This is a genomic window from Nocardia sp. CY41, assembly GCF_009829325.1.
GTDB lineage: Bacteria > Actinomycetota > Actinomycetes > Mycobacteriales > Mycobacteriaceae > Nocardia.
This window is the reverse complement of sequence record NZ_VUOS01000029.1, coordinates 57,672-106,456: the sequence shown is the minus strand read 5'-3', so window position 1 is coordinate 106,456 and position 48,785 is coordinate 57,672. Positions and strand designations below refer to the sequence as shown.

Here is a 48,785-nt window from a genome sequence, read left to right as displayed (position 1 = left end):
TCCAGATACAGCCGGACCGCTCGTGCCTTCAGCTCGTCCGGGTATTTCTTCGGTGCTGCCACGCGGGGCTCCTTCCCGGTCCTATCGGACCATGCTCAAAGCCCTCCAAGGAAGCGGGGGAACCTCAGCACACACAGGCCCCCATGTACTCGCTACGCCAGTCCTGCAAGCCGGAGGTCCCGAAGAACTCGTCAGCCTCGATCCGATCGTCTGTCATATGCGAAATTTACCGGCACCCATGCGATTTCGTATGAAGCCCAGATCCGGAGCAGTTCGAGACTGCCAGGAGATCGGTTCGTTCTTTCCCGGATGGTCGGTCGAGCGCCGCCGAGCAGGTACCAGCGAGTTCGGGCACGTGCCTGTACATCGTGGTCCGCGAGACCCAGCAGCCGAGGGACCGAGGACCCAGACACACCGGACCGGTTCGGCAGGCGGAAATCAGGTGAGCGCGACAGCGCACCCTCTACTGTCACTTCGTGCAGATACACAGCGAGGAACAGCCGAATCCTTTCGCAGACAACATGTCCGGAGGAGCGAAGCTGGCGGGCTTACTCGTTCCGCTGGTCTTGCTGGCGGCTGTGCTGGTGGCGCCGTTCCAGACGCCACGGGCGCATGCCGACGACGGTATGACCGGCATTCTCGATCACAAGTACGGTCTGTTCGTCCACTACGTGCCCCGCCTCACCACCGACCCGGCCGGTGTGGCCATCGAGGATCCCAACGCTCTGGCCAACAGCTTCGACGCCAACGGGTTCGCCGAGGATCTGGTCACCGCGAAGGTGCAGTACGTCATCTTCAGTGCCTGGCACTCCAAAATGGTGACCCTGTATCCGAGCCAGAAGATGGCGGACTGGGGCATGCCCCACCGCCGCACCGACCGCGACCTCATCGCGGAGATGATCGGCGCGGTCAAGGCCAAGGGCATCAACGTCTACCTCTACACCCACCCCCGCGACGGTATGGAGTTCACCGACGAGGACAAGCTGAAGACCGGCTGGGGCACAGTCGCTCCGCCGGCAGATCAGAAGTGGAACCCCGGACCCGACTTCGACCGCCCCAAATGGAACGCGTTCATCAACGACATCTACCAGGAGATGATGCAACGCTACGGGGCCCGCATCGACGGCCTGTTCATGGACGAGGGAAGCCCCCAGGCCGACAGCCACAACGTCGTCGACTACCCGCGACTGCGCGACACGATCAAAGCGGTCAACCCGCGCGTGGTCCTCATCCAGAACAACTACGGCAACCTCTACGGCCTCGACATCGGCATGAAGGAGTACTTCGGCCAGCAGGAGTTCGCCCAAACCGACGGAAGCCTGTGGCCCGGCTACACCCAGCCCGTCGCGGCGACCATGGGCGGAACCGGAGAATCCTGGTGGGCGAAAGAGACCAGCCACGCGGTGAAGTACACGCCACGGGCCATGTTCCGCTACACCGTTCTGCAGGCGGCCACCAACACCGACGGCGGCGGCATGGCCTGGGCGGCCGGCCCCTACGCCGGCGGCGGCTGGGAACCCGGCGTCCTGCCCGCACTGCAGCAGATCGGTGGCTGGATCGACCAGATCCGGGAATCGGTCCTCGGCACCCGGCCCAGCACCTCCTACCCCACCAAGGCCGGAACCCGCATCACCGACCTGACCTGGGGCGTGGCGACCAAATCACCTGATGACCGCACCGAGTACCTCCACGTGCTCAAACCGCCTGCCGGGCAAACCCTCACTCTTCCGCTGCCTCAGGACGGCAAGGTCTTCTCCGCGGCCTCTCTGGTCAACGACGGCACACCGGTAACACTCGACAAGGACCTCAACCAGATCAGGCTCACCATCCCCGGTACCTGGGACGCAGGCGACACCGCGATCAAACTGACCGTCTCCGACCGATCCGGACCCGTCGCCCTCTTCCGCTGCTTCAGCCCCAGCACCAACCAACACCTGACGACCACCGAATCCGGTTGCGAGGACCCGAGCCGCTACTCCCTGGAGGGTCCCCTCGGCCACGTCTACCGCGATCAGGTCGCGGGCACTGTCCCGCTGTTCCGCTGCTTCAGCCCCAGCACCAACGACCACCTCGTGACCACCGAACCAAGTTGCGAGGACCCGAGCCGCTACTCCCTGGAGGGTCCCCTCGGCCACGTCTACCGCGATCAGGTCGCAGGCACTGTCCCGCTGTTCCGCTGCTTCAGCCCCAGCACCAACGACCACCTCGTGACCACCGAACCGGGCTGCGAGGACCCCACCCGCTACACCCTCGAAGGCCCCCTCGGCCACATCATCAAATAAACCCGGCGAGCAGGCCCGGACGGAACATCGAGTAAGTCCGTGACATAACCGGCTGGCCGAGGCCCACCCCGGGCGTCGGCCAGCCCGAACGGCATACCGCTTCCACGAAGCTCCAGCATGCTGCGGCAGACCTGTCTCAACACCTTGGTAATGAGCGGAACTTCACGAACATACGCCCGCAGCAGGCCCCACGGACCCATCACCAAATGCGTTCACCAGTTCAGGGGCACAGGATTCTGCGAACCCGTCCGTTTTCGTCCCATTTCATCTCGATCGCCCACCGTCCAGGGGTATCGGGCGGCCGACCGGCGGTCGCGAGCATCGGCGCGGGCACGGACACACCCCCAGCGTATTTCCAGCGAATACCAACCGGATGGTGTGGTTCGCTAGGCTCGGGCGTGTGCAGTTCGAGGAAGGCTCCCTGATCCACCTGGTCGCAGGCGGGACGAGTGTGTTCCGCATCATCGAACTCGGCGTCGACGGCGACCCGACCAAAGCGTTGGTGCAAGCCGTCGGCGACGGCCCCGGCACCTACCCGTGGACGACCGATCTGACCTACGCTGTGCCCGCCGAGCAGCCGTAGCAGCTCACCGTCGCCTGCCCAGCCTTCGATGCCGCGAGCCATCGGTCCCGCTGCCCGGCGGTCTTAAGGGTGTCCTACGTCGCCGGGATCAACACCGTGCGTCGGTTCACCGGCCCAACCCTTGTCGGTAACTCGTGAAGGCCGAGCCCTCGGCGATTCGACCGAGCGTCCAGCCATGTCCCCCGATGCTGGCCTCCGCGCGAACCCCCACCGTCATCCGATGCGCACCGGCTCAAGAGGCAGTAAAGTCCCCCTACGGGGGTTGAAAGTACCTGCGGTGCAGACTTATTCGATCCTCAATGGCGGCAGGTCCGGGCAGAACACATGCTGCTATCCATGGTTGGGGTGGAAGGGGGCTTCAGTGGATGACGGGTTCGGGCCTCTGCCGGATGGCAGAACTGTGATGACGGTGTTCGCGCGAACCGCCGAGTTGGGTATGGACGCTGTTAGCGGTTTCGGTGACAGCATGCTCAAGGCGCTCGTGGGTCTGGTCATCGCGCATCGTCGCATCGCAATGGCGCAGCCGGACTGGGACGATGTGGTGTTGACGTGGACTTCGGGGCAGGTGGTCCCGGTATTGTCCGTGGCCCACGACAGCGCCGATTCATTCGTCGGCGCGTGGGAGGCCGCGCAGCGGCACATGCTCGCCATCGACCTCGAAGGTTGCAGGGTTCTCGGAGAACCGGGTGCCGGAGCTGTAGAACACCATGAGGGGTTGGGTGCAGTTTTCGGCCGCATGGCCCACTTGCACTCGGTCTCGTTCAATCGCTTCTTTGTACTGGATGGCCCAGAGGGCAGGAACCGTCAGCAGCTCGGCCGAGCCCTGGTCTCGTATGAGAGCCTGGCACGTGATTTGATTTGCGGCAGAAAGGCTTTGCCTTCTCCGTTCCGCCGCCGGACGCATGAGGCGGGTGAAGTATGAAGCTCTGAGGCGAAGGGAAAGCCAACTACCAGGTAGGCGAGGACGCTGGATCGAGTGGCTGCCGAGCCGATGCCCTCGCGGCACCTGAGCTCAGGCACCGCCGCCGGTCGCGATTGAAGAGGCGGGAGCGGATGAAAGTGGTGGCCTCCCTTTACTGGAAGGCCGCCAATTCGCGTCCGTTGTTCGTGGGTCTCTGTGTCAGGCAGACAGACACCTACGCAGCGGCGGCCTGCGGTTCGAACTCTCTCTCTATAACGCCCGCTCGGAACGCGATCCACTCGTCTCCAGTGAATTCAAGCGTCGTCCCATCGGCGCCGCGCAGCAGAGTATGCCCGCGGTCAGTGAACTCGACTTCGGGCAGACCGGGAACAGCTTCGCCCGTGCTCGCTCCTAAGACCAGCGCCTCGAAGGAGTTCCACGCCTCGGCCGGCATCTCAATGATCGGTTCTTCCTCGGGGCGGTTACGTGGATCCCGCAAGTACTTGGTGTCCCGGATAAAGACGCTCTGCTCACCCTCGAAACGCCGGACGAGAACGCATTGACCTCCTCCATCGCTGTACGACGACTTGATGTATCCGTCGAGTGGCCGGTGCCCGGTCATGGTCGTGTTCCTCACTCTTTACTGCTCCTCTGCGAGAACTTCGGCGCTTCGGGCGATCATCTTGCGGCTTTCGTCCGGTGGCAGAGCAATCTCGTACAGCCGCTGCCACAACCGCTCATGGATTGCGACCTCGCCGTGGTCGCGTAACAGCACATCTTCCGTAAGCGACTCGACCATCACCAGTGGCGGATCGCCCACGGCGAAGTCGTAGATTTCCCACGGTGAGCGCGGCGCTCGCAGCCCAAGAAGCTCGCCGCCGACCGGGAGAATGCGGAAGTCGATCCGGTCGTTGCCATCGATCAGTTTGAGCAAATGATCCAACTGCTCGAGCATCGCTGGCCTGGGAACCATCAGTCGGCGGATGACCGTCTCTTCGACGATGACCTCGATTCGAGGACCATTCGAGACCAGCGCTTCTTGTTGACGGCGCTCGCGGGCCCGAATCTCCACGGGGTTATCCGCAGTGGGATCGGCTGTGACGGCGGCGTTGTGACGTGCACGGAGGTACGCCGGTGACTGCAGGAGGCCGGGTACCAGCGCAAAGTCATACCAACGGATCCGAGCAGCACCTGCTTCGAGATCGGCAGGCAGGGCTTGTCGAGCCGACAAGCCCTTGAAGGCCCGGCTCTCCCACCAACCGGTCTGGGCGGCGTCGCGGGCCAACGCGTAGAACTCTTGCCATTTGGCGGAATGCTGTTCGACACCGAGGTGCTCGGCAACGGTCATGCTGACGTCGGCGGCCACGCGTCGCTGGCCGGTCTCGATCCGGGTCAGCAAGGTCCGGTCCATATCCAGAGCTTTGGCAGCCTGCTGGATCGAAAGATCCCGATCTTGACGGAGTCGGCGCAGCTCATCACCGAGGTGAAGTCGACGACTGTACGGAGAGAATCGCTCGCCAGTGACCGAGACGAAGTTCTGCGCCACCGATCACACCTCCTTCGACGCACAGTGACGATCTGTCACACGAACATCCTGGCACAAGATGCGGCTAGTCACGCATTCGGGAGAACACTCGCGCCAGATGGTCAGCCTGGGCCGCAGCGCCACAGAATCCTGTCGTTTCCGTTGCACGGTTCTATGCACTGTGACATCCTGTCACATATCAGAGCAGGGTGACATGAACAATGCATGTCACTGCGTCGGGACAGTTAGACGCGGGAGCGTGTGATGAGCGCAGCGAGCAGTACGCGGATCCTCTGTCGTTCGAGCGCAGAGCCAGATGGACGCACGGCAACTACTTCCGCCTCCGTCCACGCGAGGCGATTGCCGATGCGGGCTGTGGTTAATGCACCGACCGGGTGGTTGCGATGACGCCGGTGTTCGGATACCTGCGGATTCCACTGATCGACCCCGCTCGGATGGCCGCCGTACAGGCGCAGCTCGCTGAAACCGCAGCGGTGTACGGCGGAAGCCTCAACGGGCGGTTGTTCTTCGAGCACGGATGCCCAGCACGGTTCCTGTGGTCGCTGCTGGCCGAATCCGACCCAGCAGCCGCGGACCGACTGGAGTTGGTGGCGCAGGAGCGCGGCATCGCCCTGGACCTCCTGCTGGACGCGACGGCGCCGACGACAGCACTGTGGCAGCTCCTGGCCGCTCTCGAAGCAGCAGGAGGCGGCCATGTATTGATTCCCTCTCCCGCGCACCTCGAACGAACAGGTGCGCCGAAAGAGACTGTGCAACGCCTGATCTCGGCCATTCACGGGGCCAAGATCGTATGGGTCGGGGACGAACAGCCGCTCAACTCAGACCCGCGCGGCACGACGGCCGGATTGGTCGCCGAGTTTCGCGTGAATCCCTTCGGCGCGGCAACCGCGCTCGCACGGGCGACGGTCGAACAACGGCTCGGGCGCGCAGGCCTCCGGCACATGGTCGGGGCGGTCGATGCAGTGATGGTCGAGGTGGTCGGTGCGGCGGAGCGGCGATGGGCCAACAGCGTCGACACGCTCACCGAGGAGCTGTCTGTTCGTGTGGTCTGCCCCCCGGGCGCCGCCATGTTGGTGGTGGAGATACACGAAACCCGCGATATCTCCGACATCCCGGTCAGCGACGCCCTCCGGTGGACCTGCAGCAACCCGCTGGTCGGAGGGAAAGTCGCCCGGTTCCGAGCACCGGCGGGCGGCACGGTGACGCTGTGCGAACTGCCGCTGCCACCAGCGGACCCCGACGTAAGTCGAAGCGATCCGGATCCCCAGACCTCCACAGGCCCGATGGTGGCGCTGAACGATACTCCACCGCGCCTCCACCAGGCGGCAGCCGAGGGCGGAGGTGCACGATGATGCTCGAATCAGCGGCGGCGATCGTCTGGGCCGAACAGCCCGAGGCCGACATCGCGGCCCAAGCCGCCGAGCTGGAGGCGCTGGCGGACCAGAAGGGACTGAAGCTCGGCGGGCAACCGATCGTCGCCCGCACCGGAGCGGAACTCGCCCGCATCATTGCCACCCTGGCGGCCGAAGTGATCGTGGTGTCGAGCGCGACGATCACTCAGGGCTGGCTGGACGTCTTGCGCTGCCGCGCTGATGTGGTGACACCACTGCGACGGTGGCCGCGAACCCATCCGGATGCACCAACACCACCTCACCCACGGTGCCAGGGTCCTGGTGACCGAACTCGTGGCCGGACGCGGTGATGCGGGATGGACATGCATCTGACCGTCGAGTTCGCGTCATGCCCGGCCTTGCATTTCCGGGCCGAAAAAGTTGTGGCCGAGCACTTCGCACACGAGATGACGCGGTGGGGTTCGGCGCGGGTGACGATAGACGACAACGTGACGCCGGAGCTGCGGACACTGCCGTGTTGGGAGCTGTACCAGCCATGACACGCGATACCCGCCGCACACTGGCCCCTCGCCTACCACAGTCAACGGCGCTGATACACACCATCCGGGGCCTGCTCACCGATCGGCACCCGCTGCTGGATGCAGCCGGCGAACTCGCATCCCTACACGCTGCCCGGCTCACCCGCGAGGACGGTGCCCTTCACCGGATCGACGCGCATCGGCTTCGCCTGGCCCGCGCGATCGACGACTACATCGATCTCGTCACCCCGACCGCGGCCAGGGACGCTCGTCGCCACTGCGAGACCGTCGGTGTGGCGGTCGACCGGCTCGCAAACTGGTGCGCCCTCGCCTACACCCCCGGCCCCACCGGGACAAGTGAATGGATCCACTTCGCGGAGACGCAGGTGCTTCGCCTGGCCGACGATCTCGACGATCTGCTCTCCGACCTCACCACGGGGCAGTGCACAGTCCCGACCGTCTGCGGCTTGCCGTGCATCAACGATGCCTCCGGCATCCAGATGGCCACCAGGCGCCGACCGCGGGCATGACTCAGCGGTTCGTTCCACAGCAACATCAACAGGAGAGATACAGAATGCCAGACAAGACCCCCTGGCCGCGAGAAGAGCGGATCACCGCCGCACTGCTGCTCGTCGAGCTCATGCTGCTGGTCATCGCGCTGAAACGCCGGAGGGTCGAGCGCCCGATCCGATCCAGCGGGAGCGATGAGTGACAGCCATGGTGTCCGCAGCACCCACGGCAGCGGGGATAGCCGCTCGATATCGGAAGATCAACGGCCTTCAGGGCGTCGAGGTGACCGACGGCGACCGGATCATGCTCCGTGTCGGTGCGGTCACCGGTCTCCGGATCGCGCGGCCCCTGGCAGACCACGTTCGCACGGCTTTGGAGAAGCGACGTCAGCGGACACCGACGATCGAGTACTCGCGCGGCGCGAACTTGATGTTCCTAGTCAACGCACCGGTAGGTGAAACACATTGGGACAACAGGTTATTCAGGTACGTCGCAGTGCGCATGGGTTGTGGAGCAATGATCGCGCTACCCGGCCCTGGCAGCTCGGCCTGGCTCGTTCCGCCGGAAGGCGACCGACGGATCGACTTCGACGCTCTCGCCCACATCACGATCGAGACGGCCACAACAAAGCCACGGCGTGACCGAACCCGACTCGGCTGAACCGCCATCGCATGGGGAGCCCGGCGCGCACTGCCGATGACACTTCGCCGCGAAGTTCCGTCGAGGCCACGACTCGCCGCCAACCGGCGTAGCTGGGGTAGCTGTCGTCAGACTCGTCGCCGCAGCGACGGTGCACTGCGGTCCCCGCGACACATCTCCGGCAGGTGATCGCCCCACATTCGCCCGGGTTCGGCTCGTGCTGATCAACCACGTCCCAACCTGCTCACCGACCTCAGCGGTCGGCTCCGTCTCCCGCCGCCGCTGAACAAACCCCGACCACTCGAAGGGATTTTCACAGCCCACATGAACGATCACTCTCCCCCAGCAGTCACGTTGGATACCGAGGAAGGGATTCACCTGCCTCGAACCGCGGAATTGATTGCGCAGCTGACCCGCGATTACGGCACCGAGTACACCATGGTGCTCACCCGGGCGATCGACGACGCCAACCACGACGATCAGGTGAGCTACAAGCGTGGGCTCAACACAGCGATCGCCCTCATGGCCGTGGCAGATGGCGACGGGTCCAAAGCCGCAGAGCTGACCATTGGTCACGTCGAGTCGTTCCTCGTCGCGATCCGCGCCGATCTCCAGGCCTTCAGCCACCGCGGCGGAACCCTGCCGGATCTTCCGCCATCGAAACGCCCGCGCGCGGAGCGCAAGCGTCGCACCCGTCAACGGCTGGTGCACGCTGCTGCCGAGCTGCTGCTGATCCACGGCTATCCCGCCACCTCGATCGACCGGATCGCCGAGCACGCCGATCTCACCAGTGGAGAGTTCTTCGCCCACTTCAATCACAAACAGCAGATCGCCCACGACGTCGCAGACAACTTGACCCGCCACGCCCTCCGAAGGATCCACCGCTTCCACCCGCGGGACGCCGACCAGCTCGTCACCACTCTGGCCCGATGGGCATACATTCTCATCACACGGCCCGGATGGATCCGGCTCGAACTCGAACTCGCCGAGCGAGACAAACAAAGCCGCGCTGACGTCATTTGCCGACGCGACCAGCTGCACGAGGCGGTCCGCAAACTGCTCACCAGCACCAGCACCAGCACCAGCACCCATGACCCGAGCACCGATCTCGACATCACAGTCTCGTTCCTATTGTCGACGGTCGTCGGCATGGCAAGCCCGCGCGCCGGCGACTTCGACGTCACCCCGGCCACGACCCGCCGTCGGATCGAGCTCGTCCTCCACGCTGCTGGGTTCTCGTTCACCCCCGCGGCCGCAAACCGCGATCAACCGAATTCGCGTCCACGCAGCGTCGAGGCGAAAACGTGAGTGGGGCAACAAATCTCGCATATCCCGAAACCCCCTTCGGCAATCCCGGCCAGTCCACCGGCCGGGACTCGCCGACTGTGGCCGCGGTGGCGGTCACGACATCTGGGACCGCGGGCTTGGCGTATGCCACGTTCGATGTGAATCGACCCCACGATATGGAGTCCGCCCCTGAGGGGTTCAGTTTCGGCTATGAAGTGCTCTCCGAAGTCGACTCACAAGTTGAGTTCACCATCGCGCTCGATCGCCGCATGGCCGAATGCGACCGATACGCCGAGGTGATAACCGGGCACAATGTGCACGACATACTCAAACCGCTGTGCAGCTCGGCCAATGGCCGTGCCGCGCTGCCATGTTTGACCAAATACGCAGAGCTGTGGCCCAACCGCCACGAGCGGCGCACCCGCCACACCCCTCTACTGGTGGATACAGCCATAGATCTCGAAATCTCGGCAGCGGAACTGCCACGAACATGTGCGGCGGCGAAGCTGTCGAGTTCGTATCTGCACTCCACTTGCAACACGTGGCGGCGGCCGGTCACCACGGCATTTGCCTCAGCGCTACTGACAGCCCAGTCGCGGGGGTGGTGCCGGTGGCAGGCGCTGGATTTGGACCCGCTGGTGACCGCGTCGGCACACGAGCAGCCGTAACCATCCATGGCAGCAAAACAGCGCCGCATCGACGGAGTCGACATGGCGCTGTTTTGAGACGATTGAGGACGGCCAGGCGCCGCGATTCCGCACGGCACGCGCAACCAATAGCGTTCCGGTCGAAGTTCCTAACGGCGTAGATTCCGCCGTGTCACCAATTACAACTTGGAGCAACAGTAATGAGTGCAGGAGTAGTTCGGTGAGACCAGTGGGGGTGGCCAGCGAGTTCGGCCAGTTGCGATCAGTGCTGATGCGCCGCGCTGGACCCGCAGTGCCAGACCTATCCGGCTCGCTGGATCCGGTGCTCACACGGCAGCTCGCGACCAGCCGGTGGGCGACGTACTCGGTCGAGCGAGTGCGCGCACAGCAATGCCGGTTCATCGACCTGCTACGTGGCCGGGGTGTGGAGGTGGTGCTTGCTGATCAGGTGCCAGGGTGTTATGCCCAGCATTACACCCGTGACCTGGGATTTGTCGTCGATGACGTGTTCGTGGTGTCGCGGTTGAACTCGCCGCGGCGGCACGGAGAGTTGGCGGGATTACGAAGGCTTTGTGAGCAGATCGATCAGGTCGCCTATCTCGATGCCGGGACAGTCGAGGGCGGCGACGTGATGCTCCACGACGGGCACGTTCTCGTCGGCCTGAGCGAGGAGACCTCACCGGCTGGGGTGGAAGCGCTGCGGTACCGGCTGGACCAGCTCGGCGTTGAGCGGGTGGTGACGCCGATCGAGTTCGTCTGCGATGGGATCGTGCACTTGGACGACCACTTCAATATCGTCGCGCCGGAACTAGCGCTGGTTCATCGATCGGTATTCGACGATGTGCAGATGCGCTGGTTCGGTGAGCATTTCGACCTGATTGCCGTCACCGACGAGGAAGCCCTGGGGGTCGAGGTGAATGTCTTTGCGCTTGCGCCGGGGGTGGTGGTCGTCGCTGAGCGTAGCGAGCGAATTGCGGCCGAGCTTCAGGTGCGCGGGATCGAGGTGATTCCCATCGACTACTCCGAGGTGACGAAGATACCGGGGTCTTTCCGCTGCTCTACGTTGCCGCTCGTCCGGTCGAGCACGGCGCGGTCAGGAGTCGGTCGCAGGGAACAGTTCGAAGGCGGTCTCGGCCACGCGGGTGCCGTTGATCTGGATGTGTAACCGGCTGGTGCCGGGGGCGAGTTTGCGGTTGGCCGTTGAGCGCAGTGACTGAGACCGGGTCATGTGGCGGGTTTCACCGGGCGGCAGCTCGATGGTGGTCCATTTGAACACTGCTTCGCCGTGCCCGGTGCGGGCGCGCGGGTACTGCAGGACGTAGTCGATGATGACGCGTTCGGTGCGGGCGCCGATCGACTGGAGGGTGAGGTTGAAGCCCAGGGTGTCGCCGATCGTTACGGTGGAGGCGTCCACTTCCAGGTCGGTGACCTTGACCATGGGTGCGGTGGACACGCCGAGGAATTCGAAAGCATCGGGGTGGCCCTTTTTTACCAGTGTTCGCAGTGATTGGTTGATGATGAAGGTCATCTCGGCTGGGCGCTGATTGTTCGACGTCCGCCACTGGTTCAATATGGACAGCGCGAGGCCGGGGTCGGTGCGGGTGATGTCGTTGACGTGGTTGGCCACCGATTGTGTGACGAATCTCGAGGTGTCGCTATAGAGGTTGTCCAGGACTGGGATCGCCGCGTCGATGGGCAGGTTGATGCGGGGTGACCAGGGCAGGGCCGGGCGTGTTCCTTCGCTGGCCAGCCTCCGTACGTGGTAATCGGGGTCATGGCTCCATGCCCTGACAGTGTTCATCGTTTCGTCAGGGAATGCGTTGATGAAATAACGCAGCGCGTCTTCGGCGGTGAAGTGTTTTGTCAGTTCTTTCAGGGCATTCAGTGATGATTCAAGGTTGCGGCGTGTGCAGCCGTAGCGGGCGATGAAATCTGAGTACGGGGCGTAGGTGTAGAGGCCGAAGTCGCTGCCGGCGAAGGTGGCATCGTCGTGCGGGGGCAATGCAGCGAGGATGATCGCGGTCGCGGCACCGATGTCGGCGGGCAGGTGGGATGCCAATGCATCTGCTACACAGGCGATTCGAGACTTCAGCTCCAGGTGCGGCAGTTGCGCCATGACGTCTGCGATGAACCTTCCGGTGTCGAAGCGCGGTTCGACGCGGAACAGATCAGCGGCCAATGATTCGACGCGCGATCGGTTCATGGCAGATTCTTTCAGCGGAATCCCCTGGCTCATGCCGGAATGATAGCTCACGCAATGGATGGACAGGTGCTAGTTCACTCGCGCAGTGCCACAGCGAAGCAGGTTGTTGCACTCCACATCTGCCCGATTCACACATGCGAATTATGCCAAGCGCTCGTCCCGATGGGGCTAAAATCTGATGGTGAGCCGCTATAAAATCGACCCGCTGAAAAGCTCCTTTGGAGCGCATGTTTCCGGCATCGACCTTTCCCAACCGCTGAAGGCATCAGAGGCGACCCGGCTTGTCGAGGATTTAATGACATTCCGGGTCCTCGTCGTCCGGCGCCAGGAGCTGTCCCACGATGATCATGTCCGTGTGAGTCGGTTGTTCGGTGAACCCGAAATCCATGTGCAGGACCAGTACACGGTCGCCGGGTATCCGCAGATCGTGACGATCAGCAATATTCATCGCGATGGGGTGCCGATCGGGCTGTACGACGGTGACAACGAAGTGGAGTGGCACACCGATCTGTCGTGGAAGCCGCAGATGAGCGCGGTGTCGCTGCTGTACTCGGTGATCGCACCTGAGGTGGGTGGTGAAACCCGGTTCGCCGACACGACCGCCGCCTACGACGATCTCCCGGACGAGCTGCGCACCTTGGTCGACGGGCTCGAGGCGGTGCATTCGATGGTGCACTTGTTCGAGCGGCAGGCCGCCGACAACCCGGCGAAGGTGCCGCTGACCGACGATCAGCGTGCGCAGGTGCCGGATGTGGTGCATCCGCTGGTGCGGCTGCATCCGCTGACCGGTCGCCGGTCGCTGCTATTGGGCGACATGATCATCCGCGGCGTCGTCGGCGTCGATGAAACCCGGTCGCAGCAACTGCTGGATCAGCTGCACGCCCACGCCACCGCCGACCGGTATGTCTACTCGCACCGCTGGGCGGTGGGTGATCTGGTCATCTGGGACAACCGGGCCACGATGCACACCGCCTCCCCGTGCGATCACACTCGTCACCAGCGCCTGCTCTACCGCACCACAGTCATGTGATTCGGAATCGCCGCGCCGGGCGGGGTGCTCGGCGCGGCGATCAGGAGGGGTAGGTCAGACGCCGGCGTCCGTCGTTTCGATCACCGGCAACCACGGCACGGCGTTGTCTTTGCTGCCCTGGTGCACCGGGGTCAGCGCGCTGTGGTCGTCGAGGGCCATCATCGTGATGCCCATCGCGGTGCCACCCTCGTCGAACGCGGCGACGAGCGAGCCACAGGTGGGACAGAACCCGCGCTTGGTGGTGGGCCAGGTGTTGAACCACGTCGGCTCTCCGCCGGCGCCGGTCCACGCGAACGTGTCGAGGGGGAAATCGACCCAGGCCACGACCGGGGCTCCGCCGAGTTTCTGGCAGTGCGGACACGAGCACAGATGCGGCCAGATGGCCTCACCATCGGCGCGGAATCGGATCTGCCCGCACAGACAGCCACCCTCATACATCGGATTTCCCCTTTCGATCGAAAGATATTGTGACAAAGCAAAATTCATGCGCGGCGCGAACATCCTGACAACCGTCCCGGTCAGCGTAGTGCAACGCGACTGGCCGAGCCGGGACTTGCGGGGTGTGCCATGGTGCGCGGGTCAGAACACCGCGGACTGCTGAAACAGCCTGATGTCGCGGGCCCCGGTGGCGGCCATGCAGAGGCGTTCGATGCCGATGCCGAGGCCGACACTGCGGGCAGGCACGACACCGTCGTTGATCGCCTTCTGCACCAACGACTGCTCGCGGTTGTAGAGGCCGATCGCGCTGGCGCGGGCGATGAATGCTTCGGCGTCGGTTTCGTCCTCGTAGCCGTGCACGACCTCGACACCGTCGATGAACACCTCGAACCGGTTGAGGACTGCGGCGGTGCCGTCGCGCAGCTTGGCGCACGGCTCGTTGCCGCCCAGCGGCATATCGACCAGGAACACCGCAGCTCCGGCGCTGGTCGGCTCGAGCTCAGTGGCGATATAGGTGTCGAGCAGGTCGTGCAGCGGGGTGTCGGCCGGTTGATCGAGGTGACGGGCCAGCGCGCCGATGTACGGGTCGAGGGTTTCACGGGTCAGGTCCGCGCCGAGTGTGGCACCCAGATGCTCGGCGACCGAGATCCGCCGCAGTGCGCCGGCGTGGGCGAGTCGCACCAGGTGCTCAGCGAGTTCGAGCAGGTAGTCGTAGCTGGACTCGGCGGCGTAGAGATCCAGCATCGTGAACTCGGGAATGTGGGTGGCGTCGGCAGGGTCGTTGCGGAAGCAGGCGCCGATCTCGAACACCTTCGGTGTGTGTGCGAGTTGGTAGCGCAGGGCCGGGCCGATCATGCTGCGCAGCCAGCCGTCGCGGCCGCCGACGGCGGCGGCGGCGCGTTTGCCGGTGAGGTCGTCGGCCTGCCGGAACGTCGGTGTGACGATCTCGGCGAAGCCTCCGCTGCGCAGCAGTGTTCGGATGTCGAAGAGAAGATCGGATTTGACCTCCATGGCCTCGCGCGCGCTCAATGCCGGCTGTGCGGTCGTGGCGGCACTCATGCGAGGTAGTCCTCGCAGGAGCCATCGCGCACGGTGTCGAGGGTGAAGCAGTGGAACCCTCCGCCGAACAGGCGGCGGTGGCGGTGCTGGACCGGGATGACAGTGAGGCCCTTCTTCTCCAGGGTGCGCATCAGGTCCGGGCACAGGCTGTTGACCACGACGGTGTCCTCGTCGACCGAGAGGACGTTGATGTCGATGTAGCGGCTGGCCAGATTGAAGCCGAAGCTGCTGTAGTCGGGGAAGGCGTCTTCGTCCTGTTCGGGCGGGATGACGATGTCCCAGCTGTGCAGCGGTTCGGGCAGCGCCTCGAGGTAGTGCATCGAGCGCAGCATCAGCAGACCTGGCCGCAGGGGCACCACGATGCTGTCGATGTGGCTGTCGGCGATGGCGTCGAGCCGATGGAACCGCAGCTCGGGGAAGGTGCGTCGCAACCAGGTCAACCCCAGCTCGTGGTTGGCGTTGGCGACGTTGACGAGGATGTCGCGACCGAGGCGCATGCATTGGGCGCCGTCGAAGATCAGCTCGTGGCCCAACCCCGGCAGTTCGCGGGTGTCGGTGTCGCCGGTGACTGCCGACAGGTCGAAGGGCTGGCCATGGAAGAAGCTCGGATCCAGTGACCGGCGCGCCAGCGCGGGCCGGGGCATCGACATCCATCCCGATCCGGCCTGCAGGTAACGGTAGAAGTGTGGTTTGAGGTAGTCGTTTTCGAATACGCGACCGCGGATGTGGGGCGCGGTCTCGAGGATGGTGCCCCCGAGAATGATCGTTTGATCGCGCACGTTCAGCGGCGGCGTTTCCCGCGCCGACCACCAGGGCGAGCCGATCATGGTTCGCTCGGTGACCGGTGCGGGACGCAGAACTCGCACTCCGGCTTCGGTGAGGGCTGCACAGAGCCCTTCGACGTCTTCTTCGAGCTCGTCGACCAGCGCGGGCGGGATCGCCAGTTCCCGACTGCCCTCGGCGGCGGTGGGGGTGACGTTGTCGAGGTAGAACAGCCGGAAGCTGGCGTCGATGTCGTGGGAGGTGTATCCGTGCGGCTCGCCGACGATGACTTCACGCAGGCGCGTCCATTCATCGAAGCTATTGACAGGCAAGGACATTCGGATTAGTTCCTGTTCAGGTGTAGAGCTGTCGGCATGGGCGATGTGCCCAGGGTCAGGTGTTGGGCTGATGGTCGGCGAGCTGGTGGTGCAGCCGGGTCACGATGTCGTCGAGCACCGACGGGATGTGCGGGGTGGCGCGTCGGCGGAAGAAGAACCCGCTGCACCAGGGCACGTCATGCCAGCGGGGATAGTTCTCGCGCAGGATCGCGGCGGCTTCAGGAAGCTCACGCCAGCCGATATTGGGGAACCAGTGGTGGATTGGGTGGAACATGTCGTCGTTGTGGCCGCCGAGCAGGTGCCGGGTCAGCGCATGCGAGTTCCAGCCCCGGGTCTGCCAGATGACGTCGGCGTTGTGGATCAGGCCAGCGTGGTTGCCCAGGTCGGTCAGCCAGGTGACGATGGGGCGGACCACGATCAGCGGCAGCGCCCAATAGAGCGCGAAGTCCACACCGTGCCCGATCATGGTGGCCGCGGCGGCGACGGCGGTCCATACCGCCCACCGGGTTGTGGCGGCTTTCCAGCTCTCGTCACCGGCTTTGCCTGCCAGGGTGAGCAATCCGTATTTGGGCAGCTGCCACAGCGCGTTGCGGAGGATCACCTGGATGACGAAGGCCCGCTTGTCCGGCCAGGGGGCGTGCGCGCGGCGGGAGATGTAGGAGCGCAGCATCGGGTCTTCGGGGCTGCCGAGCTTCGCGTGATGGATCCGGTGGCTGCGCCGGTACGGGGTGAATGGCTCCCCGAGCGCGAGGCAGTTGAGATGCCCGAGGATGGTGTTCGCCCGGCGTGAGCGGGTGAGTTTGGTGTGAATCGCCTCGTGGGTCAGATTCGACAAGTGCCGCTGGCGGATGCCAATGTAGACCACGCACACCAGGGTCAAGATCGGGTGCCCGACGACGATGCCTACCGTGGCGGTTGCGGCGGCCGCGAAGTAGTCGCGTGCCAGATCGAGGGGGCCTTCGTTGCGACCGCGTGCGCACAGCGCGTCCATGCGCGCGATCAGGTCGGGGCCGAAAGCACGCCGGACCGGGCCGGACGCTCCAGCCGAGGGGCGCCGCTGGGTGGACTCGCGCGCCGCGATGATCATGCTCACTCTCCACGCTGAGGTCGGACGAGGGTCGAGGGCTCCGCGGCGGAGCCGGAGCCCGCCAGCGGACGCCTCGATCGGGTCGAATCGGGGGTGGCGGGGCCACGGGCGAGCACGAAAGGTGCCGTCGCGTGGCCCCACCGGGGTTGGGGTGTGAACTCAGACCTCAGGAGGCGTCCGGGCGCACACCCGCCTTGAGGGCGTCGGGCCGGACACCGGCCTTGAGCCCGGCGTCCGGGCGCACACCGGACTTGAGCGCGTCCGGCCGGACACCGGCCTTCAGCGCGTCGGGGCGGACGCCGCTCTTGAGCATCGGCGACATAGTGATCTCCTTCTTCTTGATGGGTTACTGCGGGGACAGGGTGCTCAGGGGAGGGTGGCGGCGCGGGTGGCCAGCTGCGACCACCAGAACGTCATGCCCTCGAGGATTTGGAGCCAGCCGTCGACGATCTGCGGCAGGTCCAGCCCGAAGGTGCGGTATTCGCGGATGAACCGCGCGATGCCTTCGATGTGGGCGGCCTCCACGCTGAGGCCTTCCACTGCTGCGGCTTCGTGGCCTTCGTCCAGGTGCAGTGAGTAGTAGTAGTCCAGGTTCGGCGTTGTCGCTTCGGCGCCGACGGTGAGGGCGGCGTAGCGGTCGGTGATCTTGCGCAGCAGTTCGGTCTCGTCGATCGCGACGCCTTCGGTGGCGTAGTAGCCGCCGCAGATGCGGCTCACCGACGATCCGATGACCAGCCAGTCGTGCAGCGACACCAATGTGGCGGTCTCCGGCGCGGGGATGTGCCCGTTGACCAGCAGCCCGAGATCGGCCAGCAGCGCCCCGGAGTAGAGGGTGTAGTGCGCGGGCACCTTGCCTCGCTCACCACCCTCCTCGAGGTGGTTGCGACGGAACTCGTGTGCCAGCTCCATACATCCGCCCTGCACGGTGTCGGCGGCCTGGCGCAGGAAATCGGAGTTGTAGCGGGCGAACACGCTCAGCTCCTGGATGTAGAACGCGGCTTGGGTTTTCGACAGCGTTTCGGGCGACACCTCGGCGGTGATCTGCTCGAACAGCGCGGCGACCATCGGTGCCATGTGCTTGTCGACCAGGTCGTCACCGCTGACCGCGGGCTGGTTGAGCAGAATGCTGGTGATCGCGGCTTTCGTCTCAGGGTGCCCGTCGAGGTAGCTGTGGACTTTCGATGTGCTCATTCCGTCTCCTCGGCTTCGTCGTTGGTGAGGACCTGGATGCCGCCGGTGTTGAGCAACAGCGCCAACGTGTCCCCTCCGAGCTCGTCGGTGATGCGCACGGTCTGACCGTCGGCCAGCGCCGCCAGGGCACGGCACCAGGCGGGGGTTTCCGGCACAGTGAGCACCAGGCCGCGGACGGTGACACCGATGTGCAGGCTGTCGTCGATACCGGGATCGGTGTGCAGCGCGAACGGCGGCGCGACCCGCAGGTGAGTGCCACCGGCGGTGAGGGCGGCCACGGCGGCGCGGGCGGCATCGTTACGCGCGAGGTCGTGTTCGGCGAACTCCCAGCCGCCATTGCTGAGCAACGTGCACCACCGCGCGCTGACGTGCTGAGCCACTTTCTCTTCCAGCTGCGCCGACACCGCGGTGAGCATGTCGGTCGCAGCCTCTGTCAGCGCTGCCGCGATCGGGCCCGGACCGGCGGTGAGGGAATGCATCGGCGACGGTGTCGCGTCGGCGGCCGCCGCGGATTCCAGCAGTTCGGGCAGGACCGACAGGGCCAGCATTCGCGTGTCGGGGTAGGTGTAGAGCGGGACAGCCACCGAGATGGAGAACTGGTCCTGAACGCCGACATGGAACACCCGCCGCGGCAAGAACAGCACATCCCCGGGTTCGAGGTCGAAACGCTCGCCGCGCTCGAGCAGCATGGAGTAGTCGCCGTAGGTCGGGGCATCGCCGCCGGTCAGTTCCTGGTAGAGATCACCGGACCAGCAGTAGAAGTGCTTGACGCCTGGCCCCAGGTGTACCAAGAAGGCGTCCTCGTAGCCTTCGTGCACGCCGAACGCGGTTCCGGCGTAGTTCCCCGCGAACGCGACCTGCTCGCTGCCACCGATCGGCACGCCCCACCCGGCGAACGCCGATCCGATCAGCTCGCCCAGCACCGATGACAACTTCGACGAGGTGGTTTCCAGGTTGTTGATCACCAGCGAGAACCGTTCGGCGCCGGTGCGATTCTGCATCCAGGCCACGAAGTCCTCATCCGGCTGCCAGGGCGCCAACAGCACGGTGTCGATGACCTCGTCGCGGCGTTCTTCACCGACGTACACGCGGGTGCGGGCGCTCGTGGATTCTCCGTCTGCGGCGGCGCGGCGCAGTCGTCGCAGCCCGTCGAGAACATCGGCCGGGCCGAGCCGATCGGCCGGCACGATGCTCTTGAACAGGTACGGCGCGACGGCGCCAGCGGTCTTTTCAGGGAACTGTCTCGACCAGAACTCCGGTGATGGCGGCCAGGTGATGACCGAGTCCGTGGCGGTGGTCATGATGTCGGTCCCGCCGCCGGTGAGGACATGCAAGTGTTCAAGGTCTTTCTCCTCTCCCGCCGCGCAGCTCCGCAGGGTCGGCCGGATAGGAGCCTGCGGAATGGGCTGCGGCAGACGACGTCTTCGATGCCCCGCCGCATTCGAAGGCGCTGCCCGATGCGACGTACGAGAAGTGTTGTCATGCAACAGGTCTAATCGCATCGCCATAGCGGTCCGATCTGGTCCAGTTCGGTCCGATTTCGTCCACTGGACCGATAGGATCGGTCGCTAGCTCGCTAGCTCGACACCTGGAAATGGGGGAAGTGGTTGGGGACCGTTCTGAAGATGCTGCTGCACGAACGGCATCTGACAAGTCACCCGGACTTCTGCGCTGAATATCGAAAGTGCGCTGCACAGCTCGACACCGCGGCGCGGAGCGAAGCGCCATCGAAAGCGCAGTTCTACAACTGGATGTCCGGGGACATGAAGGGTCTACCGCAGAACACTCATCGCCGGGTCTTGGCACAGATGTTCCCCGGCTGGTCGGTGAACACTCTGTTCTCGATGGCCGACTCGACGGCCTCAACTGATGCGCCCGCAGAGAACACCGCCGACGGCGGGATCACAGCGTTCCTGGGAATGGAAATGGTCGAGGTCGGCGCCACGTTGGTCGTGCCCACCTTCGAACTGGCCACCCGCTCGGTCGAAGTTCTCGAAGCGGCGGGCATCCCCAGACAGCACATCTTCAGCAAGCAGGCGAGCGTGTTCAACGCTGCCCACCGCATCGACGTCCCCACCGCGCTGGCAGAAAACGATGTGCGCGGGATGCTGTATGTCATGTCCATGTTGCAGCGTCACGACGCGATCGCCGTGGAAATACAAAGTGACCGTGAGGTCGTGCTGGCCTGCGACCGGCCCTACATCAGCTTCGGACTTTCCAGCAACGACTGCACCCACATGTACCTGCAAAGCACCGACAAACCCCTGTTCGCCATCCAGGACAACCCGCCGTCCAGCGGACCGTATCTCGAACACCTCGAACTTGCCGACGGTCATCACTACCGCTCCGACGACAGCCGCAACATCGGCATCATCGCCCGGATCCGCCCAGACCCGGGACTGCATCCGCATCGCTTCTGGTTCTTCTGCGCTGGCCTCGGCGCCCGCGGCACGACCGGGGCCAGCTGGTATCTGGCCAAACACTGGCGAGCTTTGCAGGAACGCGCGACTGATCGAGAATTCGTGGCCGTCATCAGCGTGCGCACATTCTCCGACCAGACCGCCACCCTCGAACACCTGCTGACCAACTGACCCCAAGGAGACAACCGGTGACCGCAGCACTGTTCGTGGGACTGGCCACCCTCGACATCGCCTACACCGTTGACCACTACCCCGGCGAGGACACCAAAGTCCAGGCCCGGGACCAATTCCTCGGCGCTGGCGGGCCCGCCACAAACGCAGCGGTCGCCTGCGCGATCGTGTCCGGCCAGCCCACGACACTGATTACCGCGCTCGGCCGCCACCAGCTCGCCGATCTGGTGCGCCACGATCTGACCAGCCACCACGTCACCGTCATCGACGCGACACCCGAGCGGACCGACAAGCCGCCGGTGTCCTCTATCGTGGTCGCGCTCGACGCGCAATCCCGCACGATAGTGGGCCTCGACGCAGCGCAGATCCTGGCCGCGTTCACCGCCGAACTCGCCGGATACGTCGACCGGGCCTCGATCGTGCTCATCGACGGTCACCACCCGGAGCTCGCGGCCGGAATCGCCCGTCGCGCAAGCGAAGTAGGGATTCCGGTCGTACTCGATGCAGGCCGCTGGAAGCCGATCCACGACCAGCTGCTACCACTGGTCGACGTCGCGATCTGCTCCTCGGCATTCACACCGCCTGGATTCGACGGCGACAGCCACGCGATGCTGGACTACCTGCGAGCGGCCGGGCCCAAGTATGCAGCCGTCACGCGAGGGTCGGCCTCCATCCTCTACACCCTAGAAGGTCGATCCGGATCGATCGACATCGCGCCGGTCGCCCGCGCGGACACGCTCGGCGCCGGTGACATCCTCCACGGTGCGTTCTGCGCCTACTACGGGTCCAACCGCGACTTCGTCGACGCCCTGACGCGCGCAGCGGCCGTGGCCACACTGTCGTGCCGCTCATTCGGCACGCGCAGCTGGGCCAGCGACCTCAGCGAACTCGACAGATGAGGTAGTTCCCCGCAGTTTCGCGCAGCACCATGTCTGCGCGGTCGCGAGTGCCCGCAATCAGGCGCGCGTTGGGCATATCACTGTCGACGATTTTCATCCGCGCCTGCTCGGAGGTCTTGCCTCCCAAAAGGTGTCGATCGGTGAGGCGGCGCTCGATGACGCCTTCCTCGGCGTCGAGATACCACACCTCGTCCAAGTGGCTGCGTACCTCTGACCACCCAGGCTGATCAAGCAACAGATAATTACCCTCGACCACAGCGACACGCTGCTGGGCGAAGGTAATCGCATCGGGCACAGGATCGTGCAGGCCGCGGTCATAGATCGGCCAAGACACACGCTCCCCGAGCGGCGCCTCCCGCAGCTGCTTCAACCGAGCGACGAACCCCGCCACATCGAAAGTGTCAGGTTGGCCCTTACGGTGACGCGCCCCGACGGCATCCAGCTCCGCCGAAGTCTTGTGGAAACCGTCCATCGGCGCAATCTCCGCCGGGATCGCCTGTGCCGCGGTCATCGCTGCGGCAAGATTCTGCGCGAGCGTCGACTTCCCCGCCGCTGGCGGCCCGGCGATGCCCAGCACGTACCGACGCTCCACGCAGACCCGGGCGGATACCCACGCCGCGAGGTCATCGACAGGGACTTCGCGGCCTGAACGCATCGGCAATCCTCTGCAGGTGAGATGAACTGGACAGCTCAACGTACCAACGTATTGCATGGATGGTCGCCCGCCAAGGACATGGAATTTCCGGCGAATCGTGGCTGATAACGACAGGCTCTGGACTCGCATCTGAAGGTGGGTGCCTTCGTTTTTCAACGTTCTCCACGCCTCGGCTCCACTCACCCAAGTCCGCGATAGCTGGAGCGGAATAGCCCAGCAGGCGCACGTGTGCGGCGCCGCCGCGCACCGGGGGAAGTGCTGTCGGCGACGCCGCATCATGTCGCAGCCCAGGGCTGGGGGGTTGCCCAAGGCTGCATTTCGGCCAGTAAGGGGATAGCTGGCCCAGTGCCAGGCTATCACCGGACTCCGTCGATATGTAGTAAATTATCTGTCTGATTCCTTTGACATTCCTCTATTTTTCCCTTTAGATACCTCCACGGGGGTTCGGAGTGTCGCCTGATCGAGTGCGGCACCTGGTCGTAGGAGGGCCGTCGCCATGCGAACACATGCGGTTGCTGGAGATCGATGAGATGGGCGTGCTCGACGAACTGGATTGGAATTGGGCGTCGGCAACCGGTGGGGTGCTTTCCCGCCGTCAGGCGATGCGACTAGCGGCGCTGTTGGTGGCCGTCCTGCCCACGCTGCTCGACAGCAAGGTCCGCACTTTGCTCGGCAGTCACGGCACAGCCCGCCTCGATGATCTCGGATTCCCCGATACTCCGCTGGCCCGCGACGCCGAACGCCGCGCCCGCGAAACCCTCAGCCCCGCAATGTATGAGCACAGCTGGAGGACTTACTACTTCGGCAGGGCTCTCGCCCGCTACGACCGTGCGGCCGCCGTCGACGACGAACTCGCTTTCGTGGCCGCGATGCTGCACGACATCGCACTGGAAAACCCCGTTCCGGGAAGGTGTTTCGCCGTTCGAGGTGCGGAATACGCGGCGATGGCCCTCACCGAAATGGGTGAGGCGCCTGAGCGGGTGCAGGCCGTCCGCGACGGCATCGCCCAGCACATCACCCTTGGCGTATCGGACCTGTCCACGATCGCCGGATTGCTCTCCACGGGTGCTGGGCTGGACCTTTTCGGGTTGCGTGCCCCTGACATGGACCAGCAATGGCTTGCCACTGTGCTGGCCGAACACCCGCGCCTGGCCTTCAAGGCGGCGGTCATCCAGGCCGCCCGTGCCGAAGTCGCGGCCGTGCCCGACGGGCGCTTGGCGCTGATCTACCGCACCGGTTGGGAGCAGCTGGTGCTCACCGCTCCGTGGGCCGAATAGCCCTCCGCCCTCTCGCGCTGGCCCGCAAAGCCGGTGCCCGCAGCACACCACACAGAAAGACCAGCGTATGACCACCGACATCGCTGACTCGGCGTCCGCCCACACATCACCACCACGTCCTGCCGAGACACCGCCCGAGACGCAGGTGATCGTGGTGGGCGCGGGATTCGGCGGCCTGGGAGTCGCACAGCAACTGAAGCAGGCCGGGCTGGACTTCCTGGTTCTTGAGGAGAACCCCCAGGTCGGCGGTGTGTGGTGGGACAACCACTACCCGGGAGCCAACTGCGACGTCCCAAGCCACCTCTACTCCTACGACTTCGACCCCTGGCGCGACCCGGCAATCCGATACCCCGACCAGCAGGCGATTCTGGATTACCTGCGTGGAATCGCCGACCGGCATGGTCTGCGCCCGCACCTGCGTCTGAACACCGCCGTCGCGGCCGCAACCTACTGCGACGACGACGGACGATGGACGATCACCACCCGCCGCGGCGACACCTACCGCGCCGATCACATCGTCTGGGCGGTCGGGCAACTCCACCGGCCATACATCCCAGACATTGCTGGCCGAGCCGAGTTCGGCGGTACAGCGTTCCATTCCGCCCGGTGGGATCACAGCGTCGATTGGGCCGGGCGGGACGTGGCGGTGATCGGCACCGGCTCGAGCGGCGCGCAGATTGTGTCGCAACTGGCGCGCACCGCCGCGCGGGTGACGGTGTACCAGCGCACGCCGGCGTGGATCCTACCCAAGCCCGACCAGCGGTTCGGTCCGGTCACCCGATGGATCCTCGGGCATGTGCCCGGGGCGCACCAGCTGTATCGGGCGGGTCTGTACCACGGGGCCGATCTCGTGCTCGCGCCGATCATGCGTGGTGGATGGTCGGCGCGGCCTGCCGCGTGGATCGCTCGTGCTCATCTGCGTCGCCAGGTCCCTGATCCGGTACTGCGGTCGAAGCTCGCCCCGCGGTATCGGATCGGTGAGAAAGGAATTCTGCTGGACAACGGGTTCTATCCGGCGCTGATGCAGCCTCATGTCGAGCTGGTCACCGACCCGATAGAGCGGTTCACCGCCGATGGCATCCGCACGGTGGATGGCACTGACCGACATGCCGATGTCGTTGTGTTCGCCACTGGGTTCCGGGCACCGGAGTTGTTGGGCGGGATCGAGATCCGGGGACGTGGTGGTGTGAACCTGCACGACCGGTGGGCTCGTGCCGGGCGTCCGGACGCGTTACTCGGGCTGGCCGTGCCCGGATTCCCGAACATGTACATGATCGCCGGACCGAACTCGTTCACTCCGGCGAACAGCAACCCGGCGATCAAAGCACTCCAAACCGACTACATCGTGCGCTGTCTGGAGCTCAGCGCCCGGCTCGGCGCCCCGATCGAGGTCACCTCAGCGGCGATGGCGGAGTTCGCGGGCTGGCTCGACGGCGCGATAGCCGACACCGTGTGGCCCGCCGCCGGTGTGCCCACGTGGTTCAAACGCATCGACGGTGAGGTCACCAATCCGTGGCCGGGAACGGTCGCGCAGTTCGGCCGGATGGTGCGCCGGGATCCGGCGACGGCCTTCGTGGCGGTGCCCCCGCCGCACCGGACACTGCTGACCCAGTCTGCACGCGAAGGGAAGCAGTCGGCATGAGCACCATTCGCGCGCGGTGCACAACGGCAGTCGTCGCCGGTGGAGGCCTGGCCGGGCTGCTGGCGGCGTGGGTGTTACGTGACGCCGCCGACGAGGTCGTGGTGATCGAAAGCGATCGGTACCCGCTCACACCCGGGTTCCGGCCGGGGACACCGCAATCCAATCATGCTCATCTGCTGCTGGAGGCCGGCCATCGAGCGCTGGAGGAAATGCTGCCCGGCATCGTGGCCGACCTGCTCAGCGCTGGCGCTGTGCGTGTTGTCATGGGCAGGGATCTGCGGTGGCTGAGCTCGGCGGGGTGGATGGCACCGCACCACAGCCCGGTCGCGTTTCTTTCATTGACCCGTAGCCTGCTCGACCACCGGGTGCGAGCGCGGGTACTCGGCGATAGCAAGGTGCAGGTGATCGAGGGCACCAAAGTCATCGGACTGCTCGGCGACAACCACGCGGTGACCGGCGTGCGGATCCGCCAGCGCGGACAGACCGTCACCGAAGACCTCCCCGCGCAGCTGGTCATTGATGCCACAGGACGCAACAGTGCAGCCGCCACCTGGCTCGCGCAGCTGGGGTGCGCGCCGCTGCCGGAGATACGAGTCGATGCCGGATGCGCCTACAGCAGCCGGTTGATCGAGCTCCCCTCTGATGTCACCGCAACCCTCGGCGGCCGTGCCCTGTACTTGCAGACCTCTGCTGGCCAGCCGTGGACGGGGTCGCTGCTACCGGTCGAGCAGAACCGCTACATCGTGAGTCTGGGCGGGATGCACAGCGGTCGACCGCGCCAGGGCGAGGCCGGATTCGAAGAGCTGCTGGGCCGACTTCGTGACCCGATCTTGTGTGATGTCGTGAGCCAGGCCGAGTCCGCCAGCAGAGTGGAGTGGTTTCCGGCCGGTCCGAGTGTGCGGCGAGACATCCGGAAACTTCCGGCCGGGCTTGTCCTGCTCGGCGACCGGGCGGAGGTGGTCAATCCGGTCTATGGCCAGGGCATGACCTTGGCCATATTGGGTGCGCAAGCGCTCGGCGCGGCGGTCGAGCGGCACGGCGGCATCGGTCACGAGACCGCGCGCGCGGCCTGCCGCGCCGTGCTTGCGGGCGGGCGGGACGCGTGGATGATGTCTACCGCCGAGGACGCGCGACTGCCGGAGACCATCGGCGCACCCCACGGGCCGCTGATCCGTACCCAGCACATTTTCATGTCCCGGGTGCTGCACCGCGCGACCCGCGATGCCCACACCGCGGCCACTTTCGCGCAGGTGATGTCGCTGACCGCCCCACCCGCGGCGCTGTTCCAGCCGAGAATCGCTGGCCCGGCCCTGCTCGGTGTCGAGTGAGGACGAGGTGAGGGCAACGGCACACCAGGAGAAAGTGTTCCCACGCAGCCTCCTACCGCCCGAGGCCCGGACGACCGCCGTCACCGCCGACCAACGTGTCGCCTACGCACGGCGATTCACCGCACTGGGTGATCCGCCCGCCGACGCGGTGGTCGAGATGTTCCGCCGGTACCCGCCCGGCGAGGGCCGGGCGATGTTCGAGCAGGCGCTGACCCGAGGCATCGACACCCTCGCCGACCCGCCGCCGGAGCTGAGGGCGTTCTTCCACGGAGCCGAAACTCCGTACTGGGCTGATTCCGCACAGCTCGACCTCGCGGCTCGGGTGATCGGACGCACCGGCGCGGTCGGGCTCGCCGCGCTGAGCATGGGGGCTTTGCTGGGCGGGTATCTCGCGCATCGCGTCACCAAACCCCTGGTCATCACCGGCGATCTGGAGAGGATGGCGGCCCGCCGAACGGCGGAGACAACCTACTGGTTTGTTCAGGTGACGCGACCGGGCGGACTGACGCCGTTCGCACCCGGGTGGACGGCCACACTGCGGGTGCGATTGATGCATGCCCTGGTGCGTGCAGGCATGTCGCGGCGACCGGACTGGGATTGGGAGGCGTGGGATCACCCCCTCAACCAGTCCCAGATGGCGGGCACGAACGCGCTATTCGCCGTCGCCATCCTGTCGGGGTCCGAAGCCCTCGGTCTGCGCTTCACCGCCCGGGAGAAAGCCGCTGTCTACCACTACTGGCGAGTGGTCGGCCACCTGATGGGTGTGGATCCAGAGATACTGCCGACCGACGAGCGTGATGCGGCGCGGCTGATGTCTGTGCAGGCTGTCTACGAGTTCGATGCTCCAGACTCAGACAGCCAACGTCTGGCGCGTGCGTTGCTGGAAGCGATCGGGCCGTTGACCGTCGGAGACGACGATGATCTGCCGCACCGCCTCGGCCGTGCCGCAGCCACCGCCATCCTGTGCGCTTACGCTCGCCGGATCCTGGGCGGCGAGAACGGCGACTTTCTCGGCCTCCCCGACAACCACCTGATGCAACGCATCCTGGGCGGCGTCGCCACCGTCGTTGGGGGTGCGGAGGTCTTGCGGTGCGTTCTGCCGGGCGCGACCCGCCTCAGCGAGATGTGCGGGCGCCGCAGCTGGGTCGCCGCCGCCCAGCGAATGATGCGACAGCACAACGGTGATTCGCGCTACCGCCGCCACGATCACCTCGCCGGACAACCGGCTGCGACCACCTCGGTGCGGCATGCGGCGATCGAGCGCGCACAGCGCACGACCTCAGTGCCGCAGTCGCTTCCGCGCACAGCAACGACCGCTCGGCCGAGCTCATGACGACCACGGAAGATCCCATGCCTCAGCACACCGCAACCCCGCACCTGCCTCTGGCGACGGCCGCATCATCGACCGGCCGGGCCCTCACCCGATCGGTCGATGATCCGATCGCCCGCACGCCCGAAGGTCCGGGCAGGTCGTCACCGGTGGGCGGTGACCTGCTCGGTGAGGCGAGGACGGTGGTCGCTCCGGCTCTGCGTGCCGCGATCGGCGCGCTGCCGGCCGGGATCGGTCGGGTTGTGTCCTATCACTTCGGCTGGGCGGAACTGGACGGCAGTACCCGCGACGGCGAGGGCTCCTGGGGCAAGGGGGTGCGCTCGGCATTGGTGCTGGCGTGCGCGGACGCAGTCGGTGGCCTGCGGGCCGCCGCGGTGCCCGCCGCGGTCGCGGTGGAGCTGATGCACAACGCCAGCCTGATCCACGATGATCTCATCGACGGCGACGCCTTGCGGCGGCACCGGCCCTCGGTGTGGACCGCCTACTCTGCCTCCACCGCCATCCTCGCCGGTGACGCCCTGCTGGTCGCCGCCATCCGGGCCCTGCTCAGTTGTGCACCACACGCGGTTGCGACCGTCGACAGGTTGACCGCCGACGGCCTGCAACTGATCGAGGGCGAGCTAGTGGACACGTCGTTCGAAACCCGTCGCGACGTCGCGTTGGCCGAATGTCTGACGATGATGGACGACAAGACCGCGGCCCTGCTGCAATGTGCCTGCGCGCTGGGCGCCCGGCTCGGCGGCGCCACCGAGGAGCGCATCCACGCACTCGGACGGTTCGGGCGACATCTCGGACTGGCGTTCCAGGCACGCGACGACCTACTGGGCATTTCGGGATCGCGTGAGGTTACCGGCAAGCCTGCGCAGGCCGACCTGCGTCGGCGCAAGCAGAGCCTTCCCGTGGTGGTCGCGCTGAACAGCGGCAGCCCGCAAGCCGTTGAACTCGCCGCCATCTACGCCGCAGCTGCGCCGCTCACCGACGAGCAGGTTGCCCGAGCCGCCGAACTGATCGAGGCGAGCGGCGCCCTGGACTGGGTGCACGACTACGCGAACAAGCAGATCGCCTGCGCACTCGACCATCTGGAACGAGCCGATCCCACCGCTCATGGCCGCGCCCAGCTCACCGCACTCGCGCGCCTGGTCGTCGACCGCACCGCCTGACACCCCGACGTTCGGAGGAACCCATGACCGCAACCCAGCCCTTCGACGTGGCCACGCCCCGACCACCAGTGGCTGAACCGCAAGTCGCGGTGTACTGTCCCTTCCCCCTGCGATCGCATCCGTGCGACATCCGAGCCATCGACGACCACGCAGTGGTGTGGTGCCTGGATCAGGGCCTCTGTGAACCTGCCAGCATCGCGACGCGGATGGGCTGCGCCGCCGGGATCGCCCCCGCGCTGCCGCACGCGCCCGACTCCACCATCCTTGCCGCGACGAAGTGGTTCCTTTTCGGGTCGCTGCTGGATGACCATTGGGATGCCCACCCTCACCTCGAGCAGATCGTCGCGCACGCCGACGTGCTCCAATCGGTGATGACCGACAGCCCGGACGTGCCGCTGCCGCCCGGTGATCGGTGGGCGGCGGCGCTGCGTGATCTGCGCGGCCAGCTCGAAAACGTGCTGACCGACACCGAAATCCTCTGGTTCCGCACGGAATTCGCGACATGGCTGATCGGGCAGGAGCGCTACACAGCGTTGCAACGACGACCGACACCGCCGAGCCTGCGCACGTACCTGAGGACTCGCTGGGCAAAATGCGGTGTCGGCACCCTGCTGCCGTTCACCCCGGCGACCATGGGCTGCCCACTGTCGCCCCGCGCGATCGACGACCCGCCGGTGCACGCGTTCGTCAAAGCGACGATGACGGCCACCATTCTGCTGAACGACCTGTACAGCATCGTCAAAGAGCGGAACGCCGGGACCGCCACCACGAATCTGATCACCGTCCTCACCCACCACAACGACCTCGAGCCCGCGGCCGCGGTGACAGAAACGTGGCGGCTCTACGAACGGACGGTGGCGCTGGCCTGGCATCTGCAGCAGCAGCTGCGCACCGACCCCCGTCCAGCCGTCGCGCGACTGGCCATCGACCTGCCCAACTGGATCCCCGCGGGCATCCACTGGGCCTCCTCCACCCCCCGCTACCACCACCACGCCACCAGCACGCCCACGAGTTCGCCTCCGGCGCAGGTGATTCTCTCCGCGACCCCGGCCCTGGTCGATCCCGACGACCTGACCCCGCCGCCGTTTCCGGAGATCGCCGGTTGGTGGAAATACGCCACGGCCGGGAGGCGGGGATGAGCACGACCACCACTGTGCTGCTGGCCTCGCCCCGCAGCTACTGCGCGGGCGTCGAGCGGGCAATCGAAACCGTCGAGCGGGCCTTGGCGAATGCGCCCGGTCCGGTGTTCGTCCGCAAGCAGATCGTGCACAACCGGCACGTCGTCGCCGCACTCGCCGCGCGCGGCGCCATCTTCATCGACGAACTCGACGACATTCCCGACCCTGTGCCGGACGCCGCCACTGTGGTGTTCTCCGCGCACGGTGTATCGCCTGCGGTGCACGCCGAAGCTGACCGCCGCGGTCTGAGAGTCGTCGACGCGACGTGCCCGCTGGTCCGCAAGGTCCATCACGAGGCCGAGCGGTTCGCTCGCCGAGGCGATCGTATCGTCCTGATCGGCCATGCCGGGCACGAAGAGGCAGTCGGCACGCTCGGCGTGGCGCCGGACGCGACCGTGCTCGTGGAGACAGCCGAGGACGTGGCATCACTCGAACTCCCCGATGACACCCCGGTGGCGGTGCTGACGCAGACGACGCTCGCAGTGGACGAGACCACCGCGGTGATCGACGCATTGCGCGCTCGCTACCCCGGACTCAAAGAGCCGCCGTCCGAAGACATCTGCTACGCCACCACCAACCGGCAGAACGCCGTGCGCGCAGTCGTGGACGACGCGGACGTGCTGCTGGTCATCGGCTCCCGCAACTCATCCAACTCACAGCGCCTGGTCGAGTTGGCCCGCCGCGCGCGCACCGCGGCCTACCTGATCGACGACGCCACGGACATCGACCAGGCGTGGCTCGAGCACGCCGAGACCATCGGTGTGACCGCGGGCGCCTCCACCCCGCCCGAACTCGTCGGCCAGGTCCTCGACGCGCTGCGCGCCCGCGGACCCGTGCACGTGCTCGAACGCGAAATCACTACCGAATCCATGCGGTTCGCGCCGCCGCGCCAGCTGCCGGGCCCCAAGCCACAGAGGCAGTCATGACCCGCCCGGACGCCGCCCGGCCGGCGAGGACGGCGGGTGTGCTGGCGTCCATCTCCGAACCCAACGACATCACCCGACTCGACGCAGCGCAGCTACGGGTACTGGCCGATGAGGTTCGCGCCCACCTGATCCAGCAGGTCGCTGCCACCGGTGGGCACCTGGGCGCTTCGCTGGGCACGGTGGAGCTCACGATCGCCCTGCACCGGGTGTTCGACTCACCGCGCGACCCGATCATTTTCGACACCGGCCATCAGGCCTACACGCACAAAATCATCACCGGCCGCGCTGGGCAGTTCCACACCCTGCGCCGCAAGGGCGGCCTGTCCGGGTATCCCAGCCGGGCGGAGTCAGCGCACGATTGGCTGGAATCGTCACACGCCTCGGTGAGTATCGCCCACGCGCACGGCCTGGCCCGCGGGTTTCATCTGCGTGGCGATACCGGCCGCCGGGTGGTCGCCGTGATCGGCGACGGCGCACTCACCGGCGGCGTCGCCTGGGAAGGCCTCAATAACCTCGGCGCCGACGCTGCGCCCGTGGTCGTCGTCGTCAACGACAACGCTCGCAGCTACGACGCCACAGTCGGCCAGATCGCGACCCATCTCGCGCAGCTACGCGACGGAACCACCCGAGGCGAAAACCTCTTTCAACTCATGGGATTCGAGTACATAGGGCCCATCGACGGACACGATATCGAGGCCATCACCACCGCACTGACCCGCGCGCGCGAATCGGCGCGGCCGATCGTGGTCCACGCCGTCACCGAGAAAGGCAAAGGGTACGAGCCGGCCGAGAACAACACGGCCGACCGGATGCACGCCTGCGGAGTGATCGACCCGGCCACCGGCCAACCGACCACACCACCGACACCGACATGGACCGATGTGTTCGGCGACGAGCTTGCCACGCTCGCCGACAGCAACCCGGCGATCGTCGCCGCCACGGCCGCGATGCGGCTGCCCACCGGCTTGGGCGCACTATCGGCCACCCACCCGCACCGCGTGATCGATTCCGGGATTGCCGAGCAGCACATGCTGGCGGCCGCCGCGGGCATGGCCAGCAGCGGCCTGCACCCCGTGGTCACGCTGTACTCCACATTCCTGCCGCGCGCGCTCGACCAAGCCCTCTACGACATCGGCCTGCACCAGGCGGCCGTCACCCTCGTCCTCGACCGCGCCGGAATCACCGGCCCCGACGGACCCAGCCATCACGGCCTATGGGACCTGGCGCTGCTCAGCAGCGTCCCCGGGATGCGGATCGCCTGCCCACGCGACCCCGCGTCCTTGCGAGCACTACTACGCGAAGCGATCGGCATCCACGGACCCACTGCCCTGCGCTTCCCGAAAGCCGCAGTCGGACAGAATCTTTCGGCCGAAGCCCGGATGGATGGGCTCGATATCCTCTACCGCAGCCCCCACCTGCCACTTGACGTGCTGATCGTCGCGGTCGGGGCCATGGCCGCGCCGTGCCTGACCGCGGCCGCCGAACTCACCGAACAGGGAACCGGAGTCACCGTCGTCGATCCGCGATGGGTCACACCACTCAACCCAGCGCTGTTCGGACTCGTCGCCCGCCACCGCGCCACCGTGACCGTCGAAGACGGCCTGGTCGACGGCGGCATCGGCGCCCGCCTCGTGCACGCCGTCACCGAGCGCTCTCCCCACTCCCCGGCCGTGATTCGAACCCTCGGCGTCCCCACCGGCTACCTCCCGCACGCCAGCCGCGCCGAGCTGCTGTCCCACTGCGGACTCACCAGCACCGGCATCGCCGCCGACTGCCGCACGCTACTGGCTGCCCCGCCGGGCCCCGCGCCGGCGGCCGCACTGCCCGCCGTCACCTGGAGTGCGCCATGACCACGCATGCACCGGTCTATCTTCCCGCCCCCACCCCACCACCCGCGACGCTGCGGCCACGCCGCAAAACCCGTCAACTTCAGGTCGGCCGCGTCGGGGTGGGCAGCGACCACCCGATCTCGGTGCAGTCCATGACCACGACCAAGACGCACGATGTGAACGCCACCCTGCAGCAGATCGCGGAGTTGACCGCGTCGGGGTGCGACATCGTGCGGGTGGCCTGCCCGCGTCAGGAGGACGCGGACGCGCTGGCCACGATCGCGGCGAAATCCCAGATCCCGGTGATCGCCGACATCCACTTCCAGCCGCGCTACATCTTCGCCGCGATCGAGGCCGGATGCGCCGCGGTGCGGGTCAACCCCGGCAACATCAAGGAGTTCGACGGCCGGGTCAAGGAGGTGGCAAGAGCCGCGGGTGCCGCCGGGATTCCGATCCGCATCGGTGTGAACGCCGGTTCGCTGGACAAGCGGATGCTGGAGAAGTACGGCAAGGCCACGCCGGAGGCGCTGGTGGAGTCGGCGCTGTGGGAGGCGGGCCTGTTCGAGGAGCACGGGTTCGGCGACATCAAGATCTCGGTCAAGCACAACGACCCGGTGGTCATGGTGGAGGCCTACCGTCAGCTGGCCGCGCAGTGCGACTACCCGTTGCACCTCGGCGTTACCGAGGCGGGCCCGGCGTTCCAGGGCACGATCAAGTCGGCGGTGGCGTTCGGCGCGCTGCTGTCGGAGGGTATCGGCGACACGATCCGCGTGTCGCTGTCCGCACCGCCCGCCGAGGAGGTCAAGGTCGGCGGGCAGATCCTGCAATCGCTGAACCTGCGTCCGCGCAAGCTGGAGATCGTGTCGTGCCCGTCCTGCGGGCGCGCCCAGGTCGACGTGTACACGCTGGCCAACGAGGTGACCGCGGGCCTGGAAGGCATGGCGGTGCCGCTGCGGGTGGCCGTGATGGGCTGTGTCGTGAACGGCCCCGGCGAGGCGCGCGAGGCGGACCTGGGTGTGGCCTCCGGCAACGGCAAGGGCCAGATCTTCGTCAAGGGCGAGGTCATCAAGACCGTCCCGGAGGCGCAGATCGTGGAGACGCTCATCGAAGAGGCGATGCGCATCGCCGAGGAGATGGGCGAGGATGCGGGCTGTTCCCCCGCACCTGGCGCACACACCACGCTCGCCCATCTCGAACAGCTCAGCTAGTCGAAACCATCAGATATCCCGGCCGCGCCGGCGTCAGTGCAGCGACAGGGATCACTCCTGCCGCTTGCCCGAGTCCCCTCGCGGCGCGGCGAACCGGGGGTCCTCCAGCGCCGCCGAGAGGTTGGCCGCCATATGTTCCAGCTGATCAGGGGAAATCACCTTGCCGAACGCCGCCGCATCGAGCAGTTGACGCCGCACCGCAGCGATCTGCCTCTCGGCGAAACCGCTGGGCGTTGTCTCCGGCATATCGGGACCATACCCCAAATCGAACACACTTTCGATGCCTGGATCGGCTGATCGCTCGACGTGCCGGGCTTCGCCGTACCTGGGCCCGGCGCCTTCAACGACGCGCCGCCGCGTCCACGCCGTCCCAGCAGCGTATTCGGCGACCGTTCTGCTCCACGCCCACACGCCGGGCCCCCTCCCAAGTCTTAGGCCCAACGCAGCGTCCCGTAGTGCAGTGTGGGCCGACGGGCCGATGCCGATCAGGCGAATGAATCCGATCTGCGCGGCGGTTACAAGAACGCTCGACCGTGGTCAGCGCGCCGCCCAGGGCGCTGGGTCCACCGGTGCAGAAGGGTCCGCCGGTTGGCCGGGGCCATATCTGCGCACAACCAGCCTTGTGTCACCGGCGGACCCGGACGCGTCATTCCACGCTCGGAGTGCATGCGACGTAGCTGATTGCCGCGGGAAGCGGGATGGCGCTTCCGGTAGCGCCGACGGCGTTGGACAACCCCAGCGCGTTCTGAATGGCGATGTCGCGATTCGGCCCCTCGGCCCATTGAAGATCCGCACCGCGCGTAGCAGCTGCCACGCAGGCGTTGGTCCACGTGATCAGGTCACAGACAGCTTCCGCGTTGCCCGACTCCTCGCCGCACCGTGAAGCCGCTGCCTGCCTCGCGACTTCGGCAGTAGGACCATGAGATCCGTAGAAGTACGTCGCACCGAACGGGCCCGGGGACTTCTCCACGGCGATCGCCCCGAATTCGTTCCCCTCGGCATGCGCCGTCCCACCACCTACGAAGGTGAGCGATGCAGCTCCAGCGAGCAGGGCAATGGTGAGCTTTCGAGCCAGAGACATCATCACAGTTCTTTCCTGAGATCCGATACCACGAAGTGGCGGAATCCTTCCGACTCCGCCTCGCAGCCGAAACCAGCGGCGCACGGTGGGCTCGCTGTGATCCGGCTGCGCGTACGAGCGCTCAGAGGCGAAACGCAAGGCCACGCCCGCATCGTCGACATGATGCTGTGCATGTAAGACATTTGTTCCTCCCCGGCGGAGTGTCCGGCCTCGGTCGACCAAGCACTCCAAGCGACCCAAAAGGAAAACTATGTGAATATAATAGGAATGTCAAAGGAGAAATATGCCATCCGGCGGCTTTGTGTGACCGCAACCCACGGCCTAACAGCGCCTTCACGGCCTGCGTGCGATGCCCGATGTGCAGACCTAGGGTGGCGATGTGCTGTCCGGTCGGCCGGGACCGGCGCCCAATCGCAGCGAGCCTCGACTACCCCAGCCATGGAATCCGCCACTCGAAGGAATGGATGACGGTCAGCGAGAGTACCTGTAACGCAGAGGAATCGGCCTCGCCGCTGCGCTGCCCTGGTGGTGGGCGCGGTCAGCCAAATCCTGAGCCTGCTGCCACCATCGCACAAGCGTTTTCACATCCGGCACGCAATAGTGACTCAGTGGCGGATCCCCGGCCCGGTGTGCTCCGCCGATCGTGACCAGCCGCCGAGACGCGGCAGCCAGTTCGACTACCCTTCGCAGCGCGTCCCGATCTTCTTCGGGCACATCGCTGTTGTCCACCAGCCGGTCAACGTCCTCTGGTAGCGGCACCGCCCATCGCCCGACGATGGCAGCCGCGTCCAAAATCTCTACACGGCGGCGGTGAAGCCGTTCGGCGGTCGAGGATCCGCGTCGGTCCCCGGGGCGCAAAGTCAACACGACCCCCGGCGTCGCCGCAGTTAGGTCGTGCCACACCGGGTACAGACGACGGAACGCACGCGAATCCCGATCCAGGCGCAGCAGCTGCACTACCGCTCGCCCTACCGACAGGACTAGCAGCCAATCTGCAAGCCGATTCCACATCAGAGCGCCGACATCCTGTGGGCACGCCGAAGGAGGCGCTGCTTGCGGCCCCCGGTGACGATCATCGTCGCCAGCAGCTCTGCTTCGTATTCGCATTCGTCGTCGTAGGCGCTGATCCCGCGAGCAGTCCGTACAGTCGACTCACTCGAACCGAGGCCACTGCCGCCGTCCAGGCCGACCAGCAACGCCGCCAGCTCACCGGGCGAGGTTCCGCCACCGTGGTCGAGCAGCATATGAGCGACTTCATGAGCGACCACATGCCGCAACATCACCGGATCCGACGTCTTGCGATGGAGAACGACGTCGTCATCCGAACGGGCCAGCCACAGTCCGCACAGCCCTACCGGCATATTTTCTGGCAGTGGCGATCGCACGATCCTCCGCCCGCGCATCTGCTCCACCGAAGTGACGAGGTCGTCGACGGTCCAGCCTTTCCTCAGCTGAAGCCTGTCGACGAGCGATTCGAGTCTTGAACGTCTCGATGACTGACTCTGCAACCGGATGGACGGTACTGGAATCCGGAGGCTATTCCACCTCCCGAGGTGTCTGGCCGATGCCATGGTTGCGAGCGCGGCGAGTACAGGACTAATTGCCGCGACATCCACCGCGACTGTGGCCACCGTCTCCCATCCCGACATCGCGATCACTGCCCTCCTGCACGCCGGTGATGGCCGGGTCTGTGCCGCGGCGCCGATCGACTGCATATGGTGTTCACAACCAAGACCTCGATGGAACCGCCCCCACGGCCGTGGTGCAGGGCCACAACTGCCCTGAAGAGGTCATTGCGACGAAACACTCCCGGCACACCATCTCCAGGCGGTCGCGCCCCGACAGATCGGTCAGACACTGGCGGTCGGACACCACCACCGCGTCTGCCCGACGGTCACGTACCTGCGCCAGTAGATGATCGATCGGATCGGTGACCTCCCCAGTCCCCAGCGGCAAGCGCACCAATGCGGCCATCCACCACCGGTGCCGGTCGGCCATCGCCAGCATCGATGTCTCCTGCGCCTCGACCACCGCACGCGCGAGCTCGCCATTCGAGCAACCATGCCGATCAGTGCGCAACAAACCGATGACGACCGGACGTGCGCGGTGGGTCGCCAGCGCACTCAACGGCAATGGACCCCGCGCCGCACACCCTAGACGGATCGGCTCGCCCACTCGCGAGTCACGGGGACCGTCTTCGGTGGGCCTGCGCCGTCCGTCGGGTTTGTTGGTGACCAGTAGGGCAGTGGAGGAAGGCGCCTGGCGTCGGGTGTCCGAGATCATGTCAGCACCGCCGCCTCGAGCGTGGTGCGCAGCGTCTCCCGGTCGGGCGCGAGGCCCCGCATGCCGATGTATCCGTCGGGCAGTACCAGACACAGCGTGTCCTCACGGGGATGGCCATAGCGTTCGAAGACCCGCATGTCATCTGCTGCCAGACCACACGGCGGAGCAGTCGACCCGGGTGGGGTGATCACAGCGGTTCGCAGCAAATCGCGGAAAGGTGCGGCGGCCGCGGCGGCGTCGGCGCCGACTGTCGAGTGCGGGTCGGATTGCAGCACGAGCAAGGTGGAGCCGGGGTGAGCCAGCAGGTTGTGCACGCTCGTCGCTGAAGTGATGCGCGCGTCGGGTGCCCGGTCCCCCGGGGTGAGACCGCCGAGGATGGGTGTCAACCCCGGCGGCTGCGCGATCAGGCCGCGGTAGTGGTAGGTCAACCCAGCGATCAGAGCGGCCGCCTCACCGTGGAATCCGGGCCGCGCAAGGATCTCGCGACGGGCGTCGATCGAATTCCCGTGCGCCATCATGATCAGATGCAGCAGGTGGCTGGCCTCGCCCACCTGACCGGCGATCGGAAGCCGTTGATCCTGGTAGGTGTCCAGTAGCGCTGCCGAGGCGCGACCGGTGGCCACGGCCGCCAGTTTCCAGCCGAGGTTGAACGCGTCCTGGATGCAGGTGTTCATCCCCATCCCGGCCGCGGGGCTATAGATGTGCGCGGAATCGCCGGCCAGCAGGATCCGGCCGCGGCGATAGCCGCTCGCGGTCCTCCTCCAGATGTCGAACTCGGTGCACCACTTGGGAACGCCGAGGCGCGTATCGGGCAACCAGGACGAGACCACCGGCTGGAATGAATCGCGTGCGGCAATGGGATCGGGTCGGGCTTCAGCCCGAGGCGCGTCGCGCATATCGCTGATCAGAAAGCGGTACCCGCTCGGCAGCGCCGTGGTGAGCAGCATGTGGTTGGGGTCGATCCAGTAGTCGATCCACTTCTTGCTGCCGGGGTAGGGATTCGATACCTCGACGTCCATCATTCGGAATCGCATTCCGGTGTAGTCGGTGCCCTCGAAGCCGAACCCGGCCAGCTCGCGGACGGTGCTGTTCACCCCGTCGCAGCCCACCAGCCAGTCGGGGTGAACCTCCTCCAGACCGCTGCCGCTGCTGTCGGTGTGGTGCAGGACCGCGGTGATCCTGCCGTCACCGTCGGTCGAGAGGTCCACCAGTTCGGTGTTCCACTCGATAACACCGCCGAGCCTGGCGAACTCTTCCCGCAGCACGGCCTCGGTGTCGTTCTGCTCGACGATGAGGATGTGCGGAAACGGAGTCGCGTACCGATCCTCCAGCTCAGTGAAATCCAAGTATTCGACGTCCTCGACGCCACGGAAGTGGAACGCCAAGCCTCTGTGCTTCTTGCCGACAGCGAGAAGATGCTCCATGCACCTTCCGCTTCCACGCGCGTAACCTTCTCCGGTTCGAGGCTGAAGCGTGAACGCGCGGGAGGTTTGGGCGGGGCCGGGCCTCTTGTCGAACAGGCGGCATGGCACCCCGCGAGACGCCAGTTCGTTCGCGAGGGTCAATCCGGTGGGGCCAGCGCCCGCGATGTAAACCACATCAGGCGAAGTAAGGGATTGAGACATGGAAATTCCTTCGTGCCATGCCGGACTACCGGAGATGCGGTGAGCAACCGGTTCGGAGGTTCATCAGATCGTCGAAAGTGAAAAGCCCGTACTACATCATCCTGATTGCGAATTTCCTGCTGGATATGGTCTTGCCGTGAGGACACGACTGTCACATAGTCCCGATCGATTCGGAATAGGCGAATACCCAAGCGCTACCCAAAAGCCACCCACCCACGATCCACCCATCCCGCATGTATCACCCCATCAACCTGGCCTTTTAGGTCGCGGACAGGACGGTCAAAGTGCCCAAAATTCGTGCATCACGGCGGCAGGCCGCAACCGCCGCGGTCGGGCAGCTATCGCGCATGGGTATATTGAGTAGTCGGTGGAACCGGCCCTACCTGCTGATGCCAACTTCGTGGCGATGAAGACATATTTGTCCGCCACGAACCCAGCGACGGCACGAAATCTGATCTGGATCTGCAGATCGGCCAACAAACGACGGCGTAATCCCCGGGCCAGAACTGCAACTGCGGCTGCACGCAGATGATCGACGGCGTCAGGGGAATTTATCGGCGCCAGGTCGAGCGCCGAAGCAGGGCGCACAGGCCATCGAGCCTCGCGATGTGCACGAAGCCCCCGCGGGGCGTCACCAGAGTGAGTAGATGCGCGCCGAGGGGCCCGGACTGTTACCTCGAACGCCGGGCACTGGGGCGCCTGACCGCGTACGGCATGCCGACCTGCTCCGGACGGGGCTTGTGCTGTGCGGGAACATATTCGTGCACGTGGCTCCGCGAGGAGACGCCTAATTTGTCGAGTATGGCCGCTACCTGTTTTTCCACGGTGCGCACCGACTTGTCGAGACTTCGGGCAATTCTGGCATTTTGCCAATTGGCTGCGACCAAACGTGCGACTTCCTTCTCCGCCTTAGTCAGGCTGTCCCAGGGCGCCGCTGCCGGATCGGTGACGGACTTCGAATCCGCGGGGTCTGGGTCGAGACTCAGTTCACCCAGTGCCAGCAGGTGCACATCGTGGGTGGCCGGGTCCAGTTGTTGGGCGCCTCGGTTCATCCGGGCGATGAAGGTGACATCGCCGAGTACTCCCCGGGCGGTTTTGATCGCCGCATGGCATTGGTCCGCGAAGGTTCCCATGGCGTCGATGTCGACGCCCAGTCTGGACCGGAGCGTTTTGAGTCCGCCTGCAAGATAGGCAAGTTCGGTCGCGATCCGCTCACGGTCGGTGGTGCCGGCGTTGATCATCGCTGCCAGAGCCCAGCATCGCAGCTCGACCGACCATGCCGCGCCCCACTGATCACCCACCTCCATTTGCAGCGCGAGCGTGCCGCGCAGTATCTCTGCCGCCTCCGCGGGATCCCCATGCCGGAGCCGAGTAACGGCCAACGCCAGCAACGCCCAGGATTCCACCCACGGCGCTTTCGATTGCCGTGAGCGCTCCACTGTGTCGGTGGAGATCTCACAAGCCCGCTTCCCGGTCTCGTCGAGCGTGGCCGCAGCCAAACCGGCGAACATGCCAGCAAGGACAGCAGCGCCGTGGTTTCCGTCCTCATGGAACTTTCCACGTGCCCGCAACAGCACGTCGACGGCCGAAGGATCTCGGGCGGACATGAAACTCAGCGTCCCCAAGGCCAAGTCGAGGATGGCGGGCAGTCCCTCGACGGATGCGGGATCGCTCCGCCAGTTCCCGGGGTCCGGGACACAGGCGGTGATGCATTCGGCGAGCAGGCGTGTTGCGTCGTCGCTTTGTCCCTGCCGTACGAGCATCCACGCGAGTGCGGATTTCGCCGCCAGTTGCCGGTCTTCCGGCTGCGGTGTCAACTTCGCGCTCGCGTCCAGACACCGCTCGGTCCACCGCCGGAATTCGCGGATCGAACCGAAGAAGAAGGGCAGCCGCAGTTGGATCAGGCCGATGCAGATTTCCAGGCCCGCGTCGGCCTCCTCCGAATCGATGCTGGTTTCGATCGCAGTGACGATGTTGCCCCACGCCGCGGTGGCCCAGTCCAGCAGTTGGCGCTCAGCCGGGCTGAACCAACGGCGCGCCGCATCGCCGACCTTGTCCCGGTAGTAGTGCAGGTGCCGGCGCGATAGGCGACACCGCTCGTCCGCGCCGCGTTCTGTGAGCCGGTCTCGCGCGAAAAGGCGCAGACTTTCTACCATCGAGTACCGCACGGTGGTGGGGGTGATGTGGTTGGTGACCAGCGACTTCTCGACCAGCCCCTCCAGGAGCATTTTGATCTCGCGGCGGGGCAGCGTTACCTGCTCGTCGGCGTTGGCCTGCTGCTCGTCACCGCAGATGGCTACGATCGCCTCGAGGTCCGCCCCTACCTCCGCGGTGCTGGCGGTGTCGCCTTCGGTGTCGCCTCCTGCGGCGAACACCGACATTCGTTCCCAGAGTAGCTTTTCCCGCTCCGTCAACAGTCCATGCGACCAGGCGATGACGTTGGTGATCCCGAGATGTCGGTCCTCGACTGCGGCCCTCGGACCGGCTGTCCACTCCATCCGCCGGTCGTCTGCCCGCCCGGTGACCTCGGCACGCAGGCTCACCAGTGACTGGTGTCGCAGCCGGGCAGCCGCCAATTGAATGAACAGCGGATTGCGGCCGACATGGGCGCAAATCTCGGCCACCATCGCTTCTTCGTCCGGCGCGATCGGCGCACAGCCGCTGCGCTCGGCGCGCAACTTGAACAGTGTCACAGCGGCGGCTTCGCGCAGTTGGCGCACCGGGACCAGGCGCTCATCGGTCCAGCCGGTCGGTCCGGTGCTGGTAGCCATGATGATCAGCTCCGGGATCGTATCCAGCAGAGCCGGAATCAACAGCTGCAGACCGCTGAGCACGTGTTCGCAGTTGTCCAGCACGAGGACAACGGGCCGAGGGCGACCGGACTTCTCGGTTTGGTCGAGCGTGTCGACCAGCGCTTGCCACGTATCTCGGTGGGAGTAGTCGTTTCTGACCACCGCCGACGCGACTTCCCGCTCCACTGCCGCGTAATCCGCATCCTTGGGCAGTCGTGCCAGGCGCACCCAGTGCACCTGAACACCCCGAGCGCGCGCTTCGCGGGCGGCCTCGGCCCCCAGCCGGCTTTTCCCGATGCCCCCCGGGCCCACCAGGGTGATCATCCGATCGGATCGGGCCTTCAACAGACTGCTGATCAGGGCCAAGTCCTCTTCGCGTCCGACGATCTGCTGGCCCTGTGCCGGAACTTCGCTCCCCACCCCGGGTCTGGTCACACAGTGACTATAACCCCAAAGAGGCCAAACGGTATCCGAACAATTGCCACCAGCACCGTCCTACGCCGTGAGTGGGTAGCGCATGGGTAGTTCATGGGTAGATACCCATGCCTGTAGCGGCTTATGGGTATTGCTTGCCTCGCCGGTGTTGGAAGCGGGCCGACCGATTCTGTCTTATCGGAGTTCTGACGGCCCGGAAGCGCAGCACGCTGGGCTTTCAATCGGCATTTGAGGGTTCAGTTCTTCACTGTAGAGCGGTTGTCGACCCTGTTGTGAAGCGACACGAAAACGAATCCTTCTGTTATGGGTACTTTTTGAGTAGTCGCCTATTCCGGCAGTGTCTATGGGTGTGGCACAGTCCTGTTCTGCTGCCGAAACAATGGCTCACGCGAGCGACGAGACCGAATACAGGCCCGTACGCGTCCGAGGCGCTGTCTAAAAAGGGGAATTATATTGAGCTGTCCCGTCCAGGGGTCTCCTGTCGACACGGACGACGGCGACCGTTTTCCACTCTACGCAGAAGCGTTCACCCGCGACCCGCACGCGGCGTACGAAGCGATGCGGGTCAAGTACGGGGCGCTGGCACCGGTCGAGCTGGCGCCCGGCATACCCGGCACCCTTGTGCTCGACCACGCCACCGCTGTGCGCATCCTCAACGACCCCGACCACTTCCTGCACGATCCGCGCGCCTGGCAACAGACCGTCCCCGACCACTCCCCGCTGCGGCCCATGATGGAGTGGTATCCCGCCGCCCGGTACACCGACGGGCACGACCACGTCCGCCTTCGGCAGGTATCCGCTGCGGCTATCGACAACGTCGACCTGCACGCACTGCACGACACCGTCGAAATCCTCGCCACTCCACTGGTCGAGAGTTGGATCACCACAGGCCGAGCCGAGCTCGGGAGCGAGTATGCGTTCCCGCTCGTGTTCGCCGTGCTCAACCAGGCACTCGGCTGCCCGGAGGAAATCGGGCAGCGGGTTGCCGCGGGCATGGCCGCACGCTTCAACAGCACCTCTGAGTCAGAGCCCGGCATGGAAATGCTCACCACTGCGCTGAGCGATCTGGTGCGACTCAAGCGCGCCCGTCCCGGCGACGATATGACTACCCGGCTGATCGAGCATCGCAACAACCTGGGCGACAGCGAAGTCGTGGCCCAGGTGATGAGCTTCTACGGGGCGGGCATCGAAGCCGCCCGCAACCTGATTCTCAACACCCTACTGCTGATGCTCACCGACGACCGATTCGGCGGCAGCCTGCTCAGCGGAAGCCTGTCCACCCGCGATGCCCTCGACGAGGTGCTGTTCAACAACCCGCCGATGGCCAACTTCTGTACCACCTACCCGCGGCAGCCGATGCTGATCGGCAACACCTGGCTGCCTGCGAACCAGCCCGTCGTCATCAGCATCGCCGCCTGCAACGCCGATCCGGTCACCAAGGGCGACCGCACCGGCAACCGGTCCCATCTCGCCTTCAGCGCCGGCCCGCACGCATGCCCGGCCCGCACGATGGCCTACCAGATCGCGCAGGACGCGATCGACTACCTGCTCGACCTGGCCCCCGATATCAAGCTCGCCGTGCCCGCCGACCAGCTCACCTGGCGGACGGGCTTCTTCCACCGAGCTCTCACAGCGCTGCCGGTGGTGTTCACCGTGCCCAATCGGCCAGGTGGTTCCCAACCGACCCAGCAGCGCGGCTTCCAACCGACGAGAGGGTGACACAAATGCAGACCGGGCAACCGAGTAGAACCGCTAGGTTCGTAGCGCACGCACGGGCCTACCATCAGGTGGCTGACAAGCCCCGGATCTTCACCGATCCCCTGGCCGCGCGAATTTTTGGCGAATCAGCTCTGGCCTCTGCGGAATTCGACGAGGGCCAAACCGGCGAACTGGTGCGTCAACGACGTCTGTTCATCGCCGCACGGTCCCGCTACGCCGACGACACCGTCAGGTCTGCTATCGCAGGGGGCACCGATCAGGTGGTAATCCTCGGTGCCGGGTTGGACACCACTGCCTATCGCCAAACGACCACACATGTGCGGTTTTTCGAAGTGGACCACCCCGCTACCCAAGACTGGAAGCGCAAGCGACTGGCCGCCGCCGGAATCGCGATCCCCGCCTCGCTTACCTTCGCACCGGTCGACTTCGAACGGTCCACGCTGGCGGCCGCATTGGCGCAAGCAGGCCTGGACCGCACGCGCCGCACCGTGGTTATCTGGCTCGGAGTTGCGGTCTATCTGACTCGATCATCCGTCGACGACACCCTCCGCTACATCGCGGAGGGCCCGTCAGAATTGGTGTTCGACTACTTTTACCCGCTCACCTCAGCACCCAGCGACCCGACAAGCGCGCAGCTTCACAATCGCGCCGCCCTGGTGGCCGCGGCGGGTGAACCATGGAAGACATTTTTCACCGCCGATGAAATCCGCGCCCTCCTGCTGTCCTACGGCTATCACCACGTCGATGACCGATCTGCTTCAGAGCTGCTGGCTACCTATGATGTCCCGGCAAATGCCCGCCCAACCGACTCAGGGCCGCATCTGATCCACGCCCGAACGGCGTGACATCGTCCACAGTGACCACATCACATGCCCGCACCGCATTTTCGGCAGAGCCGGTGTGCGGATCCATCGTGAGCGCGTCTCGAGCCTGCGGGACGTACCCTCGCGGACTCCGGTTCATGCCGCCGACCCGCCCATTCCAGGTGTGTCAACGATCCTTTGACATCGCGGCGACTATCAGAACGTCCAGGTAATTCCACTGATCAACACGTCAATGGACCGTTGACCCACTCTGCTGTCAACGCATACGTTGACACACATGCGCCTCGATTGTGATGACCAAGTGCGGCTGCGTGACCGCCTGGCCCGGTATGTCGACGATGAGCTGCGCGAGAAGTGGATCGATATCTGGGAGTGTGTCCGCGGTGTGCGGCGCGCAGTTGGCGCCGACGTGGTTGTGCCGACGGCCGACATAATCGCGGCCCTGCAGTTGCTCGCCGATCACCGCGATCGCGTCGACACGATCGAGCACGACCTCCTCACTGCCGCGTCGGCCAGCGGCGCGACGTGGGACCAACTCGCCCGCGCGCTCGGGCGGAACTCGCGACAGGCGATGCAGCAGTACGCGAAGCGGGTCGCCCGCCAGGCGGAGACCGGCAGGAACTCGTCTCGCCGCCTCCTTCCAGTCACGGTGGTCGAGCTCCTGCCCGAAGCGCCAGTCGAAAACAAGATCGAGGCAGACGTCGCCGACAGGGTTGGCGCGGGTGCCGAGGCGAATGCAGAAAAGGTGTTCGGCGAAGTAGTACCGTTCGGGATCTTCGACGCGGACGCTGAGGCCGAGAGGTGGCTGACGCCCGCGCCGTATCCGGCCTCCGAGGTGCCGGCTGACGAGGCGAGCGATGATGCGGACCCGAACATCACAGGAGATCCGAGCGACCAGACCGCAGACGCGGTGCCGTTCGGCATCTTCGACGCCGAGGCCGTAGCCGAAGAATGGGCACGCCCGGTGCGCGCATCACGCGTCGTCGCGCCGACCGCCCCGGCCGCCGGACGGGCGGTCTCGGATCCCGACCAGCTCACCGCCACCACCGTCCTCCCGCCTGCGCCGCCCCCGCACCGCGGCGCGTCCGGTTCTTCGGCCACACATGAGGTGGAGGACCCCGGCATCGACGAGAGCAACCCGGCGCGCGAGTTCCGCCGTGCTCAACGTCAGTCGACGACCGATGCAGCCTGGTCGATGAAGCACACCGCCCACCGGAACCTACCCACCACGCCTGCGGTCTGCCGAAACGAAACATGCGGATACACAACAACTTCCGACAGAGAACGAGGTCGCTTGCTCCAAGACAACGCCGTGATCTGGCTGGAGCCCGACCCCGAACATCCAGGCGGACTGGTCGAACGGCGCCACTGCCAGCGCTGCCGACCGCGCCCGACGGAGACGATCGCCGATGTCGACTGCGCACTGTGCGACGACTCGGGCCCCTTGCTGGTCGGGCACTGGGCCACCGAGCTGATCGACACCGGTACCGTCCCGGCGCTGGTGCTCCGCTGGCTGACCGTGCGCAAGTGGCGCACCATCCCCGGCATCGAAGGCCTCGTGTGCCCCGACCATCCAGGACTGTGATGTCAACACCCTGAGCCACGGGCGATCCGCCCCTCGAGCCGGATCTACCTTCTCCATGTCCGACATGTTGATATGTAGACATGCATATCTGACGATTAAGCACGGCGCCGCCGTGAGGGCGGCCTCGTGCCGACGGGGGGTTACGGAATTTAGGTGTTGCCGGTGGTGACGATGTCGCCGAGGGACAGCGCTTTCGTGGTCCAGTCGTAGGGGGCGAGAACGGCTGCGACGGTGGGGTCTTCGGTGGGGTCGTCGGTTCCGGCGTCGTGGCGGATTCCGGCGTAGCGGGTGATGAGGATGTGTCGGCCGCTACGGGCGGCGTCGCGGGAGCTGGCGAGGTTCTGGCGGACGTCGTGGGAGGTGACGCGCTCGATCGCGGAGGCCGGGACGTCGACCGCCTCGCGCCCCAAGCGCCAGGAGCCCAGCGACATCAGTACCGCCCGGGGCTTGCCTCGGACGAGGAGCGCGAATGCTTCTTCGTCGGCGGCAGCTTCATCGAGGACGGTGCCCCACCCCAGGTCGGTCAGTTCCTTCATGGATATACCTCGCATAGATCCCAACCTTACCAACCATTTCAACCTTCAGTGAAGAACTGCGCAGGGAGGAGGGAGGCGGACCGCCTTGCGGCGCGGATGCCAGAGCGTGTCGAAACCGCCTCCAATCTGCGAAATTTCGCCGAAAAGAACGCGAAATAGGCCATTTCGGCTTGCGGTAGGTTGGTAAGGTTGGTTAGGTTGGTATAGATCGGGAGGGCGGGAACTCGACCCGCAAAGGCTTTACGCCCCCGATTCAACCCAAATCCCCAGCTTGAAAGGTGATTTCGCGATGACTGCTGCATTCCTTCGGGTGACCAAGGCCGCCAACCACTGGGCGCTGGCGGCCCGCAGCGCCCTGAAGCTCATTGCGGGTCGTCAGAGTGCGCCGACAGCTCGCGAGCCGTTCCCCACCGATCTGGAGCGGTGGCTGGCCCGGATGGCGACGGCGCAGCATGTGCGGCACGCCTCCGGCTACGTCGACCAAGCCGCCGAGCTGGCCGTGCGGGCGATCGTGGTCGCCGTGGCAAGCGCGCCGCTGTACAACTCCGGGCCGCTGCACGGAGTGCGTGAGGTGCTGAAAGACCACGCCGCGATCTACAGGGACGCGGCCTGGGCCTGGCTGAACGATCCGGTGGTCGGGGACCGCGAGGCGGTCCAGCGGCGGGTCACGGTCCTCGAGGACGCCGCCGACCGCGTGACCGCTTTGCGGCTGGCGCTCGAGACCAAATTCGCCACCCGATTCTGACCCACCCCTGAGCGCCCGAGCGGACCGGGCAGCAGCTATCTGCCCGGTCCGCCCAGGTGCCCCGATCGTACACGGGAGACACGAAATGACGTTGACGGCAATGGATTGGTTCTGCGGGGCCGGTGGCAGTAGTCAAGCCCTGCACGCGATCCCCGGCGTCTCGGTGGACTGGGCTGCCAACCACTGGGAGCAGGCGATCGCATCACACGCGGCCAACTTCCCCAGCACCGACCACTGGATCGGCGACATCCGCGACGAGCCCGTCGGCGGCTGGCCGATCGCGGACATCTTCTGGGCCTCGCCGGAATGCCCGCAGTGGAGTGCCGCACGCGGCAAGAAACAGAACTACCAGCATTCCTTGCAGGAGGAACTGTTCGACGTGGACCCGCGCAGCAAGGCCAAGCGCGAGGAAGAAGAACGCAGCCGGGCACTGATGGAGGAGGTCCCGCTCTATCTGGAAGGCGTGATCGCACGCGGTGGACGGGTGCTGGTCGGTGTCGTCGAGAACGTCGTCGAAGTCCGCAAGTGGGACCAGTGGGACCGCTGGATCAACCGCATTCGCAGCCTCGGCTACCGCACCCGCGTCATCGCGCTCAACTCCATGCACGCCCAGCCCGCCCGCACCCCGGCCGCACCGCAGTCCCGCGACCGGCTGTACGTCGCCTACTGGCACGAATCCATTGCCCGCGAACCGGATTGGAACAAGTGGCTGCGTCCGCTGGCCTACTGCGAGGTCTGCGACGAATGGGTCCAGGCGGTGCAGG

At 65.7% G+C, this 48,785-nt stretch carries 48 protein-coding genes (1 of these 48 only partly in view); 29 read left to right on the top strand and 19 right to left on the bottom strand.

The features are described from left to right. The first annotated feature begins 476 nt into the window (after positions 1 to 476). The 3 genes from GVY64_RS29830 to GVY64_RS29820 all read left to right on the top strand — a co-directional run bounded on the left by GVY64_RS29830 (position 477) and on the right by GVY64_RS29820 (position 3,787). The gene (locus GVY64_RS29830; RefSeq protein ID WP_159848687.1) at positions 477 to 2,282 is read left to right on the top strand and encodes an alpha-L-fucosidase; all 1,806 of its coding nucleotides are present in this window, start codon (positions 477 to 479) and stop codon (positions 2,280 to 2,282) included. Positions 2,283 to 2,682: 400 nt separating this feature from the next. After that, complete coding sequence (locus GVY64_RS29825) at positions 2,683 to 2,865, top strand: hypothetical protein (protein ID WP_159848684.1); 183 nt, start codon at positions 2,683 to 2,685, stop codon at positions 2,863 to 2,865. Between the two features lie 361 nt (positions 2,866 to 3,226). Continuing rightward, a complete protein-coding gene (locus GVY64_RS29820) occupies positions 3,227 to 3,787 on the top strand; it encodes a hypothetical protein (RefSeq protein ID WP_159848681.1) in 561 nt (186 codons plus the stop codon). 214 nt (positions 3,788 to 4,001) lie between these two features. Here GVY64_RS29820 and GVY64_RS29815 read toward each other — a convergent pair whose 3' ends face one another. Together GVY64_RS29815 and GVY64_RS29810 are read right to left on the bottom strand one after the other, a co-directional pair. Continuing rightward, complete coding sequence (locus GVY64_RS29815; protein WP_159848678.1) at positions 4,002 to 4,388, bottom strand: DUF397 domain-containing protein; 387 nt, start codon at positions 4,386 to 4,388, stop codon at positions 4,002 to 4,004. An 18-nt stretch (positions 4,389 to 4,406) separates the two neighbouring features. Next, the gene (locus GVY64_RS29810; RefSeq protein WP_159848675.1) at positions 4,407 to 5,312 is read right to left on the bottom strand and encodes a helix-turn-helix domain-containing protein; all 906 of its coding nucleotides are present in this window, start codon (positions 5,310 to 5,312) and stop codon (positions 4,407 to 4,409) included. A 584-nt stretch (positions 5,313 to 5,896) separates the two neighbouring features. Here GVY64_RS29810 and GVY64_RS29805 point away from each other — a divergent pair. The 9 genes from GVY64_RS29805 to GVY64_RS29765 all read left to right on the top strand — a co-directional run bounded on the left by GVY64_RS29805 (position 5,897) and on the right by GVY64_RS29765 (position 11,430). Then, entirely contained in the window at positions 5,897 to 6,664 is a 768-nt protein-coding gene (locus tag GVY64_RS29805) for a hypothetical protein (protein WP_159848672.1), read from the top strand. Beyond that, complete coding sequence (locus GVY64_RS29800) at positions 6,661 to 7,014, top strand: hypothetical protein (protein WP_159848669.1); 354 nt, start codon at positions 6,661 to 6,663, stop codon at positions 7,012 to 7,014. Before GVY64_RS29805 ends, GVY64_RS29800 begins: the two co-directional genes overlap by 4 nt. Positions 7,015 to 7,020: 6 nt before the next feature. Continuing rightward, positions 7,021 to 7,203 (top strand): hypothetical protein, encoded by a 183-nt coding sequence (locus GVY64_RS29795; RefSeq protein WP_159848666.1) that lies wholly within the window; start codon positions 7,021 to 7,023, stop codon positions 7,201 to 7,203. Beyond that, positions 7,200 to 7,712 (top strand): hypothetical protein, encoded by a 513-nt coding sequence (locus GVY64_RS29790; RefSeq protein ID WP_159848663.1) that lies wholly within the window; start codon positions 7,200 to 7,202, stop codon positions 7,710 to 7,712. The genes GVY64_RS29795 and GVY64_RS29790 overlap by 4 nt, the downstream gene beginning before the upstream one ends. 44 nt (positions 7,713 to 7,756) lie before the next feature. Continuing rightward, entirely contained in the window at positions 7,757 to 7,894 is a 138-nt protein-coding gene (locus GVY64_RS29785; RefSeq protein ID WP_159848660.1) for a hypothetical protein, read from the top strand. Continuing rightward, positions 7,891 to 8,352: a hypothetical protein gene (locus GVY64_RS29780; RefSeq protein ID WP_159848657.1), complete on the top strand. Its 462-nt coding sequence runs from the start codon at positions 7,891 to 7,893 to the stop codon at positions 8,350 to 8,352. The genes GVY64_RS29785 and GVY64_RS29780 overlap by 4 nt, the downstream gene beginning before the upstream one ends. A gap of 333 nt (positions 8,353 to 8,685) precedes the next feature. Then, complete coding sequence (locus GVY64_RS29775; RefSeq protein WP_159848654.1) at positions 8,686 to 9,639, top strand: TetR/AcrR family transcriptional regulator; 954 nt, start codon at positions 8,686 to 8,688, stop codon at positions 9,637 to 9,639. Further along, positions 9,636 to 10,286, top strand: a complete 651-nt coding sequence (locus GVY64_RS29770) for a hypothetical protein (RefSeq protein WP_159848651.1) — start codon at positions 9,636 to 9,638, stop codon at positions 10,284 to 10,286. The genes GVY64_RS29775 and GVY64_RS29770 overlap by 4 nt, the downstream gene beginning before the upstream one ends. A gap of 214 nt (positions 10,287 to 10,500) precedes the next feature. Beyond that, entirely contained in the window at positions 10,501 to 11,430 is a 930-nt protein-coding gene (locus GVY64_RS29765) for a dimethylarginine dimethylaminohydrolase family protein (RefSeq protein WP_159848648.1), read from the top strand. Here GVY64_RS29765 and GVY64_RS29760 read toward each other — a convergent pair. Beyond that, positions 11,359 to 12,501, bottom strand: a complete 1,143-nt coding sequence (locus GVY64_RS29760) for a hypothetical protein (RefSeq protein ID WP_159848645.1) — start codon at positions 12,499 to 12,501, stop codon at positions 11,359 to 11,361. The genes GVY64_RS29765 and GVY64_RS29760 overlap by 72 nt on opposite strands. A 148-nt stretch (positions 12,502 to 12,649) precedes the next feature. Here GVY64_RS29760 and GVY64_RS29755 point away from each other — a divergent pair, with 148 nt between their 5' ends. Then, positions 12,650 to 13,498 (top strand): TauD/TfdA dioxygenase family protein, encoded by an 849-nt coding sequence (locus tag GVY64_RS29755; protein ID WP_159848642.1) that lies wholly within the window; start codon positions 12,650 to 12,652, stop codon positions 13,496 to 13,498. A gap of 54 nt (positions 13,499 to 13,552) precedes the next feature. Here GVY64_RS29755 and GVY64_RS29750 read toward each other — a convergent pair whose 3' ends face one another. From GVY64_RS29750 to GVY64_RS29720, 7 genes are all read right to left on the bottom strand, one after another. Then, entirely contained in the window at positions 13,553 to 13,999 is a 447-nt protein-coding gene (locus tag GVY64_RS29750) for a GFA family protein (protein ID WP_236567344.1), read from the bottom strand. A gap of 78 nt (positions 14,000 to 14,077) precedes the next feature. After that, complete coding sequence (locus tag GVY64_RS29745; protein WP_201298216.1) at positions 14,078 to 14,995, bottom strand: amino acid--tRNA ligase-related protein; 918 nt, start codon at positions 14,993 to 14,995, stop codon at positions 14,078 to 14,080. Then, positions 14,992 to 16,095, bottom strand: a complete 1,104-nt coding sequence (locus GVY64_RS29740) for an inosamine-phosphate amidinotransferase 1 (protein ID WP_236567343.1) — start codon at positions 16,093 to 16,095, stop codon at positions 14,992 to 14,994. Before GVY64_RS29740 ends, GVY64_RS29745 begins: the two co-directional genes overlap by 4 nt. A gap of 55 nt (positions 16,096 to 16,150) precedes the next feature. Then, positions 16,151 to 17,182, bottom strand: coding sequence for a fatty acid desaturase family protein (locus tag GVY64_RS29735; protein ID WP_236567337.1), 1,032 nt, complete (start codon positions 17,180 to 17,182; stop codon positions 16,151 to 16,153). A gap of 166 nt (positions 17,183 to 17,348) precedes the next feature. Then, positions 17,349 to 17,504 (bottom strand): hypothetical protein, encoded by a 156-nt coding sequence (locus tag GVY64_RS37410; protein ID WP_201298219.1) that lies wholly within the window; start codon positions 17,502 to 17,504, stop codon positions 17,349 to 17,351. Positions 17,505 to 17,548: 44 nt separating this feature from the next. Further along, complete coding sequence (locus tag GVY64_RS29725; RefSeq protein ID WP_159848636.1) at positions 17,549 to 18,373, bottom strand: DUF3865 domain-containing protein; 825 nt, start codon at positions 18,371 to 18,373, stop codon at positions 17,549 to 17,551. Then, a complete protein-coding gene (locus tag GVY64_RS29720; protein ID WP_159848633.1) occupies positions 18,370 to 19,674 on the bottom strand; it encodes a JmjC domain-containing protein in 1,305 nt (434 codons plus the stop codon). Before GVY64_RS29720 ends, GVY64_RS29725 begins: the two co-directional genes overlap by 4 nt. Positions 19,675 to 19,998: 324 nt before the next feature. Between GVY64_RS29720 and GVY64_RS29715 the strand changes: the two genes are divergently transcribed. Together GVY64_RS29715 and GVY64_RS29710 are read left to right on the top strand one after the other, a co-directional pair. Then, positions 19,999 to 20,964 carry a hypothetical protein gene (locus tag GVY64_RS29715; RefSeq protein ID WP_159848630.1) on the top strand — a complete coding sequence of 322 codons (966 nt, stop codon included), beginning with the start codon at positions 19,999 to 20,001 and terminating at the stop codon, positions 20,962 to 20,964. A gap of 17 nt (positions 20,965 to 20,981) precedes the next feature. Further along, complete coding sequence (locus GVY64_RS29710; protein WP_159848627.1) at positions 20,982 to 21,863, top strand: PfkB family carbohydrate kinase; 882 nt, start codon at positions 20,982 to 20,984, stop codon at positions 21,861 to 21,863. On the opposite strand, the gene GVY64_RS29705 is transcribed toward GVY64_RS29710, so the two are convergent. Continuing rightward, positions 21,844 to 22,518, bottom strand: a complete 675-nt coding sequence (locus GVY64_RS29705) for a nucleoside/nucleotide kinase family protein (RefSeq protein ID WP_159848624.1) — start codon at positions 22,516 to 22,518, stop codon at positions 21,844 to 21,846. The genes GVY64_RS29710 and GVY64_RS29705 overlap by 20 nt on opposite strands. A 506-nt stretch (positions 22,519 to 23,024) precedes the next feature. Between GVY64_RS29705 and GVY64_RS29700 the strand changes: the two genes are divergently transcribed. The 9 genes from GVY64_RS29700 (at position 23,025) to ispG (ending at position 34,396) form a co-directional block, all read left to right on the top strand. Continuing rightward, entirely contained in the window at positions 23,025 to 23,795 is a 771-nt protein-coding gene (locus tag GVY64_RS29700; protein ID WP_159848621.1) for an HD domain-containing protein, read from the top strand. A 67-nt stretch (positions 23,796 to 23,862) separates the two neighbouring features. Beyond that, positions 23,863 to 25,437 (top strand): flavin-containing monooxygenase, encoded by a 1,575-nt coding sequence (locus tag GVY64_RS29695; RefSeq protein ID WP_159848618.1) that lies wholly within the window; start codon positions 23,863 to 23,865, stop codon positions 25,435 to 25,437. Further along, the gene (locus GVY64_RS29690; RefSeq protein ID WP_159848615.1) at positions 25,434 to 26,765 is read left to right on the top strand and encodes an NAD(P)/FAD-dependent oxidoreductase; all 1,332 of its coding nucleotides are present in this window, start codon (positions 25,434 to 25,436) and stop codon (positions 26,763 to 26,765) included. Before GVY64_RS29695 ends, GVY64_RS29690 begins: the two co-directional genes overlap by 4 nt. Positions 26,766 to 26,772: 7 nt before the next feature. Further along, on the top strand, positions 26,773 to 28,098 hold the full coding sequence (locus tag GVY64_RS29685; RefSeq protein ID WP_159848612.1) for an oxygenase MpaB family protein: 1,326 nt from the start codon (positions 26,773 to 26,775) through the stop codon (positions 28,096 to 28,098). A gap of 17 nt (positions 28,099 to 28,115) precedes the next feature. After that, a complete protein-coding gene (locus tag GVY64_RS29680; protein ID WP_159848609.1) occupies positions 28,116 to 29,255 on the top strand; it encodes a polyprenyl synthetase family protein in 1,140 nt (379 codons plus the stop codon). 23 nt (positions 29,256 to 29,278) lie between these two features. Continuing rightward, positions 29,279 to 30,394, top strand: coding sequence for a terpene synthase family protein (locus GVY64_RS29675; protein ID WP_159848607.1), 1,116 nt, complete (start codon positions 29,279 to 29,281; stop codon positions 30,392 to 30,394). Then, positions 30,391 to 31,359, top strand: coding sequence for a 4-hydroxy-3-methylbut-2-enyl diphosphate reductase (gene ispH, locus GVY64_RS29670; RefSeq protein WP_159848604.1), 969 nt, complete (start codon positions 30,391 to 30,393; stop codon positions 31,357 to 31,359). The genes GVY64_RS29675 and ispH overlap by 4 nt, the downstream gene beginning before the upstream one ends. 38 nt (positions 31,360 to 31,397) lie before the next feature. Next, positions 31,398 to 33,209 (top strand): 1-deoxy-D-xylulose-5-phosphate synthase, encoded by a 1,812-nt coding sequence (locus GVY64_RS29665; RefSeq protein WP_442939646.1) that lies wholly within the window; start codon positions 31,398 to 31,400, stop codon positions 33,207 to 33,209. After that, positions 33,206 to 34,396, top strand: a complete 1,191-nt coding sequence (gene ispG, locus GVY64_RS29660) for a flavodoxin-dependent (E)-4-hydroxy-3-methylbut-2-enyl-diphosphate synthase (RefSeq protein WP_159848598.1) — start codon at positions 33,206 to 33,208, stop codon at positions 34,394 to 34,396. Before GVY64_RS29665 ends, ispG begins: the two co-directional genes overlap by 4 nt. A gap of 51 nt (positions 34,397 to 34,447) precedes the next feature. Here the strand turns inward: ispG and GVY64_RS29655 are convergent, their stop codons facing one another. The 7 genes from GVY64_RS29655 to GVY64_RS29630 form a co-directional block, all read right to left on the bottom strand. Further along, positions 34,448 to 34,642 carry a DUF6374 family protein gene (locus tag GVY64_RS29655; RefSeq protein WP_159848595.1) on the bottom strand — a complete coding sequence of 65 codons (195 nt, stop codon included), beginning with the start codon at positions 34,640 to 34,642 and terminating at the stop codon, positions 34,448 to 34,450. A gap of 400 nt (positions 34,643 to 35,042) precedes the next feature. Then, entirely contained in the window at positions 35,043 to 35,621 is a 579-nt protein-coding gene (locus GVY64_RS29650) for a DUF4189 domain-containing protein (RefSeq protein WP_159848592.1), read from the bottom strand. Between the two features lie 327 nt (positions 35,622 to 35,948). Further along, positions 35,949 to 36,488: a DUF6545 domain-containing protein gene (locus GVY64_RS38930; protein WP_328821021.1), complete on the bottom strand. Its 540-nt coding sequence runs from the start codon at positions 36,486 to 36,488 to the stop codon at positions 35,949 to 35,951. Next, positions 36,488 to 37,135, bottom strand: a complete 648-nt coding sequence (locus GVY64_RS29645) for a hypothetical protein (RefSeq protein WP_159848589.1) — start codon at positions 37,133 to 37,135, stop codon at positions 36,488 to 36,490. The genes GVY64_RS38930 and GVY64_RS29645 overlap by 1 nt, the downstream gene beginning before the upstream one ends. A gap of 64 nt (positions 37,136 to 37,199) precedes the next feature. Further along, on the bottom strand, positions 37,200 to 37,484 hold the full coding sequence (locus tag GVY64_RS29640; protein ID WP_159848586.1) for a hypothetical protein: 285 nt from the start codon (positions 37,482 to 37,484) through the stop codon (positions 37,200 to 37,202). A gap of 272 nt (positions 37,485 to 37,756) precedes the next feature. After that, complete coding sequence (locus GVY64_RS29635; RefSeq protein ID WP_159848583.1) at positions 37,757 to 39,385, bottom strand: FAD-dependent monooxygenase; 1,629 nt, start codon at positions 39,383 to 39,385, stop codon at positions 37,757 to 37,759. Between the two features lie 671 nt (positions 39,386 to 40,056). Then, a complete protein-coding gene (locus GVY64_RS29630; protein WP_159848580.1) occupies positions 40,057 to 42,612 on the bottom strand; it encodes an AAA family ATPase in 2,556 nt (851 codons plus the stop codon). 453 nt (positions 42,613 to 43,065) lie between these two features. On the opposite strand from GVY64_RS29630, the gene GVY64_RS29625 reads away from it, so the two are divergent. The 3 genes from GVY64_RS29625 (at position 43,066) to GVY64_RS29615 (ending at position 46,740) form a co-directional block, all read left to right on the top strand. After that, on the top strand, positions 43,066 to 44,331 hold the full coding sequence (locus tag GVY64_RS29625; protein WP_236567336.1) for a cytochrome P450: 1,266 nt from the start codon (positions 43,066 to 43,068) through the stop codon (positions 44,329 to 44,331). 68 nt (positions 44,332 to 44,399) lie between these two features. Then, positions 44,400 to 45,176 carry a class I SAM-dependent methyltransferase gene (locus GVY64_RS29620; RefSeq protein WP_236567335.1) on the top strand — a complete coding sequence of 259 codons (777 nt, stop codon included), beginning with the start codon at positions 44,400 to 44,402 and terminating at the stop codon, positions 45,174 to 45,176. 256 nt (positions 45,177 to 45,432) lie between these two features. Beyond that, entirely contained in the window at positions 45,433 to 46,740 is a 1,308-nt protein-coding gene (locus tag GVY64_RS29615; RefSeq protein WP_159848574.1) for a hypothetical protein, read from the top strand. 149 nt (positions 46,741 to 46,889) lie between these two features. Here GVY64_RS29615 and GVY64_RS29610 read toward each other — a convergent pair whose 3' ends face one another. Next, entirely contained in the window at positions 46,890 to 47,276 is a 387-nt protein-coding gene (locus GVY64_RS29610) for a hypothetical protein (RefSeq protein ID WP_159848571.1), read from the bottom strand. A 289-nt stretch (positions 47,277 to 47,565) separates the two neighbouring features. Here GVY64_RS29610 and GVY64_RS29605 point away from each other — a divergent pair, with 289 nt between their 5' ends. Further along, positions 47,566 to 48,021, top strand: a complete 456-nt coding sequence (locus tag GVY64_RS29605; protein WP_159848568.1) for a hypothetical protein — start codon at positions 47,566 to 47,568, stop codon at positions 48,019 to 48,021. An 85-nt stretch (positions 48,022 to 48,106) separates the two neighbouring features. Next, a protein-coding gene (locus tag GVY64_RS29600; RefSeq protein ID WP_159848565.1) for a DNA cytosine methyltransferase crosses the window boundary here: on the top strand, positions 48,107 to 48,785 show its 5' portion. It continues 1,022 nt past the right edge of the window; 679 of the gene's 1,701 nt are visible here — the first part of the coding sequence; it begins with the start codon at positions 48,107 to 48,109; the stop codon falls past the right edge of the window.

Coding starts and splice junctions, on each gene's coding strand:
- GVY64_RS29815 (WP_159848678.1), bottom strand. CDS start 4,388: ATGACCGGGCACCGGCCACTCGACGGATACATCAAGTCGTCGTACAGC.
- GVY64_RS29800 (WP_159848669.1), top strand. CDS start 6,661: ATGATGCTCGAATCAGCGGCGGCGATCGTCTGGGCCGAACAGCCCGAG.
- GVY64_RS29795 (WP_159848666.1), top strand. CDS start 7,021: ATGGACATGCATCTGACCGTCGAGTTCGCGTCATGCCCGGCCTTGCAT.
- GVY64_RS29790 (WP_159848663.1), top strand. CDS start 7,200: ATGACACGCGATACCCGCCGCACACTGGCCCCTCGCCTACCACAGTCA.
- GVY64_RS29785 (WP_159848660.1), top strand. CDS start 7,757: ATGCCAGACAAGACCCCCTGGCCGCGAGAAGAGCGGATCACCGCCGCA.
- GVY64_RS29760 (WP_159848645.1), bottom strand. CDS start 12,501: ATGAGCCAGGGGATTCCGCTGAAAGAATCTGCCATGAACCGATCGCGC.
- GVY64_RS29750 (WP_236567344.1), bottom strand. CDS start 13,999: ATGTTCGCGCCGCGCATGAATTTTGCTTTGTCACAATATCTTTCGATC.
- GVY64_RS29745 (WP_201298216.1), bottom strand. CDS start 14,995: ATGAGTGCCGCCACGACCGCACAGCCGGCATTGAGCGCGCGCGAGGCC.
- GVY64_RS29740 (WP_236567343.1), bottom strand. CDS start 16,095: ATGTCCTTGCCTGTCAATAGCTTCGATGAATGGACGCGCCTGCGTGAA.
- GVY64_RS29735 (WP_236567337.1), bottom strand. CDS start 17,182: ATGATCATCGCGGCGCGCGAGTCCACCCAGCGGCGCCCCTCGGCTGGA.
- GVY64_RS37410 (WP_201298219.1), bottom strand. CDS start 17,504: ATGTCGCCGATGCTCAAGAGCGGCGTCCGCCCCGACGCGCTGAAGGCC.
- GVY64_RS29725 (WP_159848636.1), bottom strand. CDS start 18,373: ATGAGCACATCGAAAGTCCACAGCTACCTCGACGGGCACCCTGAGACG.
- GVY64_RS29720 (WP_159848633.1), bottom strand. CDS start 19,674: ATGACCACCGCCACGGACTCGGTCATCACCTGGCCGCCATCACCGGAG.
- GVY64_RS29715 (WP_159848630.1), top strand. CDS start 19,999: ATGCTGCTGCACGAACGGCATCTGACAAGTCACCCGGACTTCTGCGCT.
- GVY64_RS29705 (WP_159848624.1), bottom strand. CDS start 22,518: ATGCGTTCAGGCCGCGAAGTCCCTGTCGATGACCTCGCGGCGTGGGTA.
- GVY64_RS29700 (WP_159848621.1), top strand. CDS start 23,025: ATGCGGTTGCTGGAGATCGATGAGATGGGCGTGCTCGACGAACTGGAT.
- GVY64_RS29695 (WP_159848618.1), top strand. CDS start 23,863: ATGACCACCGACATCGCTGACTCGGCGTCCGCCCACACATCACCACCA.
- GVY64_RS29690 (WP_159848615.1), top strand. CDS start 25,434: ATGAGCACCATTCGCGCGCGGTGCACAACGGCAGTCGTCGCCGGTGGA.
- GVY64_RS29680 (WP_159848609.1), top strand. CDS start 28,116: ATGCCTCAGCACACCGCAACCCCGCACCTGCCTCTGGCGACGGCCGCA.
- GVY64_RS29675 (WP_159848607.1), top strand. CDS start 29,279: ATGACCGCAACCCAGCCCTTCGACGTGGCCACGCCCCGACCACCAGTG.
- ispH (WP_159848604.1), top strand. CDS start 30,391: ATGAGCACGACCACCACTGTGCTGCTGGCCTCGCCCCGCAGCTACTGC.
- ispG (WP_159848598.1), top strand. CDS start 33,206: ATGACCACGCATGCACCGGTCTATCTTCCCGCCCCCACCCCACCACCC.
- GVY64_RS29655 (WP_159848595.1), bottom strand. CDS start 34,642: ATGCCGGAGACAACGCCCAGCGGTTTCGCCGAGAGGCAGATCGCTGCG.
- GVY64_RS38930 (WP_328821021.1), bottom strand. CDS start 36,488: ATGTGGAATCGGCTTGCAGATTGGCTGCTAGTCCTGTCGGTAGGGCGA.
- GVY64_RS29640 (WP_159848586.1), bottom strand. CDS start 37,484: ATGCTGGCGATGGCCGACCGGCACCGGTGGTGGATGGCCGCATTGGTG.
- GVY64_RS29635 (WP_159848583.1), bottom strand. CDS start 39,385: ATGTCTCAATCCCTTACTTCGCCTGATGTGGTTTACATCGCGGGCGCT.
- GVY64_RS29615 (WP_159848574.1), top strand. CDS start 45,433: ATGCGCCTCGATTGTGATGACCAAGTGCGGCTGCGTGACCGCCTGGCC.
- GVY64_RS29610 (WP_159848571.1), bottom strand. CDS start 47,276: ATGAAGGAACTGACCGACCTGGGGTGGGGCACCGTCCTCGATGAAGCT.
- GVY64_RS29605 (WP_159848568.1), top strand. CDS start 47,566: ATGACTGCTGCATTCCTTCGGGTGACCAAGGCCGCCAACCACTGGGCG.